Genomic DNA, 56,643 nt, shown 5'->3' with positions numbered 1-56,643 from the left:
CCTGCATGGTCTTGCCGGCCTGGTCGACCAAGGCCGAACCGGTGGCGACGCGGCCGACCGAATCGTCGATCAAGGTCTTGATCTCCTTGGCCGCATTGGCCGAACGCTGCGCCAAGGTGCGCACTTCGCTGGCGACCACCGCGAAACCACGGCCCTGTTCGCCGGCACGGGCCGCTTCCACTGCGGCATTCAGCGCCAGGATGTTGGTCTGGAAGGCGATGCCGTCGATGACGCTGATGATGTCGGCGATCTTCTTGGAGGACGCCTCGATGCCGCTCATGGTCTCGACGACCTGGCCGACCACCGCACCGCCCTGCGACGCGACCGAGGCGGCGCCCACCGCCAACTGATTGGCCTGGCGGGCGTGTTCGGCGTTCTGCTTCACCGTGGAGGTCAATTCCTCCATCGAGGCGGCGGTTTCTTCCAGGCTGGCGGCCTGCTGTTCGGTGCGGCGCGACAGGTCGTCGTTGCCGGCAGCGATTTCGGTGGCGGCGGCATTGATGCTGACCGCGGCGGTCTGGATGCGGCCAACGATGCCGGTCAACTGGTCGGCGGTGGCGTTGGCGTCGTCGCGCATCCGCGCGAACACGCCGTGGAACTCGCCCTCCATGCGTGCGGTCAGGTCACCGGCGGCGATGGCCTGCAGCAGCGCCGACAGCTTGCCCAGGTTGCGGTCGCTGACGTCCATCATCGCGTTGAGATCCTGCACCATCAGCCGGAAGTCGTGCTGGAAGTGCGCGGCATCGCCGCGGGCACTGAAGTCGCCCGCGGCGGCGGCCGCGGCCAGGCGCTTGATCTCGGTGTTGATCGCCAGCAGGCTGGCCTTGGCCGCGTCCATCGATTCGTGCAGCACCGCGCGGCTGCCAGGCAGGCGGCGCGCGTCGCGGCGCAGGTCGCCGTTGGCGTATTCGTTGAGCACGCCGATGGCATCGACGATGGCGTCCAGATGCTCGAACATCATGGTGTTGATGCCCTTGCTCAGCTCGCCGTACACGCCGGGGAAGTCCTGCGGCATGCGGTGACTGATGTCCTTGTCGGCATGCAGTTCGATCATCAACGCGGTCTCGCCGGAGAAACGCTGCAACTGGGTCTGCATGCGGTCCATCGCGCTCAGCAAGCGGCCGGGTTCGTCGCGCGCGTCGGTACTCACGTCGTTGTCCAGGCGGCCGTCGGCAATCGCCTCGGCAGCGCGGGTGGCGCGGCTCAGTGGCACGGTGAGGCTACGGGTGATCAGCCAGGCCAGCAGGCTACTGGCCAGCACGGCTGCGATACCTCCGCCGATCAACATCGCCCGGCCGCGTGAGATGTGGCTCACCGCGGCGTCATAGGCCTCGGCGCTGAGCTGGTGTTGTAGCGCGACGTTCTGGCGGATCTTGGCCTGCCACGCCAGCGTGGCAGGACGCGACTGCTCGCGCAGCAGTGCCTGCGCGCGCTGGTAGTCCCCCGCGGCGGCCGCTTCCATCACGGCGTTGTTCAACGGCCGCGCGATCTTCTGCAGACGATCGATCTCCGTACGCAGGGCCTGGCCAGCCGGGGTGGTCGGCATTGCGTAGAGCGTCGTTCGCTCCTCGTCGTAATGCGCGCGCTCGCGCTGGATCAGCGCCAGGGAACTGGTGGCGTCGTCCGCGCTCGAATGATTGGCGTACGCGCCCAGTGCGATCAGGATGGCCGAGTTCGCATCCAGCATGCCGCTGGACAGTTCGATCTTCTTGACGTTGCCGTGCACGATGATGTCCAGCTGCTTGCGCGCGCCGGTCATGGTGATCAGCCCTGCAACCACCAGGAGACCGGAGATGAGGATCAGGATGCCGAAGGCGGCGGAAAGGCGTTGGCTGACGTTGAAGCGCTGCAGGAAGGCGGTCATGGGAATTCCTCGTGAAAATGCGGTCCAGGTGCGGCGCGTGGCGGTTTTCGATTAAAATAAATTTTCTTTTGCAATAACCTTCAATGACAATTGCGACACATAACGCCATTTGTCTACATGCATAGCGGCACGCTGCCGCTAGATCTTTAGCGACGCCAAGTGCTTGAAGGGGCTTGAGTTTGGTGGGCACGCAGGAGGAATAAGGCAGCAGGCGCATGCTGCCCGGCGAAACACGCCTTGGCACAGCCGTATTGGGATAGGGGCGCGCGCGCCGCGCGACTCAGTCGCGGTCGTCGCGGGTCCACAGCCCGCCGTGTTCGGACTTCACCGGAAATTTCGGCACCGGACCGTAAGCCGGCGCGCACAGGGCGCGGCCGTCGCGCACGTCGAAGCGGGCGCCATGCAGCACGCACTCGATGCTGCCGGTGGCGGCATCGAAAGTGCCGGGGGACAGCTCGTAGTCCTCGTGGCTGCAGCGGTCTTCCAGCGCATAGAACTGGCCGTCGAAGTTGAACACCACGATCGGCGTGGCGGTCACCTCGTCCCACACCGTCTTCATTTCGCCCGGCAGCAGTTCGCCGTCGGCGCAGACGAAGGTCCAGGTCTCGCTCATGCGGCACCGCCCAGCGGCTTTTCCAGCACCTCGAAGCGCAGGTCGTCGCGGCGGGGCAGGCCGAAGCGCGCGTCGCCGTACGGAAACGGCTTCTTGATCCCGGTGCGGCGATAGCCGCGGCGCTCGTAGAAGGCGATGAGTTCCTCGCGCAGATCGATCACCGTCATCCGCATCAGCGGCAGTTGCCATTCCTGCCAGGCGATGCGTTCGGCCTCGGCCAGCACGGTCTTGCCCAGGCCGCCGCCCTGCGCCTGCGGCTGCACCGAGAACATGCCGAAATAGCCGGCGCCGTCTTCGTCGGCGACATGCGCGCAGGCGATCAGTACGCCATCGCGTTCGGCCAGCAGCACCAGGCTGCGCGGGCGCAGGATGTCGGCGCGCAATACCTCGCGGTCGATGCGGTGGCCGTCGAGCAGGTCGGCTTCGGTGGTCCAGCCGACGCGGCTGCTGTCGCCACGATAGGCCGAAGTGACCAGCGCGGCGATGGCGTCGAGATCGTCGACGGTGGCGGTGCGGAAGGTGAGCGTGTGCATGGGCCGATTCTAGGGCGTGCCGCCGGGATTCGGGAGTGGGGATTGGGGATTCGCAAAAGCGACCTCTCTACGAATCCCTACTCCCGAATGCCCAATCCCCGCTCACGCCAACAGCGTCCGCACCTTCCGCAATGCCACGACGAAACGCTCGATCTCGGCGTGCGTGTTGTAGAACGCCAGCGAGGCGCGGCAGGTAGCGGCGACGCCGTAGAACTGCAGCAGTGGGTGCGCGCAGTGCTGGCCGGAACGCACCGCCACGCCTTCCAGGTCGAGCAGGGTGGCCAGGTCGTGGGCGTGGGCGCCTTCGATCAGGAACGAGACCACCGCGGCCTTGCCCGGCGCGGTGCCGAACAGGCGCAGGCCGTCGATCCGCTGCAGTTCCTCGGTGAGGTGCGCGAGCAGTTCGGTCTCGCGCGCTTCCACGTGCTGCAGTCCGATCCCCTGCAGATAGTCCACCGCCGCGCCGAGGCCGACGAAGCCGGCGATGTTCGGGGTACCGGCCTCGAACTTGTGCGGCGGCTCGTTGAACACGGTGCCATCGAAGCTGACTTCCTTGATCATCTCGCCGCCGCCCAGGAACGGCGGCATCGCCTGCAGGTGCTCGCGTCGCGCCCACAGCGCGCCGGTGCCGGTCGGGCCGCACATCTTGTGGCCGGTGATGGCGTAGAAGTCGCAGCCGATCGCGGCCACGTCCAGCGGTCGGTGCGGGGCGGCCTGCGAGCCGTCGATGACGCTGACGATGCCGCGCTTGCGCGCTTCGCGGCAGATCTCGCGCACCGGATTGACCGTGCCCAGCACGTTGGAGACATGCGCCAGGGCCAGCAGCTTGACGTCGGCGGTCATCGCCGCGCGCAGCGCGTCCAGGTCCAGCGCGCCGTCGGCGGTGATCTCGGCGACCTTGACCGTGGCGCCGGTGCGCTGCGCGACCAGTTGCCACGGCACGATGTTGGCGTGGTGCTCCATGCGCGACACCAGAATAGTGTCGCCGGCGCGCAGCCGCGGCAGTGCCCACGAATACGCCACCAGATTCAGCGCGAAGGTCGCGCCGCTGCACAGCACCAGCTCGTCGGCGCGCACGTTGAGGAAGCGCGCCAGCCGGGTCCGTGCGCCTTCGTAGGCCTCGGTGGCCTCGCTGCCGAGCGCGTGCACCGCACGGCTGACGTTGGCGTTGTGGCGGCGGTAGAACGCGTCGGTCGCCGCGATCACCTGCAGCGGCTTCTGCCCGGTGTTGGCGTTGTCGAAGTACACCAGCGGCTTGCCGTGCACTTCCCGCATCAGCAGCGGGAAGTCGCGGCGGACCGCATCCCAGTCCGGCGCCTGCGGCGTGGCGGTGTGCACGGCGGGCCCGTTCATGCCACGCCCGCGTCGCTGAGCGCCCGCTCCAGCCGCGCCAGCAGGCCTTCGCTCAGCGCCGGCTCCAGTGCGCGCAGCGGTTCGCGGCAGAACGCGGCGGTCAGCAATTGCTGCGCGCGTTCCTGCGGCAGGCCGCGCGAGCGCAGGTAGAACAGCGCATTGGCATCGAGCTGGCCGACGGTGGCGCCGTGCGCGGCCTTGACCTCGTCGGCGTCGATCACCAGCACCGGCTGGGTATCGATCTCGGCGTCGGCGGACAGCAGCAGGTTCTTGTTCGACAGCGCCGCGTCGGTGCCGTCGGCGCCGTGGCGGATGCGGATGCCGCCATGGAAGGCCACGCGGCTGCGCCCCGTGGCGACACCGCGCCACAGCAGTTCGCAGGCGGTGTCGCGGGCGATGTGCTCGATGCCCAGGCGGGTGTCGAGCTGGCGCCGGCCGTTGCCGAGCAGCACGCCGTTGGCGACCAGCCGGGCATTGTCGCCCTCCAGGCGCACGTTGAGTTCGTGCCGGGCCAGCGCGCCGCCCAGTTCCAGGTCCACGCGCCGGTACTGCGCGTCGCGCGCCAGCACCGCATCGGTGCGCAGCAGCGCGGTGACGCCGGCGGCCTCGTCCTGCACGCGTGCGTGGCTCAGTTGCGCGCCGGCGGCCAGGTGCACGTGCGCCAGGCCGTTGCTCAGGTGCGCGGCATCGCCGTCATGCAGGTGATGCTCGACCAGCGCCAGCGTCGCGTCCTGGCGCAGTTCGATCAGGTGGCGGTGGTGCCAGGCCAGGTCGGCCTCGGCGGCGGTGGAGACGAAGACCAGGTGCAGCGGCTGCTCCACGCGCACGCCGGCGTCCACCCGCAGTACGCAGCCTTCGTCGGCGAGGGCGGCGTTGAGCTGGGCGAACACCTCGTCGCTGCGTTCGAAGCGGCGGCCGAGGAAGCGCATGGCATCGTCGCCGCTGCGCAGGATGGTCGACAGCCGCTGCAGCTCCACCCCGGCCGGCAGGCCGCTCAGGTCCGACAGCGCATCGCTGGCGCGGCCGTTGACGAACACCAGGCGCGGCGCCGGGATAGCGTCGAGCAAGGCCGCGTCCACCGCCGGCACGGTCTGTGGTGCAGGCGCGAAGCTGCGCCGTTCCAGCGCGCGCAGCGAGGTGTACTTCCAGGCTTCGCTGCGTGTGCCGGGCAGGCCGTCGCGCAGCGCCTGCTCCAGCGTCGCGCGGCGCGCGGCGTCGCCATGGAACGCGGCGGCCAGCGAGTCGAGCAGGGCGCTCATTGCACCGCCGCCTCGGGCGCCACGCGCTCCTTCAGCCAGGCATAGCCGTGCGCTTCCAGCTCCAGCGCCAGCTCGGGGCCGCCGGTCTGTACGATGCGGCCGTCGGCCAGCACATGCACCACGTCCGGCTTGATGTAGTCGAGCAGGCGCTGGTAGTGGGTGATCACCACGAACGCGCGCTCCGGCGAACGCAGCGCGTTGACGCCTTCGGCCACGGTCTTGAGCGCGTCGATGTCCAGGCCGCTGTCGGTCTCGTCGAGGATCGCCAGCTTCGGCTCCAGCACCGCCAACTGGAAGATCTCGTTGCGCTTCTTCTCGCCGCCGGAGAAACCCTCGTTGACGCCGCGATGCAGCAGTTCGTCCTTCAGGTGCAGCACCGCCAGCTTCTGCCGGACCAGCTTGAGGAACTGCATCGAATCCAGCTCGGCCTCGCCACGCGCCTTGCGCTGCGCGTTGAGCGCGGCGCGCAGGAAGTAGGTGTTGTTCACGCCGGGGATTTCCACCGGGTACTGGAAGGCCAGGAACAGGCCGGCGGCGGCGCGCTCCTCCGGTTCCAGTTCGAGCAGGTCGGCGTCGTCGAAGCGCACGCTGCCGTTAGTGACGTCGTAGCCGTCGCGGCCGGCCAGCACGTTGCCCAGGGTGGACTTGCCGGCGCCGTTGGGCCCCATGATGGCGTGCACTTCGCCGGGCTTCACCTGCAGCGACAGGCCCTTGAGGATGTCCTTGCCGGCGACGGAGGCGTGGAGGTTTTCTATGGTGAGCATGGGGTAGTCCATCAGAATTCTTGATGTAGCCCCTCTCCCACCGGGAGAGGGGTTCGGGTGAGGGTACGGTGCGGGCGAAGCATCTTGGAGTTGGGTGCACGAGGCTGCGCCCGTACCCTCATCCGGCGCTTCGCGCCACCTTCTCCCAGGGGGAGAAGGGAAGGGCGCTAGCCCACCGAGCCTTCCAGCGACACTTCCAGCAGCTTCTTGGCTTCCACCGCGAACTCCATCGGCAGTTCGCGGAACACCTGCTTGCAGAAGCCGTCGACGATCATCGACACCGCGTTTTCCTGGTCGATGCCGCGGGCGCGGCAGTAGAACAGTTGGTCGTCGCTGATCTTGGAGGTGGTGGCCTCGTGCTCGACGGTCGCGGTCGGATGCTTGACCTCGATGTACGGGAAGGTGTGCGCGCCGCATTGCTTGCCGATCAGCAGCGAGTCGCACTGGGTGTAGTTGCGCGCGCCCTCGGCGCTGCGCTCCACCTTGACCAGGCCGCGGTAGGTGTTCTGCCCGCGGCCGGCGCTGATGCCCTTGCTGACGATCTTGCTCTTGGTGCGCTTGCCGACGTGGATCATCTTGGTGCCGGTGTCGGCCTGCTGGCGATGATGGGTCAGCGCCACCGAGTGGAACTCGCCCACCGAGTCGTCGCCCAGCAGCACGCAGGACGGGTACTTCCAGGTGATCGCCGAGCCGGTCTCGACCTGGGTCCAGGTGATCTTGCTGCGCGCGCCGCGGCACTCGCCGCGCTTGGTCACGAAGTTGTAGATGCCGCCGCGGCCTTCCTCGTCGCCCGGGTACCAGTTCTGCACGGTGGAGTACTTGATCTCCGCGTCTTCCAGCGCCACCAGCTCGACCACCGCCGCGTGCAGCTGGTTCTCGTCGCGCATCGGCGCGGTGCAGCCTTCCAGGTAGGACACGTAGGCCTTGTCCTCGCACACGATCAGGGTGCGCTCGAACTGACCGGTGTGGCCGGCGTTGATGCGGAAATAGGTGCTCAGTTCCATCGGGCAGCGCACGCCCTTGGGGATGAACACGAAGCTGCCGTCGGAGAACACCGCCGAGTTGAGCGCGGCGAAGAAGTTGTCGCCGACCGGCACCACGCTGCCCAGGTACTGCTTGACCAGTTCCGGGTGTTCCTTGATCGCCTCGGACATCGAGCAGAAGATCACGCCCTTCTCGGCCAGTTCCTTGCGGAAGGTGGTGCCGACTGAGACCGAGTCGAACACCGCGTCTACCGCCACGCCGGCCAGCTTGGCGCGCTCGTGCAGCGGCACGCCCAGCTTGTCGTAGGTGTCCAGCAGCTCCTTCGGCACTTCGTCCAGCGAAGCGTACTTCGGGCCCTTGGGCGCGGAGTAGTAGCTCAGCGCCTGGAAGTCGATCGGCGCGATGTCCAGCTTGGCCCAATGCGGCATCGGCATCTTCAGCCAGTGCCGGTAGGCGGCCAGGCGCCACTCGGTCATCCATTCCGGCTCGTCCTTCTTCACGGACAGGGCGCGCACGACGTCCTCGTTCAGGCCGGGCAGGAACGAATCGGATTCGATGTCGGTGACGAAGCCGGCGTCGTAGCGACGTCCCAGCCGTTCCAGGATTTCAGCGTTTTCGGTGGCCATGGGGCTGCCTACAGGTCAGGTGGTCGCGAACCGCACGGCGATGGGACGCCGTTTCGGATCGCCGGAGGGGGGGAGGGGATGGAGCATCTGCGCCAGGGTCACGCCGCGCAGCGCGTCGGCGACCACGTCGTTGATCAGCCGCCAGTTGGAGCGCACGCCGCAGGTCTGGGCGATGCTGCACTGGCTGCCGTGGTGGCTGCATTCGGTGATCGCCAGCGGGCCTTCCATCGCCTCGACGATCTGGATCAGGGTGATGGCGTCGGCCGGGCGTGCCAGACGGTAGCCGCCGCGTACGCCGCGCAGGCCCTCGACCAGGCCGGCCTGGGCCAGCGGCTTGAGCAGCTTGCTGACCGTGGGCGGTTCCAACCCGGCCTGTTCGGCCAGTTCGGTCGCGCTCAGCACTTCGTTCGGACGCGCGGCGAGCACGGTCAGTACGACGGTGGCGTAATCGGTGAGCTTGGTGACGCGGAGCATGGCGACGCGGTGGTTTTTCAATGCGGACCGAAATTGTACTCTTTTGCGCCGCAGCGTCCAACCGGGCCATTCATCTTTTCTTTCGATCGCGGCGATTGGGGGATCGCGGCGGCCGTCGCCGGACCGGCATGCGCGGGCTTGGGATCGCGGGCGATGTGCGCCAGAATCTAGGCTTTCCTGTCCGGATCGCCGCATGCCCCGCAAGATCGCCGCCCGCAAGTCCCGCATCCATGGCAACGGCGTGTTCGCCGTGCTGCCGCTCAAGAAAGGCGAGCGGGTCATCGAGTACAAGGGCCGCCGCCGCAGCCACGCCGAGGTCGACCGCGACGAGGCCGGCGATGTCGAGACCGGGCACACCTTCCTGTTCACCCTCAGCGACGACTACGTGATCGACGCCAACTACGAGGGCAACGATGCGCGCTGGATCAACCACAGCTGCGCGCCGAACTGCGAGGCGGTGATCGTCGAGGCCGAGGGCGAGGACCGTCGCAAGGACAAGGTGGTGATCGAGGCGCTGCGCGACATCAAGCCCGGCGAGGAACTCACCTACAACTACGGCATCACCCTGGCCGAGCGGCATACGCCACGGTTGAAGAAGATCTGGGAATGCCGCTGCGGCGCCAAGAACTGCACCGGCACCATGCTGCAGCCCAAGCGCTAGGCCGCATCCTGCCTGCACGCCGCGCCGACGCGCGGTTCACGGCACTGCCACCGGTGCGTTTCTACGGTGGGACTCCCCCTACTCGAGGAGTGTCCCATGAGCGCAATGCCTTCCCTTGCCGGCAAGCAGGTGGCTGTCCTGGCCACCGACGGTTTCGAACAGTCGGAACTGCAGGAACCCAAGCGCCTGCTCGAATCCTGGGGCGCCCAGGTCGACGTGATCGCGCCGGGCGATGCCGACGGCATCCGCGGCTGGAACAAGAAGGATTGGGGCGACAGCGTGCCGGTGGACAAGCGCCTGCAGCAGGCACAGGCAGGCGACTACGACGCGCTGGTGCTGCCGGGCGGGGTGATCAATCCCGACAACCTGCGCACCGAGCCGACCGCGATCGCCTTCATCCAGTCCTTCGCCAGCGCCGGCAAGCCGGTTGCGGCGATCTGCCATGGCCCGTGGCTGCTGGCCGAAAGCGGGCTGGTGCGCGACCGCCAGGTGACCTCGTGGCCGTCGCTGAAGACCGACCTGTCCAATGCCGGCGGGCGCTGGGAGGATCAGGAGGTGGTGGTGGACGGCAATCTGATCACCAGCCGCAAGCCGGACGACATCCCGGCGTTCGCGCAGGCGGTGGCCAAGGCGCTGGGCTGAGCCCCGGCGATTCGCCTTTCCTGCGCCGCCGCGATGGCGGCGGATGCGGGAGCACCCGGAAACAGGAACGGCGGCCGAGGCCGCCGTTCCTGTGTGCGCTGCTGGTGGCGGCTGCCGCCGCATCCTGGCCGTCGCGTGGGTTACTGCGCGGGAAGCATGCCCGCGGGCACCAGCTTGCCGATGTCCTGGTTGAAACGCACCACCAGCGAACCGTTCTCCACGCCGGCCGACTGGATCTGCACGTCGCCCAGCATCGCGGTTAGGCGCGGGTCGAGCTTGTAGATCGGCTCCTTGCGCGCGTAGTCCTCCAGCCAGGCATTGAGCAGCTCGCGCGTATTGGCGTCGAGCTTGCCGCCGTTGGCGGCCGGGCGGAAATCATCGATGGTCGGGGACTGCAGGTGGAAGCTCTGGCTCTGCTGGTCGTAGCGCAGGGCGCTGGTGAGAAGGACCTGGCCCAGCGGCGTCGGCGAGCCGCCGCCGGTGGCCATGCTCAGGTCGAACTGCATCTTCAGGCGATCGCCCGGCGGCAGGCTCAGCTTCGGGTCGCGGACGGTCATCTTGATCAGCCCGCCCAGCGCCTTGTGCGTCTGCGGGAAGCTGCCGTCCAGGTAATGCTGCACGTCGGCGGCGCCGACGCTGACCTGGTGGCCCTGGATGGTCGGCTCGGCCTGGGCCTGGGTAGCAGTGGCGAGCAGCAGCAGCGCCGCGGCGCGCAGGGTGAACTGGCGGAAGGTCATCGAGCGGGCCCTGGCAACGAAGAAGGTTTCACGATAACCGTGGGCGGTGAATGCGCGATTAGCGGATTCGCGGCGTCCGTGCGTGGCGCTTACGCCGCCGGTGCAGGCGCCAGCTGTGCCAGCAGCGCGTCCAACGCCGGCTGCAGCGGCGCCAGCAACGCGTGCGCCTCGCTGTCGCTGCGCTCGCCCAGGCTACGCAGCAACTGCGTACCGACGATCAGCGCGGCGCGCTCGTCGCCGCGCAGCCCGGGCTGGCGCTGTGCCGCCTCGAGCAGGCGCATCCAGTCCTGCCGGCAGCGGGCCTCCAGTTCGATGGTGCAGCGGCCCTGGCAGGGCAGGCCGTCGTCCTGGATCGGGGTGACGGTGACGCGGTAGCGTTGGGAAGCGGTCATGGCAGTGGCGCACGCGGGGTGTGCGTCCAAGATAGGCGCGGCCGGCTGCCGCCACGAGCCTGCTGCTCGCGACGCTCTGTTCCAGTGCATCCGTTCAGCGTGCCGCGCGCAGCAGCGGCAACGGGTCGTAGGCGCCGCCTTCGGCGTACACCCCGTAGTGCAGATGCGGCGGCGTGCCGCGCGCGTTGCCGCTGTCGCCCACCGTGCCGAGCGGGTCGCCGGGCTGCACCAGGTCGCCGACCTGCAGCCCCGGCGCCCATGTTTCGAGGTGCGCGTAGTAATGACGCTGCCGGGCCGGGCCCAGCACCCAGACCTGGCGGCCGCCGAGGCCGCGGTCGGCGATGGCGACGACGATGCCGCGCGTGGCCGCCACCACCGGCGTGCCGCGCGTGGCGAAGATGTCCACGCCGGCGTGCTGGCGGTCGCGCCCGCGCGGCGCGCCGAAGGTGGCGGCGACGCGCCGCGGATCCACGCCTTCGACCGGCATGTGCAGCGCCGTCGGCGCCGGCGCGCGCGCCAACTCCCAGCCGACGCGCAGGCGCTGCGCCCATGGATGCCGCCAGGCCCAGGCCGCGGCCACCGCCAGTGCGGCCAGTAAGGCCGCGCGCAGCAGTTCGCGGCGCAGGCGCTGCGCTGGCGAAGGCGTGGACGCCGCGGCCATGCGCTCAGCCCGCGTGCAGGGCGGCCGCCTGTTCCTGCAGGCGCTGCTTCAATGCGTCGTCGATACCGAGCTGCCGCGCCAGTTCGTCCAGGTAACTGCGCTCCATGAAGCCCTGTTCGTCGGCGGCGAGCAGGCTGGCCAGGTACATTTCCGCGGCCATCTCGGGACTGGTCGACGCGCGCGCCACCTCGGCCGGATCCAGCGGTTTTTCCAGCTCCGCATGCAGCCACTGCTGCACGTCGGCATCGTTGCCGTGGAGGCGGGCGAACTCGCCTTCGATCAGGCGGCGCTCGTGTTCGTCCAGATGGCCATCGGCCTTGGCCGCGCCGACCAGCGCGCGCAGCACCGCCTGGCTGTGCTGCTCGACTTCCAGCGGCGGCAGCCGGTCCAGCGTCTGCGGTTCGGGTGCGGCGGCGCCCAGCTGCTGGCGGCGGTAGTCGCCATAGGCGCGATAGGCCATCAGTCCCAGCGCGGCCAGGCCGCCGTAGGTCGCCAGCTTGCGGGTGGTGCGGTGCTTGCCGAGCAGCAGGCCGAGTGCGCCGCCGCTGAGGGCTCCCTTGCCAAAGTCGGCGTTGAGCAGGCCGCCCAGGCCGCCGGCGCCGGCGTGCGCCGGTGCGGCTGGAGCGGACGTGCCGGTCTTGCCCATGGCCTGGCCGGCGGCGCCCTGCGCCGATTGCAGCAGTTGGTCGAGAAAGCCCTGTAGTTTCATGCAGGTGATCCTGTCGAAGGGAATCACCGGTATAGCGGCCGTCGCCTTAGCGGGCCGTCAACCCAGGTGCGCAGCAGACACAAAAAAAACGAGACGGCCGGGGCCGTCTCGTCGGTGTGCTTGCCTGGATCAGGCGACGCTGCTCAGAGCGCGGCGTCCTTGAGCTTCTTCAGGGGGCGCACCTTGAGCTTGGTGGTGGCCGGCTTGGCGGCGAACCACTGCTCTTCCTTGGTGAACGGGTTGATGCCCTTGCGCTTCGGCTTGGCCGGCACGCTGACGGCGGTGATCTTCAGCAGGCCCGGCAGGGTGAACGAGCCGGCGCCCTTCTTGCTGACCGAACCGGCCACGGCGTGCTCCAGCGAGGCCATCACGGCGCGCACGTCCTTGGCGATCACGCCGCTGGTTTCGGCGATGTGGGCGACGAGCGCGGACTTGCTCAGCACGTCCTTGATCGGCTTGGGAGCGGCCGGCTTGGCGGCAGCCTTGGTCGCTACCTTCTTCACTGCCTTCTTCGGGGCAGCCTTTTTTGCGGTCTTTGCCATGATGTCCTGATTCCGTATTTGGTGGTTTGGGTCGCGCCGACCCCGTCGGCATGGCGAAATGTAGGGCATGTGCTACGCCGCGCCAATAGGCCGGAAGCAAAAAACGCGAATATTCGCCGCGACCGACGCCTTTTTTGCCGAGGACGGCGCCGATGCCGGCACATCCGCGGCGATGCGCCAGGGCATTTTCGCTGCCGCGCGCGGCGGCCGCCGCCTTCGCGCGGAAGCACAAGCCCGTAACGCCGCCTCCCCTATGGTCCGCGCTCCACTCACCGACAGGAGCCTCGCATGGGCATTTCGCGTCACGCCACCGCGCATTGGGAAGGCGATCTCAAGACCGGCCAGGGCCGGTTGAACACGCCGCAGAGCGGCCTGCTGGAGAACACCCGCTATGCGTTCAACAGCCGCTTCGGCGACGAGAAGGGCACCAATCCGGAAGAACTGATCGCCGCCGCGCACGCCGGCTGCTTCACCATGGCGCTGTCGGCCAAGCTGACCGAAGCCGGTTTCCCGCCGACCGCGCTGGACACCCGCGCCGATGTCGACCTGTCGATGGAAGGCGGCCCCCAGCTCTCGCAGATCCGCTTGAAGGTCAAGGCCGTGGTGCCCAACATCGACGCCGCGCGCTTCCGCGAAGTGGCCGACGACGCCAAGCAGAATTGCCCGGTGTCCAAGGCGCTGAGCGCGGTGCCGATCAGCCTGGAAGCGGAACTGGGCTGAGGAATCCCCGGCGCGGCCCGGCGGCATGCCGGGCCGCGCGCGCGCGGCGCACCTGCGGCGCCGCCGATGGCAGGCCAGGATGCGTTGCGCAGCTGCGCCGGCCCGCATGGCGTGATCGACCGCTAGCTGTCGCGCCACTAAATGTACGCGCCACAGCGGTCCCTATTCAGTCTGGTTTCACCGCGTCGGATCGAGCATGCAGTCGCGCGATCCACGCGCTTGGAACCATCGCCATGAACAAGCTCTCGACCCGTCTGTTGACCGCTGCGCTCGCTGTCGGCGTCATCGGCTCCGCCGCCGCGCAGGATTACGGTTACACCCGCTACGACGACTACCGCGACCGTGGCTACGCGTCCGGCACCTACGAATATGCGCGCGTGGTGCGCGCCGATCCGATCATGGTGCAGGTCAACGGCCCGCGCGAGACCACCGAGCGCTGTTACGACCGTCCGGCCTCGGGCAGCTACGCCAGCGACTACGGCTACCGCGGTACCGATGGCGGCCGCACCGCCTCGTCGGTGGTCGGCGGCATCGCCGGCGCCGTGCTGGGCAGCCGCGTCGGCGGCGGCAATGGCCGCTTCGTCGGCACCGCCGTCGGCACCATGCTCGGCAGCCTGGCCGGCCGCTCGATCTACGACACCAACACCCGCGGCTACGGCGGCGGCTACGGTGGCGGCGTGGTCCGCGAATGCGACCCGGTGTCGTATCGGACCGAACGCTACGACCGCGTCGACGGCTACGACGTGACCTACGAATACGGCGGCCGCTACTACCACACCCGTACCGCCTCGCCTCCGGGCGATCGCATCCGCGTCCGCGTCGATGTCCTGCCCGACTGACGTATTGCCCGACTAGAACAAAGGGCGCCTCCTTGCGAGGCGCCCTTTGTTTTTGCGCGCGCGTTCGCGCCTGCGGTGCGGGGCGCCGGCCGGCGATCAGGGCCAGTCGATGCGGCCTTCGATCACCGTCTGCACCTGTCCGCCGGACCACACCTCGCCGGCCTCGTCGACGCACAGCGTCAGCAGTGCATCGTGGCCGACCTCGCGGCCCTGGCTGGCGACGTAGCGGCCGCCGTGGCCGGGCAGGGCCTTGCTGTGATCCAGCCATGCCGCCAGCACCGCATTGGCCGCGCCGGAGGCCGCATCCTCGAAGCGCCGGCCGTTGCCGACGAAGGCGCGCACGGCCACTGCATAGGCCTGGCCGCTGGCGCGCGCGTAGGCGAACACGCCCATGCTGGCGGTGCTTTCGGCCAGGGCGGCGATCGCATCCCAGTCCGGCGCCAGCGCGCGCAGCGCCGCTTCATCAGCCACTTCGACCAGCCACCAGCAGCGGCCGCCGTCCATGCGCACCGGCGGCAGCGCGCCCAGCGTCCAGCCGCTCAGCGCCGCCTGCAGCCGTGCATCCGCGGCATCGGCGATTTCGGCCACCTGCGCGCGGGGGGTACGGATGGCGATGCTGCGCACTTCGGCATCCACATCGACCCGCAGCGGCAGCAGGCCGGCGATGCCGTCCTGGGTCAGTATGCCGTCGCGCGGGCTGGCGATGCCCGCTTCCAGCGCGACGTGCGCGGTGCCGACGCTGGGATGGCCGGCGAACGGGACTTCCTTCTGCGGGCTGAACATGCGCAGGCCGTAGCTGGCATCCGGCCGCGTCGGCGCGAACACGAAGGTGGTTTCCGGCAAGCGCGTCCAGCGCGCGATGGCCTGCATCGTGGCGGCGTCCAATCCATCGGCATCGAGCACGACGGCCAACGGATTGCCGTTGCCGGCGCGGGCGGAGAAGACATCGACCTGGAAGAAGCGGCGTGCGGCCATGAGGGGGAACTCCGGACTGCGGTGGGGGAGGCCGGAGCTTACCAAGCGATCTTGCCAGCGATCACCGCTTGCACCAGGTCGCCGCTCCACAGCTCTTCGCCATCGACCTGGAGTTCGACGCGGCCGTCGCGCCCGAGTTCGCGTCCCTGGCTGGCGACGTCGCGCCCCCCGCCCAGGCGGCGCCGACGCTGGGGCGGCCTGCGAATCGCAGTTCGTCCTTGGGGTGAAGATGCGGATACGGTAGTCCCCGCCCGCATCCGGCGGCAGGAGGAACACCGTCTCCGAGAGGTTCAGCCACGCCGCCAGGCGCTGCATGCGCGGTGCGTTCAGGTCGGTGGCATCGCGCACCACGCCCTGGCGCCGGGCTGGCGGAAAAGACGTCCAGCTGCGGGTAGCGGCGCTCGCTCATCGGTGCTCGGTTGGCAGTAGAATCGGGGGTTCCGCCCGCGCATGCAGGCGTTTTCCCCACATTCCAGACACCCCCACTCCATGTCAGCTTCCTCTCCTGTCGATCGCTGGATCGTCCTCAAGTTCGGCGGCACTTCGGTGTCGCGTCGTCATCGCTGGGACACGATTGGGACGCTGGCGAAAAAACGCGCGGAGGAGACCGGCGCGCGGGTGCTGGTGGTGGTGTCGGCCTTGTCCGGGGTCACCAACGAACTGACCGCGATCGCCGACGGCAGCGCCGACAGCGCGCAACGCGTGGCCGCGCTGGAGCAGCGCCACCGCGAGTTCCTGGCCGAACTGGAGCTGGATGCCGAGGCGGTGCTGGGCGAACGCCTGGCGGCGTTGCGCGGCCTGCTCGCCGATCCGCGCGCCGCCGAGCGCACCCTGGACTGGCAGGCCGAGGTGCTGGGGCAGGGCGAACTGTTGTCCTCGACCCTGGGCGCGGCCTACCTGCGCGCCAACGGCCTGGACATGGGCTGGATGGACGCGCGGCAGTGGCTGGACGCGCTGCCGCCGCAGCCGAACCAGAGCGCCTGGTCGCGGCGGCTGTCGGTGTCGTGCCAGTGGCAGTCCGATCCGGCCTGGCGCGCGCGCTTCGTCGCCCAGCCCACGCGCATGCTGATCACCCAGGGTTTCATCGCACGGCACGAGGACGGCGGCACCGCCATCCTCGGCCGCGGCGGTTCGGATACCTCGGCGGCGTACTTCGGCGCGCTGCTCGGCGCCAGCCGCGTGGAGATCTGGACCGACGTGCCGGGCATGTTCAGCGCCAATCCGCGCGAGGTGCCGGATGCGCGCCTGTTGACCCGCCTGGACTACTACGAGGCGCAGGAAATCGCCACCACCGGCGCCAAAGTGCTGCACCCGCGCTCGATCAAGCCGTGCCGCGACGGCGGCGTGCCGATGGCGATCCTGGACACCGAGCGCCCGGAGCTGCCCGGCACCAGCATCGACGGCAACGCCCGCACCGTGCCCGGGGTCAAGGCGATCAGCCGCCGCAACGGCATCGTGCTGGTGTCGATGGAAGGCATCGGCATGTGGCAGCAGGTCGGCTTCCTGGCCGACGTGTTCGCGCTGTTCAAGAAGCATGGGCTGTCGGTGGACCTGATCGGTTCGGCCGAGACCAACGTCACCGTGTCGCTGGACCCGAGCGAGAACCTGGTCAACACCGACGTGCTGGCGGCGCTGTCGGCCGACCTGGCGGAGATCTGCCGGGTCAAGATCATCGTGCCGTGCGCGGCGATCACCCTGGTCGGGCGCGGCATGCGCTCGCTGCTGCACAAGCTCTCGGACGTGTGGGCCACGTTCGGCAAGGAGCGTGTGCACATGATCTCGCAGTCGTCCAACGACCTGAACCTGACCTTCGTCATCGACGAGACCGATGCCGACGGCTTGCTGCCGATCCTGCATGCCGAGCTGATCGACAGCGGCGCGATGCCGGTGGAAGAGACCGAGGTGTTCGGCCCGCGCTGGCGCGAGATCGCCGGCACGGTGCGGCCGCGGCCGGTGCCGTGGTGGCAGGGCGAGCGCGCGCATCTGCTGCGCCTGGCCGAGGCCGGCACGCCGCGCTACATCTATCACCTGCCGACCCTGCGCGAACGCGCGCGCGCGCTCAAGGCGATCGCCGCGGTGGACCAGCGCTACTACGCGATCAAGGCCAACGCGCATCCGGCGATCCTGCAGACCCTGGTCGAGGAGGGTTTCGGCCTGGAGTGCGTCTCGCACGGCGAGCTGCGCCGGGTGTTCGAGATCGTGCCGGAGCTGTCGCCGCGGCGTGTGCTGTTCACCCCCAGCTTCGCGCCCCGGGCCGAGTACGAAGCCGCGTTCGCGCTTGGCGTGACCGTGACCGTGGACAACGTCGAGGCGCTGCAGCGCTGGCCGGAGCTGTTCCGCGGCCGCAGCCTGTGGCTGCGCATCGACCTGGGCCATGGCGACGGCCACCACGAGAAGGTCAACACCGGCGGCAAGGCCTCCAAGTTCGGCCTGTCGGCGACCCGCGTCGACGAGTTCGTCGAGGCCGCGCGCGCGCTGGACATCCGCATCGTCGGCCTGCACGCGCACCTGGGCAGCGGCGTGGAGACCGCGCAGCACTGGCGGCGCATGTGCGACGAACTGGCCGGCTTCGCCCGGCGCATCGGCAGCGTCGAGGTCATCGACATCGGCGGCGGCCTGCCGATCCCGTACAGCGCCGACGACGAACCGTTCGACCTGGACACCTTCGCGCAGGGCCTGGCCGAGGCCAAGTCGGTGCATCCGGCGTTCCGCCTTGCGATCGAACCGGGCCGCTACCTGGTCGCCGAATGTGGCGTGCTGCTGGCCCGCGCCACCCAGGTGATCGAGAAGGACGGGATCCGCCGGGTCGGCCTGGATGCCGGCATGAACACGCTGATCCGCCCGGCGCTGTACGACGCCTGGCACGACGTGGCGAACCTGAGCCGGCTGGAGCAGCCGGCCGAGACCGTGTTCGACGTGGTCGGGCCGATCTGCGAGTCCAGCGACGTGTTCGGCAAGCGCCGGCGCCTGCCGGCGGGCACCGCGCCCGACGACGTGATGTTGATCGCCGATACCGGCGCCTACGGCTACAGCATGGCCAGCACCTACAACCAGCGCGAGCTGCCCCGCGAGGAGGCGATCGATGGGCACTCAGACTGAGTTCGTCGCGGGCAGCGCCGCGGCCGGCGCCGTGGCGATGGCCGCCGCCACGGCGCTGGATCAGTCCGGCACGTCGCTGCCGTGGACCGACAGCCTCAAGTGGGCCTTGCCGGCGCTGGCCGCCGCTGCCGCCGGCGCGTGGTTGGCATTGCGCTGGACGCGTCGCAGGCCCGCTGCCAGCGCCGGCGCGCTGGCCGTGCGCACCTTGCTGATGACGGCGCTGGCCTACCTGCCGGCGCTGGCGCTGTATGTGCTGGTGGCGCTGCTGGCGTCCACCGCGTCGGCGCCGACCGGACTGCCATGGCAACTGCTGCTGATGGCCTTCGTGTTCGGCTGCCTGCCGCTGCTGTGGGCCGCCTTGCCGTTTTCGATGCTCGAATTTCTTCTGTGCCGCCGCTACCTGCGGCACACCCGTGTGCTTGCAGGACGTCCATGACCGCTTTCGACAAACAGCAGATCGCCACCTTCCGCTTCGTGCGCTGCGGCTTTGATGCCGACAGCGGCGTGGCGCGCCTGGTCTATGCGTTCGACGACGGCCCGGAACTGGTGGAGACCATCACCGTGCCCGGCGCGCCGTTCGCGCTCGACCCGGCGCGCGCGCAGGCGGCACAGCGTGCCCTGCGCCTGCTGCACCTGATCGCCGGCGTCAGCTACTACAAGGCGGCGGTGCCGCCGCGCATCGTCATCGACGACTACGCCATCGATGCCGAGACCGCGGCGCTGCTGGACAGCGTGTACCTGCATGGCCTGGGCGAGTTCGCCTATCGCAACGGCCTGGATCTGCGCGGGCGCATCCGCTTTCCGGCCGCGGACGCCGAGGCGGCCGACGCCACGGCGCTGGGGCTGCGCGACCAGGCGCTGGTGGCGATCGGCGGCGGCAAGGATTCGCTTGTCAGCATCGAGGCCCTGCGCGCGGCCGGCGTGGCGCAGACGGTGACCTGGATCGGCGGCTCGCAGCTGATCCGCGCCTGCGCCGAGCGCACCGGGCTGCCGACCTTGAACATCGGCCGCACGCTGGCGCCGGAGCTGTTCGAGCTGAACCGGCAGGGCGCGTGGAACGGGCATATCCCGGTGACCGCGGTGAACTCGGCGATCCTGGTGTTCGCCGCGGTGCTGCACGACGCCGGCCAGGTGGTGTTCTCCAACGAACATTCGGCCAGCTACGGCAGCCAGATCGCCGGCACCGGCGAGGTCAACCACCAGTGGTCCAAGGGCTGGGCCTTCGAGCAGGCGTTCGGCACGCAAGTGCAGCGCTACGTGGCCGCGGACCTGCGTTACTACTCGCTGCTGCGCCCGCTGTCGGAGCTGGCGGTGGCGCGGCAGTTCGCCAAGAACGACCACTACGACGCGCATTTCTCCAGCTGCAACCGCAATTTCCACATCCTCGGCGAGCGTCCGGCGCACCGCTGGTGCGGGGTCTGCCCGAAGTGCCATTTCGTGTTCCTGGCGTTGGCGCCGTTCATGCCGAAGACGCGGCTGGTGCGGATCTTCGGCCGCAACCTGCTCGACGATGCCGGCCAGGCCGGCGGTTTCGACGCGTTGCTGGAGTTCCAGGACCACAAGCCGTTCGAGTGCGTCGGCGAAGGCCGCGAATCGCGGGCGGCGATGGCGGCGCTGGCGGCGCGTGCGGAATGGAAGGAGGACGCGCTGGTGGCGCGGTTCATTCGCGAGATCCAGCCGCAGCTCGACCCCGCCGACCTGCGCGTGGAGCCGCTGCTGGAACTGGACGCGCAACACCGCATCCCGGCCGACCTGTGGGAACGCGTGCGTGCGAATTTCGCAGCTTGAGGCGCAGCGCGTCGCGCTGTGGGGGTGGGGGCGGGAAGGCCGCGCGGCCTATGCCGCGGTGCGTGGGTGGGAATCGGGAGTCGGGAATGGCGAATCGGGACGCGGGCTGCCGCTGACGGTGTTCTGTTCGGCCGATGAAGCGGCGGAGATCGCCGCCTTGCACGATCCCAGCCTGCACGTGGAAAGCGAGGCCAGCGCCGAGCGCCTGGCCGCGTTCGATGTTGTGATCAAGTCGCCGGGGATCAGCCCGTACCGGCCCGAGGCGCAGGCCGCCGCGGCGCGCGGCACGCGTTTCGTCGGCGGTACGGCGCTGTGGTTCGCCGAACACGCTGGCGCCGACGGCGTGGTGCACGGCAGCGTCTGCGTCACCGGCACCAAGGGCAAGAGCACCACCACCGCGCTGCTGGCGCACCTGCTGCGCGCCGGCGGCCATCGCACCGGCCTGGTCGGCAACATCGGCGTGCCGCTGCTGGAAGTGCTGGCGCCGATGCCGGCGCCGCAGTACTGGGCGATCGAACTGTCGAGCTACCAGACCGGCGATGTGGCCCGCAGCGGCGCGCGGCCGCAGCTGGCGCTGGTGCTGAACCTGTTTCCCGAGCATCTGGACTGGCACGGCAGCCAGGCGCGCTACATCGCCGACAAGCTCGAACTGGTCACCCATGCGCGGCCGCGCATCGCCCTGCTCAATGCCGCCGATCCGCAACTGGCCGCCCTGCAGCTGCCCGACAGCGAGGTGCGCTGGTTCAACCGCGAGGACGGCTGGCACATGCGCGGCGAGATGGTCTACCGCGGCGACAGCGCGGTTTACGACAGCACGCAGGCACCGCTGCCGGGCCGGCACAACCGCGGCAACCTGTGCGCGGTGCTGGCGGCGATCGAGGCGCTGGGCCTGGACGCGGCGGCGCTGGCGCCGGCGGCCGATCGCTTCCGGCCGCTGCCGAACCGGCTGCAGACCCTGGGCACGCGCGACGGCGTGACCTATGTGAACGACTCGATCAGCACCACCCCGCATGCCAGCCTCGCGGCGCTGGAGTGCTTCCGCGGGCGGCGCATCGCGCTGCTGGTCGGCGGCCACGACCGCGGCCTGGACTGGCAGGACTTCGCCGATCACATTCGCGAGGGTGGCGCACCGCTGGAGATCGTCACCATGGGTGCCAACGGCCCGCGCATCCACGCGCTGCTGGCGCCGCTGGCCGCCGATGCCGGCTTCGGCCTGCATGCCGCGGCCGACCTGGCGGAGGCGGTGGCGCTGGCCCGTGCGGCGTTGGGAGAGCAGGGCGGCGTGGTGCTGCTGTCGCCCGGCGCGCCCAGCTTCGGCGCCTACCGCGATTACGTGGCGCGCGGGCGCCATTTCGCCGCGCTGGCCGGGTTCGACCCGGATGCGATCAGCGCCATTCCGGGGCTGGGCATCGCCTGAGCCCTCGGCGCGGCGTCGGCGTACGCGGTCGCTGATGTCGCTGTCGTCATGGGGGCTGCGGAAAGAGCACGCCCGGAAGCATTCGCCGGGCCGCCATGCGGCGGCGCTGTGCGCCTTGTCCCATCGCCATCGCCGGCCGCCGTCGCCCTCACCTCGACGTGCATGGCACGCTCTAGACTGCCGCCTGGTTCCCACGGGAGAAGGACGATGCACACACGATCGATGCTGCGGTGGACCGGTCTGCTCGGGCTGGCCTTGGCACTGCCGCTGCAGGCCTGGGCGGCGATGCAGGCCAAGCCGGTGGAGTGGAGGGTCGGCAAGGACACCTTCAGCGGCGTGCTGGTCTACGACGATGCCGAGCACGACACGCGCCCCGGCCTGGTGATGGTGCCGAACTGGCGCGGCGTCAACGACTCCGCGGTGGAGAAGGCCAAGCGCCTGGCCGGCGACGACTACGTGGTGCTGGTGGCCGACGTCTACGGCAAGGGCAAGCGACCGGCCAACGATGCCGAGGCCGGGCAGTTCGCCGGCGCCTTGAAGAAGGATTCGGCCACGCTGCGCGCGCGGGCGTTGGCGGCGGTGGCGGCGCTGAAGGCGCAGGCCGGCAAGGCGCCGCTGGATTCGGCCCGGATCGGCGCGGTGGGCTTCTGCTTCGGCGGCACCACGGTGCTGGAACTGGTCCGCGCCGGTGCGCCGCTGGCCGGCGTGGTCAGTCTGCATGGTGGCCTGGCCACCGCGGCGCCGGCGGCCGCAGGCAGTGCCAAGGCACCGGTGCTGGTGCTCAATGGCGCCGACGACAAGAGCGTGAGCCGCGAGGATATCGTCGCTTTCGAGCAGGAGATGAACGGCGCTGGCGCCGACTGGCAGTTCGTCAACTTCAGCGGTGCCGTGCATTGCTTCGCCGAAGCCGACGCCAACAGCCCGCCGGGCTGCCAGTACAACCCGCGTGCCGCCAAGCGCGCCTACCGGATGCTCGAGGACTTCTTCGAGGAGCGCTTCGGACGGGAGTAGGGCGGTGCCTCCGGGATTCGGGAGGTGCCTCGCGCTGCGCGCTTGGCGGGATTGGGGATTGGTAAAAGCGGATCGTCGGCGCCGCCTAACTGACCGGTTGGTGTGGCGAGCCCGCGGCGCTTCAGGCGTCAGCCAAGCCGCCGTTGCGAATCCCTAATCCCGACTCCCCAATCCCAATCCGGCGCGCGCAGCGCGCCGGATCAATGCTTCCGCGACACCGCGTAGCGGGCCAGGCCGCGCAGGGCGGCCACGGCCTCGTTCTCCGGCAGGCCGTCCAGGGCGCGTTCGGCGGCGGCGGCGTAGTCGGCGGCGCGGCGGCGGCTGTAGTCGATGCCGCCGCTGGCTTCGATCGCGGCCAGCACCTCGGGCATCGCGCTGGCGTCGCCCTGTTCGACGATCTGACGCAGGCGCGCGCGGGTGGCGGCGTCGGCATGTGCCATCGCGTGGATCAGCGGCAGCGTGGCCTTGCCCTCGGCCAGGTCGTCGCCCAGGTTCTTGCCCAGGTCGGCGGCGTCGGCGGTGTAGTCGAGCACGTCGTCGGCGATCTGGAACGCATAGCCCAGCTGCATGCCGTAGTCGTACAGGCGCTCCTGCACCGCCTCGCTGGCACCGGAGGCCAGCGCGCCAAGCCGGGTGCCGGCGGCGAACAGCACCGCGGTCTTGCGCTCGATCACGCGCAGGTAGGCGGCTTCGTCGGTGTCCGGGTTGTGCACGTGCAGCAGCTGCAGCACTTCGCCCTCGGCGATGCGGTTGGTGGTGTCGGCGAGCAGGCGCATCACCGCCATGCTGTCCAGCTCCACCATCAGCTGGAAGCTGCGTGAATACAGGAAGTCGCCGACCAACACGCTGGGCGCGTTGCCCCACAGCGCGTTGGCGGTGCTGCGGCCGCGGCGCAGGTCCGACTCGTCGACCACGTCGTCGTGCAGCAGGGTCGAGGTGTGGATGAATTCGATGATCGCCGCCAACTGGTGCTGCATCGGCCCGCCGGCGCCGCAGGCGCGGCCGGCCAGCACCACCAGCATCGGTCGCAGGCGCTTGCCGCCGGCGGAGACGATGTGGTCGGCGATCTGGTTGATCAGCACGACGTCCGAGGCCAGGCGGCGGCGGATCAGGGCGTCCACCTCGGCCATGTCCGGCGCGGCGAGCATCTGGATCTGGGGCAGGCCCAGGGCGGAGCTGGGGGATTCGGCGATGCTCATGCGGACAGGACTGGAAACGTGCGCAAAGTATAGGCTGCGCGGCCACATCCGTCCCGCTGTGGGCCTGGGCAGGGGGCGGAGAGCTTGCCGTGCTTGGGTTTGCAGCGCCCGGCGAGAGGCGTGCCGGCAGGATTCCGACAGCCCAATGCGGCGTTTTCCGGGGTGCCCGCGGGCGCCTGGCGCAGGCCGGCCCAGCCCGGCGATGTTAGGATTGCTCCCCGAAATCTTCTTTACCGCTCTGCGTGCCCCCTGGCCGCGGAGACCCCAGACGGAAGCAGCTCATGGCCCGCGGCATCAACAAAGTCATCCTCGTCGGCAACCTCGGCAACGATCCCGACACCAAGTACACCCAGGCCGGCATGGCCATCACCCGGATCAGCCTGGCCACCACCAGCGTGCGCAAGGACCGCGACGGCAACCAGCAGGAACGCACCGAGTGGCATCGCGTGGTGTTTTTCGGAAAGCTCGGTGAGATCGCCGGCGAGTACCTGCGCAAGGGCAGCTCGGTCTACGTCGAAGGCTCGATCCGCTACGACAAGTACACCGGCCAGGACGGCGTGGAGAAGTACTCCACCGACATCGTCGCCGACGAGATGCAGATGCTCGGCGGCCGCGGCGAGGGCGGTGGCGGCGGCATGGGCGGCGGTGACCGTCCGCAGCGCTCGGCGCCGCCGCGCCAGGAGCGCTCCGGCATGGGCGGTGGCGGCGGTGGCGGCGGGCAGGATTACGCGCCGCGTCGCCAGCAGCCGGCGCCGCAGCAGTCCGCACCGATGGACGACTTCGCGGACGACGACATCCCGTTCTGATTTTTCGTCGTTCCTGCGATGCAAATGAACCCCGGTAAGCCATTGTGCTTGCCGGGGTTTTCTGTTTTTGCGAGGCGTTTCCCTTTCAGCGCGAGTTTGTCCGGTCCTTCAACGCAGACGACGCGAAAACCAGATGGTGTCGGTCGAGCGGGTGATCATCGGCATCGTCCTTCTCGAAACTTGGGGAATTGGGCCGAAGCGTGCGTGCCAGCGGCGGGTGCCTCGCGGTTCTCGCCTTCGCTGAACTGGATTGATTGCCAAGCGTGACTTTGCGCGCAGCCGCCACACCAACACCTTGGCGTGGCTGTTCGTGCCGAGTCCATGCGGTCGTGTCGCTTACGGATGGCCGGCTCGACCGGATCGGATCCGATCCGATCAAGCATCGTAGGAGCGGCTTCAGCCGCGACAGGCTTTCACAGGAAAGCCGTCGCGGCTGAAGCCGCTCCTACAAAAGGCGCATCGGCGCCGCTTGCCGCGACAGCACGATCCGCGCCCCGTGAATGCGCGTGTCAGCATGGCGGAGACGCCCTGAACGCCCAGCCGAAACCGCCATCCCGGCTACCTGCAGGCAGGTTGATGTCCTAGTCCAAGGAGACGTCGCGGTTTCACCGGCTTCTCGCCATGCGTCGCCTGCGTCGCCATGGCCACGGCGATGCCGGCCTGTTTTTTGCTGTCCACCCGCGCGTCTCCCTCCGGGCACAGCCCGACATTCCGTCACCGTCATGCGGCGATCGATGCGACAGGCGTTGTGCCCTGCAGCATGGGTTTTCTTGCACTGCGTCTTGCAAAAGCGCGATTCACTCCTCTATGGTTCAATCGATTGAATCGCGGCGAATCGTCAGCGTTTGAGACCGGTTGGGAGGCCGGAAAGTGGATGTCTATCCATTCGATCGGACCGGCGCCGGCCTCGGGCTTCACGAGGCGCGACGCGCTGCGCATGGCGGTCGCTGGGAGCCTTGGCCTTGGTGCGATGGGCATGTTGCCAGCGCTTGCGGCGGCCACGCCGCTCAAGGGCAACCTGAAGCAGTCCGTCGCCCGCTGGACGTTTCCGCAGCTGTCGACCGCCCAGCTTTGCCAGGTGGTGAAGGGCCTCGGGTTTGCCGCCATCGATCTGGTAGGGCCGGCGGATTGGCCCACGCTGAAGGCGCATGGGGTGTACAGCGCGATGTGCAACGGCGCGGAACTCGGCCTGGACAAGGGCTTCGCCGGTAGCCAGTTCCACGATGCGCTGGTCGAGCGCTACACGCGGCACATCGACTTGGTGGCCGATGCCGGCTATCGCAACCTCATCTGTTTTTCCGGCAATCGGAATGGCATGGATCCCCAGGAGGGCATGGCCCACGCCGAAGTCGGGCTCAAGCGCATCCTCGGCCATGCCGAGAAGCGCGGTGTCGTGCTGGTGATGGAGTTGCTGAACTCCAAGGTCGATCACCCCGACTACCTGTGCGACCACTCCGCCTGGGGCGTGGAGTTGTGCCGGCGGATCGGCTCGGACCATTTCGGCCTGCTGTACGACATCTACCACATGCAGATCATGGAGGGCGACATCATCGCCACCATCGGCAAGCATCACGCGTGCTTCAAGCACTACCACACCGCCGGCGTCCCGGGCCGGCACGAGATCGGGGACGATCAGGAGCTCCACTATCCCGCCATCTGTCGCGCGATCCGCGATACCGGTTTCGATGGCTATCTGGCGCAGGAATTCGTTCCAACCGCGCCGGATCCCGTCGGCTCGCTGCGCGAGGCGATCCGCCTCTGCGACGTCTGAAACGCTATCCACCGAGGTGAAGTAGAACCCATGGCAGACAATCATTACGACGCCATCGTCGTTGGCTCGGGCATCAGTGGCGGTTGGGCGGCGAAGGAGCTGACCGAGAAGGGACTCAAGGTGCTGATGCTGGAACGCGGACGCAACATCGAGCACGTCAAGGACTACGTCAACGCGATGAAGGAGGCGTGGGATTTCCCGCACCGCAACCGCCCGACCCAGGCGATGAAGGCCGATTACCCGGTGCTGATGCGCGACTACGCCCTGGTCGAGAACCTGCAGGGGATGTGGGCCAACGAAAAGGAATCGCCCTACACCGAGATCAAGCGATTCGACTGGTTCCGCGGCTATCACGTGGGCGGCCGCTCGTTGATGTGGGGACGGCAGAGCTATCGCCTGTCGGACCTGGATTTCGAGGCGAACCTGAAGGACGGCATCGCCACCGATTGGCCGATCCGTTACGCCGACCTCGCGCCCTGGTACGACCACGTGGAGAAGTTCGCCGGCATCGCCGGCACGCGCGAGGGACTGGACGTGTTGCCGGACGGCGAGTTCCTGCCGCCGATCCCGTTGAACATCGTCGAGAAGGACGTCGCCGCGCGGATCAAGAAGGCCTTCGGCGGCACCCGGCACCTGATCCACTCGCGCACCGCGAACATCACCCAGCCCAAGGTCGAGCAGGGCCGCGTCAACTGCCAGTATCGCAACAAGTGCATCCTGGGCTGTCCCTTCGGCGCCTACTTCTCGACCCAGGCGGCCACGCTGCCGGCGGCGATGAAGACGGGCAACCTGACCTTGCGGCCTTTCTCGATCGTCAAGGAGGTGCTCTACGACAAGGACCGCAAGCGTGCGCGCGGCGTGGAGATCATCGACGCCGAGAGCGGACAGACCTACCAGTACACGGCCAATGTCATCTTCCTCAACGCGTCCTCGTTCAATTCGACCTGGCTGCTGATGAACTCGGCCACCGATGTCTGGGACGGCGGGCTGGGGTCGTCGTCCGGCGAGCTCGGGCACAACGTGATGGACCATCATTTCGGCGCCGGTGCCTCCGGCCGGGTCGAGGGCTACGAGGACAAGTACTACTTCGGCCGCCGTCCCTGCGGCTTCTACATCCCCCGGTTCCGCAATGTCGCCATGGACAAGCGCGGCTACCTGCGCGGCTTCGGCTACCAGGGTGGTGCGAGCCGCACCGGCTGGTCGCGCGAGATCGCCGAGCTGAACATCGGTGCCGACCTGAAGGAGGCGCTGACCGTGCCGGGCGACTGGCGCATCGGCATGACCGGATTCGGCGAAATGCTGCCGCACCACGACAACACGATTCGCCTGGACCCGCAGCGCAAGGACAAATGGGGGCTGCCGGTGTTGGCGATGGACGTGGCCATGCGCGAGAACGAAAAGGCCATGCGCAAGGACATGGCCGCCGATGCCGCCGAGATGCTGGAGGCGGCCGGGGTCAAGGACGTGAAGATGCACGATGGCGACTACGCGCCGGGCAAGGGCATCCACGAGATGGGCACCGCGCGCATGGGCCGGGACCGCAAGAACTCCGTGCTGAACCAGTACAACCAGGTGTGGGACGCGCCGAACGTCTACGTGACCGACGGCGCCTGCATGACCTCCAGCGGCTGCGTGAATCCTTCGCTGACCTACATGGCGCTGACCGCACGTGCCGCCGATCATGCCGTGCGCGAACTGAAAGCGGGGAACCTGTAATGGAACGTCGCGAACTGCTGAAGATGATCTTCGCCGCCACGGGCGCGGCGATGGTCGGCCTGCCCGCGCTCGCCCCGGCACAGGCGTCGGCCACGGGAACGAAGGTGCTGTTCTCCGCCGTCGAGATCGGCACGCTGGACGAGATCGCCGAGACCATCCTGCCGCGGACCAAGACGCCGGGGGCGAAGGACGCCGGTGCCGGCGCGTTCATGGCGAAATTCGTCACCGACTGCTACACCCCGCGGCAGCAGGCGGCGTTCCGCGCCGGCCTGGTCGAGATCGACAAACGTGCCGGCGGTCGATTCGTGTCGCTCGCCCCGCAGGCGCGTGCCGAACTGCTGCGCGCCCTGGATGCGGAGGCCAGGGCGCAGGCCATCGACGTGACCGACACCGGCACCGCCGACGCGGCGGACGCGATGCCGCATCCCTTCACCATGATCAAGCAACTGACCATCTTCGGCTTCTTCACCTCCGAGGTCGGCGCGACCGAAGTGCTGCGCTACGTCGCCGTGCCGGGCCGCTATGAAGACATCACCTACGTTCCCGGCACGCCCGCCTGGGCCACCGGCTGATGGAGCGCCACGCTTCGCCCTTCCTCCTTCTCCTGGAAACACGATGACCAGATCCCTGCTGATGGCGGCCTGCCTGCTGGCCGTGGCGCCTGCGGTCGCGCAGGCCGACGGCGACCCCGCACGCGATCCTGCCAAGACCGAAGTGTGGAAGCCCGTGCCCGCGACCGTAGCCACGCCCCCGGGCGGCGCGCCCTCCGACGCGATCGTGCTGTTCGATGGCAAGGATCTGTCGGCCTGGGAGTCGGAGCAGGGCGGACGCGTGCCCTGGAGCGTCGCCGACGGCGCGCTGACCGTGGTGCCGGGCAGCAGGGGCATTCGCACCAAGCAGCGCTTCTGCGACATCCAGTTGCACGTCGAGTGGCGCACGCCCACCGCGACCCGTGGCTTCGACGGCCAGCAGCGGGGGAACAGCGGCATCTTCCTGCAGGAGCTGTATGAGTTGCAGGTGCTCGACAGCTACAACAACCCGACCTATGCCAACGGCCAGGCCGGTGCGATCTACAAGCAGGCCATTCCGCTGGTGAATGCCTCGCGTGCGCCGGGCCAGTGGCAGGTGTACGACATCATCTGGACGGCGCCGCGTTTCTCGGAGGGCGGCGGACTCACGTCACCCGCCCGCATCACTGTCCTGCACAACGGTGTCCTGGTGCAGAACGACACCGTGCTGTCGGGCAAGACCGAATACATCGGCGCGCCGTCGTACGCGCCGCATGCATGCGCGCCGATCTTCCTGCAGGAGCACGATTCCAAGGTCAGCTACCGCAACATCTGGGTGCGCGAGCTGTAGGGTCGGCGCGCAGTCGGCGCCGATCGCCTGGGGCGTGTCGGCGATCCCGGTATGCCGCGCCCAACGCGGCATACCGGGAATGGAGGGCGGGCCCTACTGCGCCAGGAAGCTGGCGAGGTCGTCGACGTCCTGTTGCGACAGCTGCGAGAACGGCGGCATCAGCCCGCCACCCTTGCGGATCTTCTCCTTGATCTGCGCCGGCTGCAGGCGCTTGCCCACGTCGGTCAGTGCGGGGAAGGTGGGCGGGACGCCCGCGCGCGTCGGGCCGTGGCAGGCAATGCAGTGGTTCGCGTAGAGCTGCGCGCCGGCCGCCGGGTCGTCCTTGGCCCAGGCCTTTGGCGCAAGCGTCGCCCCCAGCAGCACCACGGCCATCGTCGTGATCGTTTTCAAGCGGAACTCCTTTGCGTGCTAGCGCTGTGTGCTGGCGGGCAGGTGTTCACGCAGGTACTCCGCCCCGGTCCGGACGACGCTGGCCGGATCGCGCGGCTGGTCGTGCTCGATGATGTACCACTGCACGCCGCTCGCGGCCGCGGCAGGCAGGATCGCGTTCCAGTTCAGCACGCCCCGGCCGACCGCGGCGAAGCCGCCTTCGTCTTCGGCCTGGCCCTTCGGTGCATTGTCCTTGGCGTGGACCGCGAACATGCGGCCCTTGAACTTGCCCAGCATCGCCGCCGGGTCGTAGCCCGCGCGTGCGACCCAGGCCAAGTCCAGTTCGGTCTTGAGATCGGGACCGGCCGCGGCGAACAGCAGTTCCAGGCCGGTCTTGCCATCGAAGTCGACCAGCTCGAAGTCGTGGTTGTGGTACGCCAGGCGCATGCCCTTGGCGCGTGCCCGCGTCGCGAGCTGGCCCAGCTCCTTGCCCAGTGCGGTCCAGCCTGCGGCATCGGTGGGCCGCTCCTTCTGGTCCAGGTAAGGCACTACCAGCGTCGTGTTGCCGATCGACCGATTGAAGGCCACCGCGCCGTCCAGGTCCTTGCGCAGGTCGGCCAGCTGCACGTGCGAGGAGATCGCCTTGATCGCGTACTTGTCCAGCAACTGCTTGAGTTCCACCGCGCTGACGTTCTGCGTCCCGACCGTTTCCACCGCACCCACGCCGGCGTCATGGACGATCTTCAACTGTTGGTCGAGCGTGCCGGCGTTGCGCAGCGTGTACATCTGCACGGCGATGGGGGCCTGCGCGCCGGTGGTGTCGTGTGCGAAGGCGGGCAGGGCCGCGAGGAGCAGCAGTGCGAGGGTTGCGGTTCTGCGTGTCGCTGTGTTCATCAGGAAGTCCTCCCGGGAGTCAATCGATGGGTGTCCAGCCGCGTGTCCTGGCCGATGTGATGACGCGATCGACGATCAGCGCCGAACGCAGCCCGTCGTCGAAGGTGGGCAGGCCTTCCGGCCGCTCGCCTGCGATGGCGCGGTAGGTGTCGGCGACGAACGCCTCGAAACAATCGCCGTAGCCCTGCGCGTGCCCGGCCGGCAGCGTCGCCAGCCGGCGTTGTTCGGTGCTGCCGGCACCCGGTCCGCGCACGAAGATTTCCTCGCGCTGGTCTGGCCGGCCGATCCACAGGCGTTCGGCGTCCTCCTGGTCGAACGCCACGCTGGCTTGGGCGCCATCGATCTCGAACCAGAGGCGATTGCGGCGCCCCGCCGAGACCTGGCTGACCGTCAACGAAGCCAGCGTGCCCGCGCCGGTTCTGAGCATCGCCATGGCCACGTCTTCGCTGGAGACCGTCTGCATCGCGCCGCCCGCCGCCGGCGTGGTGAAGCTCTGCCCGGTGTTGGTGCCGCGCTCGGCGATCACCGTCGCGAACGCGGCGCTGACCTCGGCGAAGCGCTCGCCGCTCACCCATTCCACCAGGTCGCACCAGTGCGAGCCGATGTCGGCGAACACGCGCGACGTGCCGCCCAGCGACGGGTCCACGCGCCAGTTGTTGCTGGCGGGGTCCAGCAGCCAGTCCTGCAGATAGCTGCCGTGGATCAGGCGCAGCGGCCCCAGCTCACCCTGGGCGATGCGGGCGCGCGCCTCGCGGACCACCGGGTGGTAGCGGTAGACGAAGGGCACCGTGGCGACCAGCCCGGTCGCGCGGGCCAGGGCCGCCAACGCCCGGGCGTCCTCCAGCGTCGTCGCCAGCGGCTTCTCGCAGATCACGTGCTTGCCGGCGTCCAGTGCCGCCTGCGCCATGGCGCGGTGCAGATGGTTGGGTGTGCAGACGTGCACGACCTGCACCTGCGGATCGGCGACCACCTCCTCGATATCGCGATACGCATGCGGGACATCCCACGCCTGCGCCACCTCGCGTGCGCGCTGCGGGGACGAGGCGGCGACGCCACGGACCGAGGCGCCGGCCAGCAGCGCCGCGCGACGGTGCACGGCGCCGATCATGCCGGTGCCGACGATGGCGATTCCAAGCTTGGGCATCGGGGGGATCCTCAAGGTGCGGAGGGGGCGGTCGCGACGGCGGGCCGGTCGCGGAACAGCAGCAGGAAGGCGACCAGCACGAGCAGCGCGACGCCGGCCGGGAACAGCCAGATGCGCTGCCAGTCAGGCCCCGTCGCGGTGGTGTAGTGCTCCACTACCGCGCCGGACAGGAACGTGCCGATCAGCATGCCCACGCCGTACGTGGCCAGGGTGATGAAGCCCTGCGCGCTGCTGCGCGCGGCGGGGCCGGCATGCGCATCGGTGTAGATCTGGCCGGTGACGAAAAAGAAGTCGTAGCAGATGCCGTGCAGCACGATGCCGATCACCAGCAGGGAGAAGCCGCCGCCCGCATCGCCGAAAGCGAACATCGCGTAGCGCACCACCCACGCCGCCATGCCCACCGCCAGCATGGTCTTGACCCCCAGCCGCACGAACAGGAACGGCATGGCCAGCATCAGCAGGACTTCGGACACCTGGCCCAGCGACTGCAGGCCGGCCGCGCCGCGCACGCCCAGATCGTTGAGGTAGGGGTTGGTGAAGTTGTAGTAGAACGCCAGCGGGATGCAGATGGCGATGGACGCCAGGAAGAACACCAGATAGGAGCGCGACTTCAATAGCCGCAGCGCGTCCAGCCCCAGGATCTGCCCCAGCCCGGCGTCGCGCTGCTGCGCCAGCGGCGGCGTGTGCGGCAGGGTGAAGGCGTACAGGCCCAGGGCCAGCGAGGCCAGCGCCGCCATCCGGAACGTCAGCTCGAGCCGATGCGCCTGTTCCCACCCCAGCCAGCCGATCAGCACGCCGGCCACGATCCAGCCGACGCTGCCGGCGACGCGCACCGGCGGGAACTGCTTTTCCGGCGCTTGCATGTGCCGCATGGCCACGCTGTTGGCCAGTGCCAGCGTCGGCATGAACAGCAGCATGTAGCCCATGACGCAGGCGAAGAACACGCCGAAGTTGGTCGCCGTGGATGCCAGCCACATGAGTACCGCACCGGCGAGATGCAGCACTCCCAGGATGCGCTGCGCCGCGAAATAGCGATCCGCGATCAGGCCGACCAGGAACGGCGCGACGATGGCGCCGATGGACTGGCTGAGGAACGCCGTCGCCACCTGGCTCGCGCTGGCGTGCAGCGGCCCCTGCACCAGGTACGTGCCCAGGGTCACGAACCAGGCGCCCCAGATGAAGAACTGCAGAAACATCATCGCGCCCAAGCGCGACATGGTGTGCGTCATGGCGTCCCCTCCCAGGGCGGTAATGACTCAGGTTCCCAGCATGCGGCGCAGCGATGCCGGATCGGCGCCGCTGCCGGCGAAGTCGTCGAAGGCGCGTTCGGTCACGCGGATGATGTGGTCGCGAATGAACGCGGCTCCCTCGCGTGCCCCATCTTCCGGATGCTTCAGGCAGCACTCCCACTCCAGCACCGCCCAGCCCGGGAAATCGTATTGCGCGAACTTGGAGAAGATCGCCTTGAAATCGATCTGGCCATCGCCTAGCGAACGGAACCGCCCCGGACGATCGATCCAGTTCTGGTAACCGCCATAGACGCCGCTGCGCGCGCTGGCGCGATACTCCGCGTCCTTGACGTGGAAGATGCCGATGCGCGCGTGGTAGCGGTCGATGAAACCCAGGTAGTCCATCTGCTGCAGCAGCAGGTGGCTGGGGTCGTACAGGATCTTGGCGCGTGGGTGCTGGTCGACCACGTCGAGGAAGCGCTCGAAGGTCGCGCCGTCGTGCAGGTCCTCGCCCGGGTGGATCTCGAAGCACAGGTCCACGCCGCAGGCGTCGAAGGCATCCAGGATCGGACGCCAGCGGCGGCCGAGTTCGGCGAAGGCCTCCTCCACCAGTCCGGGCGGGCGTTGCGGCCAGGGATAGAAGTAAGGCCAGGCCAGCGCGCCGGAAAACGTGGCATGCGCCGTCAGCCCGAGGCGCTGGCTGGCCTTGGCGGCCAACTGCAGTTGCTCCACCGCCCAGGCCTGGCGGGCGGCGGAGTTGCCGCGCTTGTCCGGCGGTGCGAAGCCGTCGAACAGGCTGTCGTAGGCGGGGTGGACGGCGACCAGCTGTCCCTGCAGGTGGGTGGACAGCTCGGTGATCTGCAGGCCATGCCCGGCCAGCATGCCGGCGAGGTCGTCGCAGTACGCCTGGCTGTGCGCGGCCTGGGCCAGATCGAACAGGTGGGGCGCGCTGGTCGGTACTTGTAGGCCAGAATAGCCCAGGCCCGCGGCCCATTCGGCCAGCGTGTCCAAGCGATTGAAGGGAGGTGTGTCGGCGATGAACTGTGCCAGGAACAGCGCTGGACCCTTGAGCGTCTTCAACGTGATTCGCCCTCATGCAATCGATTGAATCATCCTAGCATGGGCCTCCCGCAAGACCCGTTGTGCACTGCACAGCAGACACCAGAGCTCAGTTCATGGCGACAACCATCTACGACATCGCAAAGCACGTCGGCGTCACCGCGGGCACGGTGTCGCGGGCGCTTTCCCGGCCGGAAAAAGTCCTGCCCGCCACGCGCGCGCGCATCGAGCAGGCCGCCGCCGCGCTGGGCTATGTACCCAACACGGTGGCCAGGACGCTCAAGACCCAGCGCAGCGGCAAGCTCCTGGTCACCGTCCCGGACATCGCCAATCCCTTCTTCGCCCAGATCCTGCAGGGCGCGGAGGACGCCGCGCAGGCGGTCGGCTACGCCGTGCTGCTGGGCGATACCCAGCACCAGCCCGACCGCGAGGAGCGCTACGCGCAGATGCTCCCGCGCAACGAGGCAGACGGCCTGATCGTGCTGGGGCACCGCCTGCCGCCGACGGCGCGTGAGATCGTCAAACAGCAGGGCGGCGCCGCGCCGGTGGTCAACGGCTGCGAGTTCGACCCGGCGCTGGGGATTCCCAGCGTCCACATCGACAACGCGGCCGCCGCGCGCGCCGTGATGGAACACCTGTATGGACTGGGGCACGCGCGGATTGCCGTGGTGGGCGGCCCGCCCGACAATCCCCTGCATCAGCAACGACTGGAAGGGGTTCGCGCCTGCGCCAAGGCGCGCGGCCGCCTGCGCAACCTGACCGTCGTGCCGGGCGACTTCTCCGTGGAATCCGGCCATGCGGCGGCGATGGCGCTATTGGGCCGTACACCCGCGCCGACCGCGATCTTCTGCTTCAGCGATCAGATGGCACTGGGTGCCCTGGCGGCCTGCCGGGACCTGGGTATCCGCGTGCCGGACGACCTGTCCATCGTCGGCTTCGACGACCTGGCCTCGTCCAGTTACCTCACCCCCCCGTTGACGACCATCAGGCAGCCGATGCGGGAGATCGGTGTCCGCGCGGTCAACCTGCTGCTAGCCATCATCGAACGGGTGGACGTGCCGTTGCAGCAGACGCTGGACTTCAGCTTGATGGTGCGCGGGTCGACCGGCGCGCCGAGAGAGTAGGTGACGCCAGGGCGGCGGCGATGCGCCTGATCGGTGCGCGCTGCCGTTTCCACGGCAGACGACGGGCGTGCGGCCTCCGGGCAGCACGCTTTTTTGGTTTCCCGCCCCGACGTCGTCGGAGGTCGGCGCCCAGCTTCCGGCACGCCATCGGACAAGCGCCTGGATTAGACTTCACACGTACGTGACGCCAACAGGAACAGGGGAACAAGGAATGAAGAGGGGACTGTACGCAGTCGCGTTGTTGTGTCTGCTGGGAGCGGGGAATGCATGGGCGCAGGTGGATCTGGCGCCGTATCTGGTCAAGGAGCAGGTCGAAACGCTGAAGTTGTCGCCGACCGGCGAGTACTACGCGGCGACGGTGCCGCTGGAGGATCGGACCGCGCTGGCGATCATGCGCCGTTCCGACAACAAGATCGTCGGCAGCTTCTCGATGGAGAAGAACACCCACGTCTCCGATTTCGTGTGGGTCAACGACACGCGCGTGCTGTTCAACATGGTCCAGAAGATCGGGCAGCGGGACCGGCCCTGGGGCACCGGAGAGCTGTTCGCGATCAACGCCGACGGCGGCGCGGCGGAGCTGTTGGTGGGCCAGCGCGTCACCGGCAACGGGCCGGGCACGCTGATCCAGACCAAGAAGGTGGAGAAGGTCATCGCCCAGTGGGTGGGGCCGCTACCCGGCGACGATCGCAATTACATCATCCAGGCGCAACCGTTCAGCACCAGCCAGGATCCTTACAGCCGTACCGAAGTCATGGACGTCTATAGCGGCCGCCGGCGATTGCTGACCGGTTCGCCGAAGGTGCGTGGTGCAGATTTCTACAGCGATGAGCAAGGCAATGTGCGCTTCGCCTCGGGAGCCGATGCCGACAATGCCAAGAAGCTGTTCTATCGCGATGCGCAGGGCAGCGACTGGAAGCTGATCAACGACGAAAACGTCAGCCAACACGTGGAATTGCCGATTGGGTTCTCCGAGGATGGACATACCGCCTATCTCCTGGTCCAACAGGCCAAGGGCAGCGACGTGGTCGAGTCCTGGAATGTGGACAACGGGGAGCGCAAGGTGGTGGCGCGCGATGCCCTGGCCGATCCCTACGCGATCATCTATCGCCATGGCACCCGCGTCCCGGTTGGTGTCCAGGTGTTGGGCGACACGCCGCGTAGCCTGTTCTTCGATAGCGCCTCGCCCGAAGCCAAGACCCAGCGCTCGCTGGAAGCGGCATTCCCGGGACAGGCGGTCTACGTCACCTCGAGCACGCGCGACGGCCGGCTCAACCTGGTCAACGTGCAGTCCGGGCGCAATCCGGGCGAGTTCTACCTGTTCGACACCGTCGCCAAGAAGGCCGATTTCGTGTTCGCGCGCCGTGCTGCACTGCAGCCGCCGAAGCTGGCCGAGGTGCGGCCGATCGTGTTGCAGGCGCGAGATGGCCTGCCACTGCATGGGTTCGTGACGCTGCCGGCGGCGGCCAAGTCCGGCAAGGTGCCGATGGTGGTGATGCCGCATGGCGGCCCGTTCGGCGAATCCGACAAGGGCATGTTCGATGACGATGCGCAGATCCTGGCCAGCGCCGGTTACGCGGTGCTGCAGGTCAATTATCGCGGTTCCGGCAACTACGGGCGCGCGTTCCAGCAGGCCGGTGCCGGCCAATGGGGCGGCAAGATGCAGGACGACGTCACCGATGCCACCCGCTGGGCGATCGACCAAGGTATCGCCGACCCGCAGCGCATCTGCATGTACGGCGCCAGCTATGGCGCCTATGCGTCGTTGATGGGCGTGGCCAAGGAACCGACGCTGTATCGCTGCGCGGCCGGCTATGTCGGTGTCTACGACCTGCCGATGATGTATGTCAGGGGCGATGCCCAGCTGCGCGATGCCAGCCAGAATTTCTTGCGCGAATGGATGGGGACGGGCGATGGATTGGCCGCGATTTCGCCGGTCAATCTGGCGGACAAGATCAAGGTGCCCGTGTTCCTGGCGGCGGGTGGCGAGGACGAGCGTGCGCCCATCCAGCATTCCAAGAAGATGGAAGCGGCGTTGAAGAAGGCCGGCGTGCCGGTGGAGACGCTGTACGTCCCGACCGAGGGCCATGGCTTCTACACCGAGGCGCATCGTCGCGAGTTCTACACCCGGCTGCTGGCGTTCCTGAGCAAGTCGCTGGGCGGTGCGCAGGCGGCGCCGGTGGCAGCGAAGCCGTAAGGGGCTGTCGCCTGACCAGGCGCGCCGAGGTTCCGTGCGCCGCAGCTGTGCGGCATCAGTGCGGTCTGGTGCTTCCGGATCGCACTGATGCGGGGTGAATGCCCTAGCTCAGTGTGAGCAAGTGGCACTTGGAGGTCTTGCCGCCGTCATCGTCGTGGATGGCGCGGGGCTGAGCCTGCCCCTGCTCAGCGTGTGCCGCGGGCTTATCTGCGAGGTGAAAACTGGCGCAGCATCAAGTGCCGACCACCGCTTCGACACCGTCGTGCAGCCACATCCGGGTCTGCCGGGACGGCCGCTTCGAGACCTGCTGAGTGCGACTGTCAGGCAAACTGCCGAACGAAACGTTCCAGCCAAAGGAACGAGATCAACGGTGCCGTCAGCGGGCGGGCGCGCGTCGCCACCAACTCGTCCAGCAGTTGGAGGACGGCGTCTCTGTCGACCAAGCCCAAGTCGGCAAGGGCGCATTCGCTCAGTTGCACGGCGATCGTCTTGGCGTGATGTGCGATCAACTCCGGGAGCACATGCGCGAACGTTTCCTTGCAATAGTCTCGCGAAAATATGTCGCCTACGTTGGCCCGTAAATAGCGCCACATCGTTTCTCGATCTTTACGGCACTCGAGGGGGAGGCCCCGACAGAAAGCCACCAGATGTGGATCGCTTAAGGGATTGACAGGCCAGAGGCCTCGCCGAAGCAGATGGGGAGCCTGGCACGCGTTCGACGCCAATACGGATGCAGACAACAGACCGGTGGGAGCATCAAATCCACTGATCGAACGCGATGCAGTGAGCGCTCGGGGCGTCAACAACAGGTTCGCGCGACGTTTGGCTTCTGAAGCCACCCCGCTACCGGGACCTGCGCTGGGATGTTCCTCGTTCCGGTACATTGGGAACAGCTGGTCTCCGCCAATACCGGTGAAAAGCCATTCGCTTTCCTGTGCTTGAGCGCAGTCCCACAAATGTTCGAACGCTTCGAGATAGAACTCGACAAGGGGATAGTCCGGTCGAGCCGCACTCGGTTGCAGATCGAGCGTTGGTGGGAATGAAACGATAGGGATGCTCGTGTCGCGAAGGCCGAGCTTTTCAACAAGCATGCGACGGCGTTGTGCCTGGTTTTGACTGTCTCCCTCGTCGAGCAGGATTCCAAAGCTCAGGATGTTGTCATGCGATCGCGTCAGAGCGCATGCAACGGTCGCCGAATCCATGCCCCCACTCAACTCCGTGGCCACCCGCTTCGACGCGGGACGAATCGAAATGGCACGATGCAACAACTGCTCGAATCGCTCTACGCCGTAGTCGATCAGTTCTTCTTGGGAAGGCGATCCGATTTCAGCAGGCGAAGGATAGACGTAACGCGTCTTGCCCGGCTCGGCGTAAAGCGTGGCGCGTTCTGTCAGCATTACGACACCCGAACACAACTGTCTGGCGGAGTAGTCCGCGTTAAGTGCGAGACGCCGACTGGCCATCTCCAGGTCGATGGTGGTGGGTCGGGAAAAAAAGTCGGCCAGATCGTAGGAGAGTTCTACTGCGTCATCGGTGACCCGGCAATAGACCGGCACCGATGCGAGAAGGCCCGCGCGCAATTTCAGTCGGGATCCGGCCTGGGCCACTTCGATCATGAGATAATCAAGCGGCCATAGCAGAGCCTCTTTGTATAGCCGGTTGAATCGATCGGCATCGACCAGCACGCCCGTATCGTCTTTTTTCCATTCGACATCCGTGCAGCGCTCGCGTACCGTCGCGAACCACTGTCCCTGCGTGCGAACCACGACGGTTTCCAGCGCAGGGTGACGGTAGGGCGCGATCTGGCTGTTCCCGAGACACAGGATATTGTCCTGCCACACCGGGGAATGTTCGAGGTCGGAAAAAGCGACGTTGGCCTTGATCATGGCGACGCGGCTGCCTGCGATCGGCGTCGGATGGTTATCGCGCTTTAGAACAGAAGAGCGCCGCCTGATGGCGGCGCTCTTTATCGCGATGCCTTTGGTGCAATCGCCGTCGTTTTAGCCGCCAGGTTGCGTGGAGTACCCGCGAGAATCCTCACCAAGATAAGGCTTCATCTCGCAGACGCCAGGCGCTGCGATATTTTGCATGGGTTCGTCGAGCTGGATAGCGAAAGGATTGGATGGAGAATCTTGTTTCTCAAGCTTGCCATCTTGGATTTTCATCACAAAGCTCCTTTTCTAGATGTCGTCATGCGGCGACGAGCAGAACCTAGCACCGCGCCTGTAGCAAGACAAGATCTTTAAGATTTCAATAGTTTCATATGAACATATTGTATTGAGAGGTTCGAATGCCGATCTGCGTTGCCCATGCACCACTAATGCGCATTGAGGCGACGCTGGGGGGCTATGTGCCGGTGGGGAGGATGTACGCCCCGGCGGGGGGCATGGATTCCATGCCGAAGCGCATCGCTGGGCGTTCTACACTCGCGCGCTGGAACTGCTGAGTGCTCGCTGTGCAGCACGTAGGCGGTGCCGGCGTCGGCCAAACCGTGAGCGCTTGCGCCTGAGCATGTGCGCTCCAGGCGGCCGCATCGCTGTTGCACTGGCTCTGGTTGGATCTGTGGCGCAGCACGACTAGCAGGACTTATCGCCGAGGTCGTCCTTGACCATGCGAAATGCGCTGTGTCGATGTGAAACGGTTGCGTCGCCGCTCAGGCGACGCAACCCCTCAACGCACCCCATGCATCATCCGCCGCAGCAGTGGCGCGGCGAGGAAGGCCAGCACCGCACAGCCCACGCCGATCCACAGCAGCAGCCAGAACAGGTGCGCGTACTTGGCCGCGGCGTCGGCGATGTTGAGGGTCTGGCCATCCGGCACCTCGATCGCGGCCAGCTTGCCGAACAGCGCCGCCAGCGCCTCGGAGAACGCCGTGGCCAGGAACCAGGTGCCCATCATCAGGCTGACCACGCGCGGCACCGCGAGTTGGGTCACCGCCGACAGGCCGACCGGCGACAGGCACATTTCGCCCGCCTCCAGCACGAAGTAGGCCAGTACCAGCCACCACACGCTCGCCATCTGGCCGGTCGCGCCGACCTGTTGCGCGGCCAGCGCCAGCGGCACGAAGGACAGGCCGGCCAGCAACAGCCCCATGGCCGACTTGGCCGGCTTGGACGGCTCGCGCCCGCGCCGCGCCAGCCACGCCCACAGCGCGGCGAACAGCGGCGCCAGCAACACCAGGAACAGCGCTCCCAGGTAGGTCAGCGAGCCTGCGGTCTGCGGCAGCACCAGGCAGTCGCGGATCAGGAACAACAGCATCAATGCGCTGACCGCGACGAACAGTCGCCGTGGCGCCGACGAACCAGGGCGGCGGTCGGACAACGAGGCAGCCAGCACGAAGCCCAGCGGCGCCAGCAGCAGCGAGGCGATCGACCAGGGCAGAGGCGTACCGCCGCGGATCACCAGCGACGGTACGATGTCCTTGGTCATCAGCCGGTCGGTGAAGGTGACCCACGAGCCGTAGGTCTGCTCGTACAGGGTGAAGTACACCAGCGCCATCGCGATCAGCACCATCAGCGCGATCATCTGCTGGCGCTGCACCGGGGTGCACTGGGTGCCGGTGAACCAGGCGAACCACAGCAGCACCGCGCCGAGCACCAGCAGCATCAGCAGCAGGGCCAGGGAGATTTCCCCGCCCAGGCTGAAGGCGCCGTTGGCCGCGGCCCACATCAGCGCGGCCACCGGCAGCACGCCCAGCACGGCGCACAGGTAGATCGCCCATTCGCGCGGCACGCCGAGCACGCGCTCGCGCAGCAGCGCCGGCTGCGCCGGTTCGGCGTGGCCGTGCAGGTATTTCTGGCCCCACAGGAACATGCCCAGGCCGAGCAGCATGCCGATGCCGGCCGCGCCGAAGCCGTAGCGCCAGCCGTAGGCCTCGCCGAGGAAGCCGCAGACCAGCGAGGCGAACAGCGCGCCGAGGTTGATGCCGGCGTAGAACAGCGAGAAGCCGGCGTCGCGGCGCGGGTCGTCGGCGGGGTACAGCTTGCCGACGATGGTGGAAATGTTGGGCTTGAGGAAGCCCACGCCCATGATGATCAGCGCCAGCGACAGGTAGGTCACGCCCAGGGATGCGGTGTCGCGGACTACCTCACCGTTGATCCGGGTGGCGGCGTGACCCTCGAAGGCCATGCCGATGTGGCCGAGGACCAGCAGCAGGCCGCCGAACACCACCGCCTTGCGCATGCCCAGCCAGCGGTCGGCGAGCAGGCCGCCAAGCACCGGCACGCAGTACACCAGGCCTCCGTAGGCGCCGAGCAGGTCGAGTCCGGCGTCGTCGCCGAACAGGTGGTACTTGGTCAGGTACAGCAGCAGCAGCGCCTTCATGCCGTAGAAGGAGAAGCGCTCCCACATCTCGGTGAAGAAACAGACGTAGACGCCCTTGGGATGGCCGAGGAAATCGTCGCGCGCGTCGCGCAGCGGCAGGGAGGACACGGACACGGCGACTCTCGGCGCAGGAAGGCAGCGGCGGAGTATAGGCGCGCGGGCGCCCGCTCGAATGGCGGCACGCGGCATGGGCGGTTCGGCGGCGGGCGCACCCTCACCCCAACCCCTCTCCCGGTGGGAGAGGGGCTAGCTGCGGTTCCTTCTCCCGTCGGGAGAAGGTGCCCCGCAGGGGCGGATGAGGGTCGGGCGGAGCAGGTCATGACTGAGCGCGCTGCGCGCCGCCGCACCCTCACCCCAACCTCTCTCCCGGTGGGAGAGGGGCTGGTGCCGTTGCTTCTCCCGTCGGGAGAAGGTGCCCCGCAGGGGCGGATGAGGGTCGGGCGGAGCAGGTAATGACTGAGCGCGCTGCGCGCCGCCGTACCCTCACCCCAACCCCTCTCCCGGCGGGAGAGGGGCTAGCGTCGTTCCTTCTCCCCTCGGGAGAAGGTGCCCCGAAGGGGCGGATGAGGGTCGGGCGGAGCAGGTAATGATTGAGCGCGCTGCGCGCCGCCGTACCCTCACCCCAACCCCTCTCCCGGTGGGAGAGGGGCTAGCGCCGTTCCTTCTCCCTTCGGGAGAAGGTGCCCGGCAGGGGCGGATGAGGGTCGGGCGGAGCAGGTAATGGTTGAGTGCGCTGTGCGCCGCCGGACCCTCACCCCAACCCCTCTCCCAGCGGGAGAGGGGCTAACGCCGTTCCTTCTCCCGTCGGGAGAAGGTGCCCCGAAGGGGCGGATGAGGGTCCGGTACAGCAGGTAATGGTTGAGTGCGCCGCGCGCCGCCGTACCCTCACCCCAACCCCTCTCCCGATGGGAGAGGGGCTACTTGCTGCCTCAGCCTCTGCAAATCCCCAATCCCAAATCCCCAATCCCCGCCCCCAGGCATGTGCCACAAGCTGGGCACCGCGATGCTGGACTTGCCCGGCCCCAGACGCTAGCGTGCAAAGCGTTTTTGTCGTTTCAGGGGTAACCATGAACAACGCTGCCGCGCCGCGCCAGCTCACGTTCCGTGCCGTGGTGCTGGCCATCGTGCTGGCCGTGGTGCTGTCCGCCGCCAATGCCTACCTCGGTCTGTTCGCCGGCCTGACCATCGCCACCGCGATTCCGGCGGCGGTGGTGTCGATGGGGGTGCTGCGCCTGCTCGGCGGCGGCTCCATCCTCGAGAACAACATCGTGCAGACCGGCGCCTCGGCCGGTTCCTCGATCGCGGCGGGGGTGATCTTCACCATCCCGGCGCTGGTGATCATGGGCTACTGGCCGGACTTCAAGTACTGGTGGGTGCTCGGCATCGCCGGCATGGGCGGCCTGCTCGGGGTGCTGTTCTCGGTGCCGCTGCGGCGCTCGATGATCGTCGAGGACCCGCTGCCGTTCCCGGAGGGCAAGGCCGCCGCGGAAGTGCTCAAGGCCGGCGAGAATCCCGGGCCGGGGCTGAAGATCCTGGGCCTATCGGCGGCGATCGGCGGGCTGGTCAAGCTCGGTGCGGCCAGCGGCCTGAAGGTGATTCCGGATACCTGGGCGCAGGCCGCGTACATCGGCAGCAGCAAGATGGTCGGCTACGTCGGCACCAATCTGTCGCCGGCGCTGCTGGGCGTGGGCTACATCGTCGGGCTCAACGTCGGCATCGTGGTGCTGTCCGGCTCGATCCTGTCCTGGCACCTGGCCATCCCGCTCTACCAGCAGTTCTTCATGGGCTCCGACCCGGCGCTGGCGCAGAGTCTGGCCAATGCGCCGGCGGCCGAAGCCGCGTTCGGCATCTGGGCGGCCAAGGTGCGCTACCTGGGCGTGGGCGCGATGCTGATCGGCGGCGTGTGGACGCTGTTCTCGCTGCGCAAGTCGCTGCTGTCGGGCGTCAAGAGCGGCTTCGCGGCGGCGCGCAAGAGCACCGGCGGCGCCGCGGTGGCCGAGACCGACCGCGACCTGCCGATGAAGTGGATGCTGGTGGCGCTGCTGCTGTGCACGCTGCCGCTGCTGGGTCTGTACCAGGCCATCGTCGGCCAGTGGCACGTCAGCGTGCCGATGACCATCATCATGATCGTCGCCGGTTTCCTGTTCGTTTCGGTGTCCGGCTATCTGGCCGGCCTGATCGGCTCGTCGAACAACCCGGTCTCCGGCATCACCATCTCCACCATCCTGTTCGCCTCGGCGGTGCTGGTGCTGCTGCTCGGGCGCGATTCGCCGATCGGCGCGGTCGCCGCGATCATGATCGGCGCGGTGGTGTGCTGCGCCGCCGCGGTGGGCGGCGACAACCTGCAGGATCTGAAGGCCGGCTACTTGGTCGGCGCTACGCCGTGGAAGCAGCAGCTGATGCTGGCGATCGGTGCGTTCTCCTGCGCGTTGATCATGGCGCCGGTGCTGAACCTGCTGGCCCAGGCCTATGGCATCGGCGCAGCCACGCCGCAGCATCCGAATGCGCTGGCCGCGCCGCAGGCCACGCTGATGGCGTCGGTGGCCAAGGGGCTGTTCGGCGGCGAGTTGCCGTGGACCATGATCGGCATCGGTGCCGGCGTCGGTGCGGCGATCATCGCCCTGGACGAGTGGCTGAAGAAGACCGGCAAGCGCTTCCGCGTGCCGGTGCTGGCCGCGGCGATCGGTATTTACCTGCCGCTGGAACTGATGGTGCCGATCTTCCTCGGCGGCCTGCTGACCCACCTGGTCGAGCGTTTCCACAAGATCCGCGCCGACGACGAAGAGGGCCGCGACCGCGTGCACCGCCCGGGCACGCTGTTCGCTGCGGGTCTGATCACCGGCGAGGCGTTGATGGGCATTGCGATCGCGGTGCCGATCGTGGCCTCGGGCCGCGCCGATGTGCTGGCGCTGCCGGAAGCGTTCCACCTCAATCAGTGGTACGGCCTGGCGCTGCTGGCCTTCGTCGGCTGGCTGCTGTACCGCACCGGCCGCAAGGGCGAAGCCGCGGCCGCGCCGCGCGCGTAACCGGCGCAACCGCCTCGTGCAATGCAACATCCGAAGCCCGGCCCCGCGCCGGGCTTCGCTTTTTCCGGCCGGGCCCGCACGCCGCACGTGCCGATCTCGCCAGCTTCTCGCTGGCTGCTCCGCGCCGCGTGTGTCGCGCAGGCCAAGGAGCGAATTGCGCCGCAGCCGCGCGTGCATCGCGCTCCGCCACGCCACCGGAAGCCGGCCCAAACCGACCTCGCGCGTCTGGCCGAGCCAGCGCATCACACTGTCGATCCCGACGCGCCTTTCCATCCAGCGGCGGATCTGCCCGTCCGCGCTATCCGAACCCGGTCCCAGGCTGCTCGCGATCGCCCTGGCCGAACCAATGCACCTGCCAATCCCGATCCGCTTCTCATCCAGCCGCGCGTAGACCGCGGTCCGCCTGTTGCCCGACACCGGTCCGTCAGGCGCTTCGTAGTCCCAGCCGAGCCAGCGCCCCGCTCTTGCCAATCCCCAATCCCGATTCCCCAATCCCAGCCCCTCCATGACTTCAGTCCTTTGCGCCACGCCTACCGCGGCCCCTACCATCGACGTTTTGCCGTGTTCCGGAGACACCCGATGACCCTGCGCTACGCCTTGCTGCCCCTGGCCCTGCTGACCGCGCTGCCCGCGCTGGCCGCCACCCGCGGTTTCGAAGTTCGCGACATGGTCGCGCTGGACCGGGTGTCCTCGCCGCTGCTGACGCCCGACGGCGGCACGGTGATCTTCGCCAAGCGGCAGATGGACAAGGCGCTGGAGAAGTCCAGCACCAGCCTGTGGCTGCGCGACCTGCGCACCCGCGATGCGGCGCCGCCGAAGCGGCTGACCCCGGAAGGCTGGAACGTCAATTCGCCGGAGCTGTCGGCCGACGGCAAGACCGTGTACTTCCTCAGCGCCAAGTCCGGCCGCCAGCAGCTGTACGCGCTGCCGCTGGCCGGCGGCGCGCCGCGCCAGCTCACCGATTTCGCGCTGGACGTGGACAGCTACCGCATCGCCCCGCAGGGCGACCGCGTGGCCTTCAGTGCCGGCGTGTTCCAGGACTGCGGCTCCGACCTGGCCTGCACGCAGAAGCGCCTGGACGCCAAGAAGCAGTCCAAGGCCACCGGCGTGGTGTTCGACCAGTTGTTCGTGCGTCACTGGGATACCTGGAACGACGGCCGCCGCAACAGCCTGTTCGTCGCGCCGCTGCCGGCCGGCGCCAAGGCCAAGCCGGTCGCCGGTGCCTCTGCGGTGAGCGTGACCCTGGCCGGCGACATCCCCTCCAAGCCGTTCGGCGGCAGCGAGGACTACACCTGGGCGCCGGACGGGCAGTCGCTGGTCGCCAGCGTGCGCGTGGCCGGCCGCGAGGAGCCGTGGTCGACCAACTTCGACCTGTACCGGCTGGACGCCGCCGGCAAGGCCGCGCCGGTCAACCTGACCGCGTCCAACCCGGCCTGGGACGCCGGCCCGGTGTTCTCCGCCGACGGCAAGACGCTGTTCTATCGCGCGATGAAGCGCCCCGGCTTCGAGGCCGACCGCTTCGGCCTGATGGCGATGGACGTGGCCAGCGGCAAGACCCGCGAGATCGCCCCGCAGTGGGATCGCTCCGCTGGCGAGATCGTGCTGTCGGCCGACGGCAAGACCGTCTATACCACCGCCGACGACATGGGCCAGCACCCGCTGTTCGCGGTCGACGTGGCCGACGGCAAGGTCCGCACCGTGGCCGCCGACGGCAGCGTTGGTTCACCGGTGCTGGCTGGCAACACCCTGGCCTTCACCCGCAACAGCCTCAAGAGCGGCGACCAGATCATGGTCGCCGACGCCGATGGCCAGCAGCCGCGCGCCATCACCCCCAGCGCCGGCGAACTGCTCCCGGACGTGAAGTTCGGCGACTACGAGCAGTTCTCGTTCAAGGGCTGGAACAACGACACCGTGCACGGCTATGTGGTCAAGCCGTACAACTATCAGGAAGGCAAGACCTATCCGGTCGCGTTCCTGATCCACGGTGGCCCGCAGGGCAGCTTCGGCAACGGCTGGAGCTATCGCTGGAACCCGCAGACCTACGCGGGGCAGGGCTACGCGGTGGTGATGATCGACTTCCACGGTTCCACCGGCTACGGCCAGGCCTTCACCGATGCGATCAGCCAGCACTGGGGCGACCGCCCGCTGGAAGACCTGCAGAAGGGCTGGGACGCGGCGCAGAAGCAGTACGGCTTCCTCAACGGCGACAAGGCCTGCGCGCTCGGCGCCAGCTACGGCGGCTACATGGTCTACTGGATGGCCGGCAACTGGAACAAGCCGTGGAAGTGCCTGGTCGACCACGACGGCGTGTTCGACAACCGCATGATGGGCTACGCCACCGAGGAACTGTGGTTCAGCGAGTGGGAGAACGGCGGCACGCCGTGGCAGAACCCGGCCGGCTACGAGAAGTTCAACCCCATCCTGCACGTGGACAAGTGGAAGGTGCCGATGCTGGTGATCCATGGCCAGCAGGATTTCCGCATCCCGATGGAGCAGGGCCTGGCCGCGTTCGGCGCGCTGCAGCGCAAGGGCATCGAGTCCAAGTTCCTGTACTTCCCGGACGAGAACCATTGGGTGCTGAAGCCGCAGAACAGCATCCTCTGGCACGACACGGTCAACGGCTGGCTGAAGCAGCATATCGGGCAGTGAGGGGACCTGGGGCTCGGGTTTCCGGGCCCCTTCTGTGATACGGCCCAGGTCCCGGGATTCGGGATTCGGGATTCGGGATTCGGGATTTTCCCGCGATTTCAGTAATCCGATGGCCCTTGTGGGAGGGGCTTCAGCCCCGACGCCTTACTGCTAAAGCGTGGGGGCTGAAGCCCCTCCCACAAAAACAACAGGGCGCTTGCAGCACGTCGCTCCTGCGAAATCACCCGCGCTCTGCTGCTCTCTTTCGATCGTTGTTTACACCTCCAAACCTCCAAACCTCCAGCCGCGGCTCACGAATCCCGAATCCCCACTCCCCAATCCCCGCCCCACAGCCCGATGCCCTCGACGCCCCTGATCACCAACGACATCGTCATCTTCGGCCTGATCGCCGCCACCCTGGGTGCGGTGTTCTGGACCGCGGCGCGACCGTCGGGATTCTGGAAGCGCTTCTACGGCATCGTGCCGGCCCTGTTGCTGTGCTACCTGATTCCCGGCATCTACAACACCGTCGGGCTGATCGACGGCCAGCACAACTCGCTCTACAACCCGGTCGCGCGCGACGTGCTGCTGCCGGCGGCGCTGGTGCTACTCACCCTTACCATCGATCTCAAGGGCATCCTGCGGCTGGGGCCGAAGCTGGTGGCGATGTACCTGGGCGCGTCCTTCAGCATCATGCTCGGCGCGGTGGTCGCGTTCCAGGTGATGAAGTGGCTGCATCCGGTGACCGTGGCCGGCGACACCTGGGCCGGCATGGCCGCGCTGGCCGGCAGCTGGATCGGCGGCGGCGCCAACATGCTGGCGATGCGCGAAGTGTTCCAGGTCGATGCCACCACCTTCGGCCAGTTCGCGGTGGTCGACGTCGGCGTCGGCTACGTGTGGATGGCGCTGCTGATCTTCTTTGCGCAACGTGCGCCGGCGATCGATGCGCGCACGGGCGCCGACACCCGCGGCATCGACGACCTCAAGCAGCGCATCGCCCACTTCCAGGCACAGCACGAACGCGTGGCCAGCCTCACCGACCTGATGCTGATCGTCGGCGTGGCCTTCGGCGCGGTCGGCCTGGCGCATGCGATCGCCACCCCGACCGCGGCGTGGTTCGACGCCAACGTCAGCTGGGCCAAGCAGTTCAGCCTCGGCTCGCCGTTCGTGTGGGTGGTGGTGCTGGCGACCACCTTCGGCCTGCTGCTCAGCTTCACCCGCGCACGCACGCTCGAGGGCGCCGGCGCCTCGCGCATCGGCACGCTGCTGCTGTATTTCCTGATTGCCTGCATCGGCATGCAGATGGACCTGCTGGCGCTGTTCGACCGCCCCTGGATCTTCGCGCTGGGCCTGATCTGGCTGGTCGTGCACGTTCTGCTGTTGCTGGCGCTGGGCAAGCTGCTGCGGGTGCCGTTCTTCTATTTCGCGATCGGCTCGCAGAGCAACGTCGGCGGCCCGGCCTCGGCGCCGGTGGTGGCGGCCGCGTTCCACCCGGCGCTGGCCCCGGTCGGCGTGTTGCTGGGCACGATGGGCTACGCCACCGGCACCTACCTGGCCTATCTGGTCGGCATCACCCTGCGCGCGATGGCCGGCGCTGGCTGAGCCGCGGCTGCGTGACGGCCGCGGCCTGGTCGCGTGCGGCGGCGTGATATGGGTGCCGGCGCTGGGCCTGCTGCCATACGCCGCGGGCGTGGGTTTGGGCGTTGCGTTCGGCAGTGCGCTTGCGAAATTGCTGGTCTGGGTGGTGGACGCCACGGCAGGCGTCGGCGTGGACGCCTGCCGTGATGCAGTCGCAGGCGGCGACTACTGCATCGCCACGCTGCGCTGCCGTTCTTCCTGCTGTTGCGGGGGCGCCTGCAGGTTCTGTTGCTGCAACTGGCCGACGTTGGCCTGCGACGGCTCGTGCGCCGCGGCCGCGGTCTGGACCTGGCTGCGCAGATGCGCCGGGTTCTCCGGTTGCCCCTGGACCGCGAACAGTCGGTCGCCATCGCGGCTGGGCAGCACCTGGTCGATACGCTGCAGGCCGTCCTGGCCGGCGCGCGCGGCGACGCTGGCGGCGGTGTTGAGGAAGGCCGCGTCGTCGTGCAGGCCGAGCCGGTCGCGCTGGCCATCCAACTGCACCACCGCGTCGTTGAACAGGCGGCTGCCGGTCGACAGCGAACCTGATTGCGCCTGGCTCTGGACCTGACCCTGGCTCTGGTTCTGCGCCAGGTCCTCGGCCTTCATCACCGAATCGATGCCGTGCAGGTCCAGGCGGTGCTTGAGCATCATCCCGGGGATCAGGCGCTGGCCGAACGACAGCGGGTCCGGTTCCGGCAGCTGGATCTGGTGGCCGGCGGCGTCGGGCATCAGGCCGCGGGTCAGCAGGTTGTCTTCCTGCAGGTAGGTCAGCAGTTCGTTCTTGACGTGATAGCCGCGGATCAGCCCGTCGGCGGCATAGGCCTTGGCCGCGTCGGCATCCAGCCCTTCGCGCTCGAGCGTCTTGTTGTTGACCCCGGCGGCGTTGAAGGTCACCGCCGGCACGTCGTTGACCATCGACGAGGCCGCAGCCAGGCCGCCGCCCAGCGAGTGCCCGGAGATCAGCAGGTTGTCGCCGAAGGCCTGCTTGGCCTGGCTGCCGAGCTGGATCGCCGAGGCATACTGCGCGTCGGAAAAGCCCAGGCCCTGGCCGAGGTTGTGTTTCCAGTCCTTCAGTTCGTCGGTGCCGCAGAAGCCCAGCACCACGTTGCCCTGCGGGTTGCGGTAGAAGGCGGCATCGAAGCCGCTCTTGGCGTCGTGCTGCAGGCTGGGATCGATGCCGGCGCGCTGCAGCGCGGCGTCGTCCATGCGCGACCAGCCATCGGGCAACGCGGCGAAGGTCTCGGCGCCGCCGGCGCGGCGCTCGGCCGCGGTGTGGTAGAGATCCTGCAGCAACGGCGGCAGTTGCCGATCCACGGCCTGCGGCTGCTGGCCGCGGACCGCGTCGGAGAACGGGGTGGACGGATCGGACGGGGAAAGATCGCTCTGGTTCATGCGCGGCTCCGTGCGAGTGTGGCGACCGACCGCATCAGCGGGTCGCTTCCAGGGGGATGGCGTGGGCGCTCAGCCAGGCGCGCACGTCGTTGCGGACCTGCTGCGCGTTGGCGTTGAGCAGGCGCTCGGGCGTGTTGAAGAAGTACGCCTGGAAGGTCTTGCCCTGGGCATTGCGCAGGGCCGGATCGACACCGGCCTGCAGCAGCCTGGGCACCCACGGGTTGCCGGCGCTGCTCTGCGCGGCCAGGTGCAGCAACGAGTTGCCGGTGGCGTCGACCCGCTTCGGATCGGCGCCGGCCTTGAGCAGCATCTCGATCTGCGCGTCGCGCTTGCTCTGCACGGCGCGGAACAGCGGCGTCCAGTTCGCGCGCGCGCTCACCGGGTCGACCGGGGCGCCGTGCTGCAGCAGGATCTCCAGGTATTGCGGATCCTTGGCCATGGCCGCCATGTGCACCACGGTTTCCTGGTCCATGCCCGGCAGGGACGGGTCGGCACCGGCATCGAGCAGGGCCGCCAAGGCGCGCGGCTGTTCGTTCCAGATGGCCCATTCGAGCAGGGTGACGTTCTGGTCGCCGTGCGCGGACAGGTCCGTGCTGGGCGCCAGGGCGGCGATGCGGGCGACGTCGCCGCGCGCGATGGCGGCGGCGATGTCGGCGAGTGCGGGGTCGCGGAACGCGACCGAATGATCCTGCAGCGAGGCTGACATGGCGGAATGCTCCTTGGCGCCGGGCTGTGCGGCGCAACTGACCGAGAAGAACAGCGAGGTCGCGATTGCGATCAGGGCGGGGACGGGCGTACGCATGCAAGGCTCCTTTCCTGTTCGCGGTCCTGGGATGACGGCGCACGTCCTGGCGCCGTTGCCGATGCTAGCAGCGGATCGCAGTGGTGTTGTGCTAGTTTTGTGACGCGGTCTGCGAATCTCTGGTGGCGTCCCGCCAGGCGGTCCGTCGTTTAACCGGAAACAAACGCTTGGCGGCCGGGGATGTCGCCAAGACACGGATGCCGCCGAGACGCGATTGCTGCTGCGAGCGGGCAGGGCGGACAGGCAGCGCCGCAGGCGCGTACAGCGCGTGCGCCATGTGATTGGCCGCGCTGCCACGACTGCAGGCGCCGCACAGGCGAGGGACATGTGCGCAGCGGCATAATGGATGTTTTCCCAAAGGAGCGCGCGATGACGGCGACCCCCTTCGACCTGTTGATCAGCGATTGCGACGGCGTGCTCGTCGACAGCGAAGTGCTGGCCGACCGGGTGATGCTCGACGCGCTGGGCGCCTATGTGCCGCGGGCCGAACTGGAACAGTTTCTCGCCGGCAGCTTCGGCCTCACTGCGCAGGAAATCGTGCAGCGCGTGCAGCGACAGTACGCGTTGGCGCTGCCGTCGGGCCTGTACGAGGAGATCCGCACGCGCTCGGAGGCGCTGATTGCCGCCGAGGTGCAGCCGATCGACGGCGTGCGCGAGGCCTTGCTGGCGTTGCCGCTGCCGCTGGCGGTCGCCTCCAACAGCATGCGCGAGAGCGTGGTCGCCTCGGTGGCGCGCGCCGGCCTGAATGAGCGTGTCGGCGAGCGCATCTTCAGCGCCGACATGGTGGCGCGACCCAAGCCCGCGCCGGACGTGTATCTGCTGGCGGCGCGCACGCTGGACGTGGTGCCGGAACGCTGCCTGGTGATCGAGGACAGCGCCACCGGCGCCAGCGCTGCGCTGGCCGCGGGCATGACCGTGATCGGCTTTACTGGCGCCGCGCATATTCCGGCCGGACATGCCGCGACCCTGCGCCAGCTCGGCGTGGCCGCGGTGATGGAGCACATGCGCGAACTGCCGCAGACCTATGCGGAACTGGTGCGCGCTGCGGCGGCCTGAAGCGCGGGGATTCGGGAATCGGGATTAGGGAATGGGAGCGGCGCCGCGAGTGCATGGCATCCGCGTGCTTCTCCGTAGGAGCGGCTTCAGCCGCGACGTTTTGCCGGTAACGCGTCGCGGCTGAAGCCGCTCCCTCCTACGACAGCCAAGCGGCGATGCTCATTGCAAGCATCGCCGCAGTTTCACCACGATCACCGCCGCGTGATCCGTCGGGTTCGCCGACTACCTTCAGGCGCTGGCCACCAAATCCCCAATCCCAACTCCCCAATCCCCGCCCTTCAACAACAGCGAAACCCGCTCTTGCCGCCGTACCGCGCCTCCTGGCGCTCGCGGAAGAAGGTCTTGTAGTCCATCGGCTCACGGTCCGGGTGCTTTTCCAGCATGTGCCGCACGTAGTTGTCGTAGTCGGGAATGCCGCAGCACAGCCGCGCGGTCTGCACCAGGCGCCGCCATAGCCGGCGGTGCGCCTGGTACTGCCCGACCGGAACCAGGGCGCCAGCCATTACAGGTCCGCCATTTGATGCGGCTGCAAGGCCACATACGCAGTCTCGCGGTCGCTCCGCTGCGGGGTGCGGCGGGCGACGAGGATGGTCTTCACCGCGTAGATCAGCACGGAGAACACCACGAACAGGAACAGCGCGGTCAGCCCGGTGTTGACGTAGGCGTTGGTCACGATCTGCTGCATCTGCGCCACCGTCTTGGCCGGTGCGGTGATGGTGCCGCTGGCAATGGCGTCCTGGAACTTGTGTGCCTGCGCGAGGAAACCCTGCGCCGGGTTCGGGTCGAAGATCTTGATCAGCCCCGCGTAGGTGGTGCAGATCAGCAGCCACAGCGCCGGCACGATGGTGACCCAGGCGTAGCGGTCGCGCTTCAGCTTGAACAGCACCACGGTGCCCAGCATCAGCGCGATGCCGGCGAGCATCTGGTTGGAGATGCCGAACAGCGGCCACAGCGTGCGGATGCCGCCGTACGGATCCTTGACCCCGGTGTACAGCAGGTAGCCCCACAGCGCCACGCAGCCACCGGTGGCGACGATGTTGGCGGCCCACGACTCGGTCCGCTTCAGCGCCGGCACGAAATTACCCAGCAGGTCCTGCAGCATGAAGCGCCCGGCGCGGGTGCCGGCATCGACCGCGGTGAGGATGAACAGCGCCTCGAACAGGATCGCGAAGTGGTACCAGAACGCCATCATGTCCTCGCCCGGCAGCAGCTGGTGCAGGATCTGCGCGATACCGACGGCCAGGGTCGGGGCGCCGCCGGCGCGGGCCAGGATGGTGGTCTCGCCGATGTCGCGGGCGGTGGCTTCGAGCACATCGGGGGTGATCGCAAATCCCCATTCGCTGACCTTGGCCGCGACCGCGACGACGTCGTTGCCGACCATCGACGCCGGCGCATTCATCGCGAAGTACACGCCCGGCTCGATGATCGAGGCGGCGACCAGCGCCATCACCGCGACGAACGATTCCATCAGCATGCCGCCGTAGCCGATGTAGCGCATGTGCGACTCGTTGGCGAGCAGCTTTGGCGTGGTGCCGGAGGAGATCAGTGCGTGGAAGCCGGACACCGCGCCGCAGGCGATGGTGATGAACAGGAACGGGAATATGCCGCCAGTCCACACCGGGCCCATGCCGTTGTGCGCGTATTGCGTCAGCGCCGGCATCTTGAGGTCGGGCATGACCACCAGGATGCCGATGGCCAGGGCGATGATGGTGCCGATCTTGAGGAAGGTGGACAGGTAGTCGCGCGGCGCCAGCAGCAACCACACCGGCAGCACCGAGGCGACGAAGCCGTAGCCGATCAGCATCCAGGTGATCTGCACGTCGGTGAAGGTGAAGGCCGGGCCCCAGGTGGGATCCGCGGCGACCTTGCCGCCGAACCAGATCGCCGCCAGCAGCAGGATCAGGCCGACGATCGAGATCTCGCCGATCTTGCCGGGTCGGATGTAGCGCATGTACACGCCCATCAGGATCGCGATGGGCATGGTCGCGATCACCGTGAACATGCCCCAGGGGCTTTCCGCCAGCGCCTTGACCACCACCATGGCCAGCACTGCCAGGATAATGATCATGATCAGGAAGGCGCCGAACAGGGCGATGGTGCCGGGGACCTGGCCCATCTCCTCGCGCACCAGGTCGCCGAGCGAACGGCCGTTGCGACGGCTGGACAGGAACAGCACCACGAAGTCCTGCACCGCGCCGGCGAACACCACGCCGACCACCAGCCACAGCAGCCCAGGCAGGTAGCCCATCTGCGCGGCCAGCACTGGCCCGACCAGCGGCCCGGCGCCGGCGATGGCGGCGAAGTGGTGGCCGAACAGCACGTGCTTGTTGGTCGGTACGTAGTCCAGGCCGTCGTTGTTGAGCACCGCCGGCGTGGCCCGGGTGGGGTCGAGCTGCATCACCTTGTCGGCGATGAACAGGCTGTAGAAGCGGTAGGCGATCAGGTAGATCGACACCGCGGCCACCACGATCCACAGCGCATTGATGTGTTCGCCGCGGCGCAGGGCGATGGTGCCGAGGCAGAACGCCGCCAGGATGGCGAGTGCGGCCCAGGCCAGCTTGGAAAACCCTTTCATGCAGAACGCTCCCCCGGAGATTGTCGCAAGGGTCGCCCCGATGGCCTGGGGGGTCAATGGCGGGGAGGGCCGAGGGGCTAGTACTTTGGTCGTAGACGGTCCTTGTGGCGAACGGCGTGGCGGGACGGACGGCGCAGCGCTCGAGCCCCTCTCCCCCCGGGAGAGGGGTTGGGGTGAGGGTCCGGGGGCGAAGCCCTCGCGAAGCCAGCCTGCGCACGAGGCTGCGCCCGTACCCTCATCCGCCCCTGCGGGGCACCTTCTCCTGGTGGGAGAAGGGGAGAGGCGCGAGCCCCTCTCCCCTCGGGAGAGGGGTTGGGGTGAGGGTCCGGGGCGCAGCCCTCGCGAAGCAGGCCTGCGCACGAGGCTGCGCTCGTACCCTCATCCGCCCCTACGGGGCACCTTCTCCCGGTGGGAGAAGGGAGTTCATGGTCTCGACGGGAGTAGTGGGCACCTCAGGGACGCTTAAGCCCCTCTCCCCCCGGGAGAGGGGTTGGGGTGAGGGTGCGGGGCGCAGCCCTCGCGAAGCCAGCTTGCGCCATGGGGCAGGGCACGAGGCTGCGCCCGTACCCTCATCCGCCCCTGCGGGGCACCTTCCCCCAAAAAGGGGCCATGGTCCCGGAGGGAGAAGGGAACCGGTCGCCGCACCCGATGGAACGATGGGTTGCGCCGGTCGCGGTTGGCCGCGGTGGCGGCGGTGCCCACAGTAGGGAGCTCATCAGGAGATCGTCCGCCATGACCGCTTCCACCACCGTCGCCCGCGCGCGCATCCTGCGTGCCATTCGCGGCCACGCCACCGCCGACGGCGATGGGGTCAAGCTGACCCGCGTCATCGGCGGCGGTGCGCTGCCCGAACTGGATCCGTTCCTGCTGCTCGACGAGTTCGGCACCGACCGGGCCGAGGACTACATCGGGGGCTTCCCCAGCCATCCGCACCGCGGCTTCGAGACCGTCACCTACATGCTCGACGGGCGCATGCGGCACAAGGACAACCACGGCAACGAGGGCCTGCTGACCCCGGGCAGCGTGCAATGGATGACCGCCGGCCGCGGCCTGGTGCATTCGGAGATGCCGGAGCAGGAGCACGGGCGCATGCGCGGCTTCCAGCTGTGGGTGAACCTGCCGGCGCGCGACAAGATGACCGCGCCGCGCTACCAGGAGTTCGCGCCCGAGCGCATCCCGGTGGCGCAGCCGGCGCCGGGGGTGACGGTCAAGGTGATCGCCGGCCAGGTCGGCGAGGTGCAGGGCCCGATCGCGCAGCCGGCCACCGACCCGCTGTATCTGGACATCGCGCTGGACGCCGGCACGCGCTGGGCGTTCGAACTGCCGTCCGGACACAACGCCTTTGCCTACATGTTCGAGGGCGAAGCGGTGCTGGGCGAAGGCGAGGCGGCGCGCATGCTGCCGGCGCAGACGCTGGCGGTGCTCGGCGGCGGCGACCTGCTGCAGGTGCAGGCCGGCACGCAGGGCGCGCGGCTGATCCTGGTCGCCGGACGGCCGTTGCGCGAGCCGGTCGCGCGGCATGGGCCGTTCGTGATGAACACGCGCCAGGAACTGATGCAGGCCTTCGTGGATTTCCAGGAAGGGCGCTTCTGACGGCGCGCGTTGCGCGCCTTCTCTGCGGCGTCGTGCGGTTCGTCGTAGGAGCGGCTTCAGCCGCGACAGGTGTTCCCGGGAACACCTGTCGCGGCTGAAGC

The 56,643-nt window shown here is 68.2% G+C and carries 47 protein-coding genes and 3 pseudogenes (1 of these 50 only partly in view); 21 read left to right on the top strand and 29 right to left on the bottom strand.

All coding sequences use genetic code 11. The features are described from left to right. From PIQ37_RS12660 to PIQ37_RS12625, 9 genes and pseudogenes are all read right to left on the bottom strand, one after another. A pseudogene (locus PIQ37_RS12660) lies at positions 1 to 1,399 on the bottom strand (methyl-accepting chemotaxis protein) (its annotated part extends 308 nt beyond the left edge of the window); the annotation flags it as partial. Further along, a pseudogene (locus PIQ37_RS20670) lies at positions 1,373 to 1,864 on the bottom strand (MCP four helix bundle domain-containing protein); the annotation flags it as partial. The pseudogenes PIQ37_RS20670 and PIQ37_RS12660, both read right to left, overlap by 27 nt. Before the next feature lie 280 nt (positions 1,865 to 2,144). Then, a complete protein-coding gene (locus PIQ37_RS12655; protein ID WP_342073748.1) occupies positions 2,145 to 2,477 on the bottom strand; it encodes a non-heme iron oxygenase ferredoxin subunit in 333 nt (110 codons plus the stop codon). Next, positions 2,474 to 3,010 (bottom strand): GNAT family N-acetyltransferase, encoded by a 537-nt coding sequence (locus PIQ37_RS12650; protein ID WP_342073747.1) that lies wholly within the window; start codon positions 3,008 to 3,010, stop codon positions 2,474 to 2,476. The genes PIQ37_RS12655 and PIQ37_RS12650 overlap by 4 nt, the downstream gene beginning before the upstream one ends. Before the next feature lie 102 nt (positions 3,011 to 3,112). Beyond that, the gene (locus tag PIQ37_RS12645; RefSeq protein ID WP_342073746.1) at positions 3,113 to 4,363 is read right to left on the bottom strand and encodes a cysteine desulfurase; all 1,251 of its coding nucleotides are present in this window, start codon (positions 4,361 to 4,363) and stop codon (positions 3,113 to 3,115) included. Next, positions 4,360 to 5,622 (bottom strand): Fe-S cluster assembly protein SufD, encoded by a 1,263-nt coding sequence (gene sufD / locus PIQ37_RS12640; protein WP_342073745.1) that lies wholly within the window; start codon positions 5,620 to 5,622, stop codon positions 4,360 to 4,362. Before sufD ends, PIQ37_RS12645 begins: the two co-directional genes overlap by 4 nt. Then, complete coding sequence (sufC, locus tag PIQ37_RS12635) at positions 5,619 to 6,386, bottom strand: Fe-S cluster assembly ATPase SufC (RefSeq protein WP_342073744.1); 768 nt, start codon at positions 6,384 to 6,386, stop codon at positions 5,619 to 5,621. Before sufC ends, sufD begins: the two co-directional genes overlap by 4 nt. A 167-nt stretch (positions 6,387 to 6,553) precedes the next feature. Further along, positions 6,554 to 7,996 carry a Fe-S cluster assembly protein SufB gene (gene sufB, locus PIQ37_RS12630; RefSeq protein WP_160970026.1) on the bottom strand — a complete coding sequence of 481 codons (1,443 nt, stop codon included), beginning with the start codon at positions 7,994 to 7,996 and terminating at the stop codon, positions 6,554 to 6,556. Between the two features lie 15 nt (positions 7,997 to 8,011). Continuing rightward, positions 8,012 to 8,470 (bottom strand): SUF system Fe-S cluster assembly regulator, encoded by a 459-nt coding sequence (locus tag PIQ37_RS12625; RefSeq protein WP_017913833.1) that lies wholly within the window; start codon positions 8,468 to 8,470, stop codon positions 8,012 to 8,014. Between the two features lie 193 nt (positions 8,471 to 8,663). Between PIQ37_RS12625 and PIQ37_RS12620 the strand changes: the two genes are divergently transcribed. Next, on the top strand, positions 8,664 to 9,131 hold the full coding sequence (locus PIQ37_RS12620) for an SET domain-containing protein (protein ID WP_017909663.1): 468 nt from the start codon (positions 8,664 to 8,666) through the stop codon (positions 9,129 to 9,131). A 96-nt stretch (positions 9,132 to 9,227) separates the two neighbouring features. After that, positions 9,228 to 9,773, top strand: coding sequence for a type 1 glutamine amidotransferase domain-containing protein (locus PIQ37_RS12615; RefSeq protein ID WP_342073743.1), 546 nt, complete (start codon positions 9,228 to 9,230; stop codon positions 9,771 to 9,773). 140 nt (positions 9,774 to 9,913) lie between these two features. Here the strand turns inward: PIQ37_RS12615 and PIQ37_RS12610 are convergent, their stop codons facing one another. The 5 genes from PIQ37_RS12610 to PIQ37_RS12590 form a co-directional block, all read right to left on the bottom strand. Further along, positions 9,914 to 10,510, bottom strand: a complete 597-nt coding sequence (locus PIQ37_RS12610) for a DUF1439 domain-containing protein (protein WP_342073742.1) — start codon at positions 10,508 to 10,510, stop codon at positions 9,914 to 9,916. 89 nt (positions 10,511 to 10,599) lie between these two features. Continuing rightward, positions 10,600 to 10,902 (bottom strand): DUF3861 family protein, encoded by a 303-nt coding sequence (locus tag PIQ37_RS12605; protein ID WP_342073741.1) that lies wholly within the window; start codon positions 10,900 to 10,902, stop codon positions 10,600 to 10,602. 94 nt (positions 10,903 to 10,996) lie between these two features. Then, positions 10,997 to 11,563, bottom strand: a complete 567-nt coding sequence (locus PIQ37_RS12600; protein ID WP_342073740.1) for a M23 family metallopeptidase — start codon at positions 11,561 to 11,563, stop codon at positions 10,997 to 10,999. A 4-nt stretch (positions 11,564 to 11,567) separates the two neighbouring features. Then, on the bottom strand, positions 11,568 to 12,272 hold the full coding sequence (locus PIQ37_RS12595; protein WP_342073739.1) for a tellurite resistance TerB family protein: 705 nt from the start codon (positions 12,270 to 12,272) through the stop codon (positions 11,568 to 11,570). 143 nt (positions 12,273 to 12,415) lie between these two features. Next, complete coding sequence (locus PIQ37_RS12590; RefSeq protein WP_026143706.1) at positions 12,416 to 12,814, bottom strand: HU family DNA-binding protein; 399 nt, start codon at positions 12,812 to 12,814, stop codon at positions 12,416 to 12,418. Positions 12,815 to 13,102: 288 nt separating this feature from the next. Between PIQ37_RS12590 and PIQ37_RS12585 the strand changes: the two genes are divergently transcribed. Further along, complete coding sequence (locus PIQ37_RS12585; protein WP_017910837.1) at positions 13,103 to 13,534, top strand: OsmC family protein; 432 nt, start codon at positions 13,103 to 13,105, stop codon at positions 13,532 to 13,534. Positions 13,535 to 13,767: 233 nt separating this feature from the next. Continuing rightward, positions 13,768 to 14,373: a glycine zipper 2TM domain-containing protein gene (locus PIQ37_RS12580; protein WP_017913930.1), complete on the top strand. Its 606-nt coding sequence runs from the start codon at positions 13,768 to 13,770 to the stop codon at positions 14,371 to 14,373. A 96-nt stretch (positions 14,374 to 14,469) separates the two neighbouring features. Here PIQ37_RS12580 and PIQ37_RS12575 read toward each other — a convergent pair whose 3' ends face one another. Then, positions 14,470 to 15,348, bottom strand: a complete 879-nt coding sequence (locus PIQ37_RS12575; protein WP_342073738.1) for a PhzF family phenazine biosynthesis protein — start codon at positions 15,346 to 15,348, stop codon at positions 14,470 to 14,472. Between the two features lie 172 nt (positions 15,349 to 15,520). Further along, a pseudogene (locus tag PIQ37_RS12570) lies at positions 15,521 to 15,757 on the bottom strand (PhzF family phenazine biosynthesis protein); the annotation flags it as partial. A gap of 80 nt (positions 15,758 to 15,837) precedes the next feature. Between PIQ37_RS12570 and PIQ37_RS12565 the strand changes: the two are divergent. From PIQ37_RS12565 to PIQ37_RS12545, 5 genes are all read left to right on the top strand, one after another. Continuing rightward, the gene (locus PIQ37_RS12565) at positions 15,838 to 18,447 is read left to right on the top strand and encodes a bifunctional aspartate kinase/diaminopimelate decarboxylase (protein ID WP_342073737.1); all 2,610 of its coding nucleotides are present in this window, start codon (positions 15,838 to 15,840) and stop codon (positions 18,445 to 18,447) included. Beyond that, complete coding sequence (locus tag PIQ37_RS12560; RefSeq protein ID WP_342073736.1) at positions 18,431 to 18,883, top strand: hypothetical protein; 453 nt, start codon at positions 18,431 to 18,433, stop codon at positions 18,881 to 18,883. Before PIQ37_RS12565 ends, PIQ37_RS12560 begins: the two co-directional genes overlap by 17 nt. After that, the gene (gene murL, locus PIQ37_RS12555; protein WP_342073735.1) at positions 18,880 to 20,235 is read left to right on the top strand and encodes a UDP-N-acetyl-alpha-D-muramoyl-L-alanyl-L-glutamate epimerase; all 1,356 of its coding nucleotides are present in this window, start codon (positions 18,880 to 18,882) and stop codon (positions 20,233 to 20,235) included. Before PIQ37_RS12560 ends, murL begins: the two co-directional genes overlap by 4 nt. Continuing rightward, positions 20,216 to 21,652 carry a UDP-N-acetylmuramoyl-L-alanine--D-glutamate ligase gene (gene murD / locus PIQ37_RS12550; RefSeq protein WP_342073734.1) on the top strand — a complete coding sequence of 479 codons (1,437 nt, stop codon included), beginning with the start codon at positions 20,216 to 20,218 and terminating at the stop codon, positions 21,650 to 21,652. The genes murL and murD overlap by 20 nt, the downstream gene beginning before the upstream one ends. A 222-nt stretch (positions 21,653 to 21,874) precedes the next feature. Next, positions 21,875 to 22,663, top strand: coding sequence for a dienelactone hydrolase family protein (locus tag PIQ37_RS12545; protein ID WP_407136655.1), 789 nt, complete (start codon positions 21,875 to 21,877; stop codon positions 22,661 to 22,663). Positions 22,664 to 22,863: 200 nt separating this feature from the next. Here PIQ37_RS12545 and PIQ37_RS12540 read toward each other — a convergent pair whose 3' ends face one another. Further along, positions 22,864 to 23,862, bottom strand: coding sequence for a polyprenyl synthetase family protein (locus tag PIQ37_RS12540; protein ID WP_342073732.1), 999 nt, complete (start codon positions 23,860 to 23,862; stop codon positions 22,864 to 22,866). A gap of 281 nt (positions 23,863 to 24,143) precedes the next feature. Here PIQ37_RS12540 and PIQ37_RS12535 point away from each other — a divergent pair, with 281 nt between their 5' ends. The 5 genes from PIQ37_RS12535 (at position 24,144) to PIQ37_RS12515 (ending at position 29,514) form a co-directional block, all read left to right on the top strand. Further along, positions 24,144 to 24,668: a single-stranded DNA-binding protein gene (locus PIQ37_RS12535; protein WP_010341990.1), complete on the top strand. Its 525-nt coding sequence runs from the start codon at positions 24,144 to 24,146 to the stop codon at positions 24,666 to 24,668. Between the two features lie 874 nt (positions 24,669 to 25,542). Beyond that, positions 25,543 to 26,439 (top strand): hydroxypyruvate isomerase family protein, encoded by an 897-nt coding sequence (locus PIQ37_RS12530; RefSeq protein WP_342073731.1) that lies wholly within the window; start codon positions 25,543 to 25,545, stop codon positions 26,437 to 26,439. 30 nt (positions 26,440 to 26,469) lie between these two features. Further along, a complete protein-coding gene (locus PIQ37_RS12525; RefSeq protein WP_295918772.1) occupies positions 26,470 to 28,155 on the top strand; it encodes a GMC oxidoreductase in 1,686 nt (561 codons plus the stop codon). Further along, on the top strand, positions 28,155 to 28,727 hold the full coding sequence (locus tag PIQ37_RS12520) for a gluconate 2-dehydrogenase subunit 3 family protein (protein ID WP_342073730.1): 573 nt from the start codon (positions 28,155 to 28,157) through the stop codon (positions 28,725 to 28,727). The genes PIQ37_RS12525 and PIQ37_RS12520 overlap by 1 nt, the downstream gene beginning before the upstream one ends. Positions 28,728 to 28,770: 43 nt before the next feature. Further along, positions 28,771 to 29,514: a 3-keto-disaccharide hydrolase gene (locus PIQ37_RS12515; RefSeq protein ID WP_342073729.1), complete on the top strand. Its 744-nt coding sequence runs from the start codon at positions 28,771 to 28,773 to the stop codon at positions 29,512 to 29,514. Between the two features lie 93 nt (positions 29,515 to 29,607). Here PIQ37_RS12515 and PIQ37_RS12510 read toward each other — a convergent pair whose 3' ends face one another. Genes PIQ37_RS12510 through PIQ37_RS12490 form a run of 5 tightly spaced genes read right to left on the bottom strand, consistent with a single transcriptional unit; the run spans position 29,608 to position 34,230 of the window. Then, positions 29,608 to 29,886 (bottom strand): c-type cytochrome, encoded by a 279-nt coding sequence (locus tag PIQ37_RS12510; protein ID WP_407136657.1) that lies wholly within the window; start codon positions 29,884 to 29,886, stop codon positions 29,608 to 29,610. Positions 29,887 to 29,922: 36 nt separating this feature from the next. Then, on the bottom strand, positions 29,923 to 30,777 hold the full coding sequence (locus PIQ37_RS12505) for a sugar phosphate isomerase/epimerase family protein (RefSeq protein WP_342073727.1): 855 nt from the start codon (positions 30,775 to 30,777) through the stop codon (positions 29,923 to 29,925). A gap of 19 nt (positions 30,778 to 30,796) precedes the next feature. Beyond that, a complete protein-coding gene (locus PIQ37_RS12500; RefSeq protein ID WP_342073726.1) occupies positions 30,797 to 31,921 on the bottom strand; it encodes a Gfo/Idh/MocA family protein in 1,125 nt (374 codons plus the stop codon). 11 nt (positions 31,922 to 31,932) lie between these two features. Next, positions 31,933 to 33,150, bottom strand: a complete 1,218-nt coding sequence (locus tag PIQ37_RS12495; protein WP_342073725.1) for a nucleoside permease — start codon at positions 33,148 to 33,150, stop codon at positions 31,933 to 31,935. A 27-nt stretch (positions 33,151 to 33,177) separates the two neighbouring features. Continuing rightward, positions 33,178 to 34,230: a sugar phosphate isomerase/epimerase family protein gene (locus PIQ37_RS12490; protein WP_342073724.1), complete on the bottom strand. Its 1,053-nt coding sequence runs from the start codon at positions 34,228 to 34,230 to the stop codon at positions 33,178 to 33,180. A 95-nt stretch (positions 34,231 to 34,325) separates the two neighbouring features. Here PIQ37_RS12490 and PIQ37_RS12485 point away from each other — a divergent pair, with 95 nt between their 5' ends. Beyond that, positions 34,326 to 35,333 carry a LacI family DNA-binding transcriptional regulator gene (locus tag PIQ37_RS12485; RefSeq protein ID WP_342073723.1) on the top strand — a complete coding sequence of 336 codons (1,008 nt, stop codon included), beginning with the start codon at positions 34,326 to 34,328 and terminating at the stop codon, positions 35,331 to 35,333. Positions 35,334 to 35,763: 430 nt separating this feature from the next. Continuing rightward, on the top strand, positions 35,764 to 37,527 hold the full coding sequence (locus tag PIQ37_RS12480; RefSeq protein ID WP_342073722.1) for an alpha/beta hydrolase family protein: 1,764 nt from the start codon (positions 35,764 to 35,766) through the stop codon (positions 37,525 to 37,527). Positions 37,528 to 37,847: 320 nt separating this feature from the next. Here the strand turns inward: PIQ37_RS12480 and PIQ37_RS12475 are convergent, their stop codons facing one another. From PIQ37_RS12475 to PIQ37_RS12465, 3 genes are all read right to left on the bottom strand, one after another. Then, on the bottom strand, positions 37,848 to 39,413 hold the full coding sequence (locus PIQ37_RS12475; protein ID WP_342073721.1) for an asparagine synthase-related protein: 1,566 nt from the start codon (positions 39,411 to 39,413) through the stop codon (positions 37,848 to 37,850). Positions 39,414 to 39,527: 114 nt separating this feature from the next. Then, a complete protein-coding gene (locus PIQ37_RS12470) occupies positions 39,528 to 39,692 on the bottom strand; it encodes a hypothetical protein (protein ID WP_170268151.1) in 165 nt (54 codons plus the stop codon). Between the two features lie 505 nt (positions 39,693 to 40,197). Next, positions 40,198 to 41,964: a peptide MFS transporter gene (locus tag PIQ37_RS12465; protein WP_407136648.1), complete on the bottom strand. Its 1,767-nt coding sequence runs from the start codon at positions 41,962 to 41,964 to the stop codon at positions 40,198 to 40,200. Between the two features lie 953 nt (positions 41,965 to 42,917). Between PIQ37_RS12465 and PIQ37_RS12460 the strand changes: the two genes are divergently transcribed. From PIQ37_RS12460 to PIQ37_RS12450, 3 genes are all read left to right on the top strand, one after another. Then, the gene (locus tag PIQ37_RS12460) at positions 42,918 to 44,876 is read left to right on the top strand and encodes an OPT family oligopeptide transporter (protein ID WP_342073720.1); all 1,959 of its coding nucleotides are present in this window, start codon (positions 42,918 to 42,920) and stop codon (positions 44,874 to 44,876) included. Positions 44,877 to 45,455: 579 nt separating this feature from the next. After that, positions 45,456 to 47,525 (top strand): S9 family peptidase, encoded by a 2,070-nt coding sequence (locus PIQ37_RS12455; protein ID WP_267095182.1) that lies wholly within the window; start codon positions 45,456 to 45,458, stop codon positions 47,523 to 47,525. A gap of 336 nt (positions 47,526 to 47,861) precedes the next feature. Next, complete coding sequence (locus tag PIQ37_RS12450; RefSeq protein ID WP_342073719.1) at positions 47,862 to 49,106, top strand: DUF819 family protein; 1,245 nt, start codon at positions 47,862 to 47,864, stop codon at positions 49,104 to 49,106. 201 nt (positions 49,107 to 49,307) lie between these two features. Here the strand turns inward: PIQ37_RS12450 and PIQ37_RS12445 are convergent, their stop codons facing one another. Further along, complete coding sequence (locus PIQ37_RS12445) at positions 49,308 to 50,516, bottom strand: XVIPCD domain-containing protein (protein WP_342073718.1); 1,209 nt, start codon at positions 50,514 to 50,516, stop codon at positions 49,308 to 49,310. Between the two features lie 34 nt (positions 50,517 to 50,550). Then, positions 50,551 to 51,318, bottom strand: a complete 768-nt coding sequence (locus PIQ37_RS12440) for an ankyrin repeat domain-containing protein (protein WP_342073717.1) — start codon at positions 51,316 to 51,318, stop codon at positions 50,551 to 50,553. Between the two features lie 369 nt (positions 51,319 to 51,687). Between PIQ37_RS12440 and PIQ37_RS12435 the strand changes: the two genes are divergently transcribed. Then, complete coding sequence (locus PIQ37_RS12435) at positions 51,688 to 52,374, top strand: HAD-IA family hydrolase (protein WP_342073716.1); 687 nt, start codon at positions 51,688 to 51,690, stop codon at positions 52,372 to 52,374. 278 nt (positions 52,375 to 52,652) lie between these two features. Here PIQ37_RS12435 and PIQ37_RS12430 read toward each other — a convergent pair whose 3' ends face one another. Beyond that, entirely contained in the window at positions 52,653 to 52,877 is a 225-nt protein-coding gene (locus PIQ37_RS12430) for a YbdD/YjiX family protein (RefSeq protein WP_017909376.1), read from the bottom strand. Then, on the bottom strand, positions 52,877 to 54,949 hold the full coding sequence (locus PIQ37_RS12425) for a carbon starvation CstA family protein (protein WP_342073715.1): 2,073 nt from the start codon (positions 54,947 to 54,949) through the stop codon (positions 52,877 to 52,879). Before PIQ37_RS12425 ends, PIQ37_RS12430 begins: the two co-directional genes overlap by 1 nt. Positions 54,950 to 55,681: 732 nt before the next feature. Between PIQ37_RS12425 and PIQ37_RS12420 the strand changes: the two genes are divergently transcribed. Continuing rightward, a complete protein-coding gene (locus PIQ37_RS12420) occupies positions 55,682 to 56,542 on the top strand; it encodes a pirin family protein (RefSeq protein ID WP_342073714.1) in 861 nt (286 codons plus the stop codon). Positions 56,543 to 56,643: the final 101 nt, after the last annotated feature.

The sequence above is a fragment of the Xanthomonas protegens genome, from assembly GCF_038442435.1.
GTDB classification, from domain to species: domain Bacteria; phylum Pseudomonadota; class Gammaproteobacteria; order Xanthomonadales; family Xanthomonadaceae; genus Xanthomonas_A; species Xanthomonas_A sontii.
Note: the sequence above shows the minus strand (reverse complement) of the source record. Positions and strands in the feature narration are given on the sequence as shown.

Coding starts and splice junctions, on each gene's coding strand:
- PIQ37_RS12605 (WP_342073741.1), bottom strand. CDS start 10,902: ATGACCGCTTCCCAACGCTACCGCGTCACCGTCACCCCGATCCAGGAC.
- PIQ37_RS12610 (WP_342073742.1), bottom strand. CDS start 10,510: ATGACCTTCCGCCAGTTCACCCTGCGCGCCGCGGCGCTGCTGCTGCTC.
- PIQ37_RS12445 (WP_342073718.1), bottom strand. CDS start 50,516: ATGAACCAGAGCGATCTTTCCCCGTCCGATCCGTCCACCCCGTTCTCC.
- PIQ37_RS12625 (WP_017913833.1), bottom strand. CDS start 8,470: ATGCTCCGCGTCACCAAGCTCACCGATTACGCCACCGTCGTACTGACC.
- PIQ37_RS12485 (WP_342073723.1), top strand. CDS start 34,326: ATGGCGACAACCATCTACGACATCGCAAAGCACGTCGGCGTCACCGCG.
- PIQ37_RS12470 (WP_170268151.1), bottom strand. CDS start 39,692: ATGAAAATCCAAGATGGCAAGCTTGAGAAACAAGATTCTCCATCCAAT.
- PIQ37_RS12545 (WP_407136655.1), top strand. CDS start 21,875: ATGCTGCGGTGGACCGGTCTGCTCGGGCTGGCCTTGGCACTGCCGCTG.
- PIQ37_RS12500 (WP_342073726.1), bottom strand. CDS start 31,921: ATGCCCAAGCTTGGAATCGCCATCGTCGGCACCGGCATGATCGGCGCC.
- PIQ37_RS12510 (WP_407136657.1), bottom strand. CDS start 29,886: ATGGCCGTGGTGCTGCTGGGGGCGACGCTTGCGCCAAAGGCCTGGGCC.
- PIQ37_RS12480 (WP_342073722.1), top strand. CDS start 35,764: ATGGAGAAGAACACCCACGTCTCCGATTTCGTGTGGGTCAACGACACG.
- PIQ37_RS12515 (WP_342073729.1), top strand. CDS start 28,771: ATGACCAGATCCCTGCTGATGGCGGCCTGCCTGCTGGCCGTGGCGCCT.
- sufC (WP_342073744.1), bottom strand. CDS start 6,386: ATGCTCACCATAGAAAACCTCCACGCCTCCGTCGCCGGCAAGGACATC.
- PIQ37_RS12460 (WP_342073720.1), top strand. CDS start 42,918: ATGAACAACGCTGCCGCGCCGCGCCAGCTCACGTTCCGTGCCGTGGTG.
- PIQ37_RS12565 (WP_342073737.1), top strand. CDS start 15,838: ATGTCAGCTTCCTCTCCTGTCGATCGCTGGATCGTCCTCAAGTTCGGC.
- PIQ37_RS12505 (WP_342073727.1), bottom strand. CDS start 30,777: ATGAACACAGCGACACGCAGAACCGCAACCCTCGCACTGCTGCTCCTC.
- PIQ37_RS12585 (WP_017910837.1), top strand. CDS start 13,103: ATGGGCATTTCGCGTCACGCCACCGCGCATTGGGAAGGCGATCTCAAG.
- PIQ37_RS12425 (WP_342073715.1), bottom strand. CDS start 54,949: ATGAAAGGGTTTTCCAAGCTGGCCTGGGCCGCACTCGCCATCCTGGCG.
- PIQ37_RS12590 (WP_026143706.1), bottom strand. CDS start 12,814: ATGGCAAAGACCGCAAAAAAGGCTGCCCCGAAGAAGGCAGTGAAGAAG.
- PIQ37_RS12450 (WP_342073719.1), top strand. CDS start 47,862: ATGCCCTCGACGCCCCTGATCACCAACGACATCGTCATCTTCGGCCTG.
- sufD (WP_342073745.1), bottom strand. CDS start 5,622: ATGAGCGCCCTGCTCGACTCGCTGGCCGCCGCGTTCCATGGCGACGCC.
- PIQ37_RS12560 (WP_342073736.1), top strand. CDS start 18,431: ATGGGCACTCAGACTGAGTTCGTCGCGGGCAGCGCCGCGGCCGGCGCC.
- PIQ37_RS12580 (WP_017913930.1), top strand. CDS start 13,768: ATGAACAAGCTCTCGACCCGTCTGTTGACCGCTGCGCTCGCTGTCGGC.
- PIQ37_RS12430 (WP_017909376.1), bottom strand. CDS start 52,877: ATGGCTGGCGCCCTGGTTCCGGTCGGGCAGTACCAGGCGCACCGCCGG.
- PIQ37_RS12600 (WP_342073740.1), bottom strand. CDS start 11,563: ATGGCCGCGGCGTCCACGCCTTCGCCAGCGCAGCGCCTGCGCCGCGAA.
- PIQ37_RS12435 (WP_342073716.1), top strand. CDS start 51,688: ATGACGGCGACCCCCTTCGACCTGTTGATCAGCGATTGCGACGGCGTG.
- PIQ37_RS12540 (WP_342073732.1), bottom strand. CDS start 23,862: ATGAGCATCGCCGAATCCCCCAGCTCCGCCCTGGGCCTGCCCCAGATC.
- murL (WP_342073735.1), top strand. CDS start 18,880: ATGACCGCTTTCGACAAACAGCAGATCGCCACCTTCCGCTTCGTGCGC.
- PIQ37_RS12495 (WP_342073725.1), bottom strand. CDS start 33,150: ATGACGCACACCATGTCGCGCTTGGGCGCGATGATGTTTCTGCAGTTC.
- PIQ37_RS12655 (WP_342073748.1), bottom strand. CDS start 2,477: ATGAGCGAGACCTGGACCTTCGTCTGCGCCGACGGCGAACTGCTGCCG.
- sufB (WP_160970026.1), bottom strand. CDS start 7,996: ATGGCCACCGAAAACGCTGAAATCCTGGAACGGCTGGGACGTCGCTAC.
- PIQ37_RS12475 (WP_342073721.1), bottom strand. CDS start 39,413: ATGATCAAGGCCAACGTCGCTTTTTCCGACCTCGAACATTCCCCGGTG.
- PIQ37_RS12530 (WP_342073731.1), top strand. CDS start 25,543: ATGTCTATCCATTCGATCGGACCGGCGCCGGCCTCGGGCTTCACGAGG.
- PIQ37_RS12535 (WP_010341990.1), top strand. CDS start 24,144: ATGGCCCGCGGCATCAACAAAGTCATCCTCGTCGGCAACCTCGGCAAC.
- PIQ37_RS12615 (WP_342073743.1), top strand. CDS start 9,228: ATGAGCGCAATGCCTTCCCTTGCCGGCAAGCAGGTGGCTGTCCTGGCC.
- PIQ37_RS12620 (WP_017909663.1), top strand. CDS start 8,664: ATGCCCCGCAAGATCGCCGCCCGCAAGTCCCGCATCCATGGCAACGGC.
- PIQ37_RS12575 (WP_342073738.1), bottom strand. CDS start 15,348: ATGGCCGCACGCCGCTTCTTCCAGGTCGATGTCTTCTCCGCCCGCGCC.
- PIQ37_RS12420 (WP_342073714.1), top strand. CDS start 55,682: ATGACCGCTTCCACCACCGTCGCCCGCGCGCGCATCCTGCGTGCCATT.
- PIQ37_RS12525 (WP_295918772.1), top strand. CDS start 26,470: ATGGCAGACAATCATTACGACGCCATCGTCGTTGGCTCGGGCATCAGT.
- PIQ37_RS12645 (WP_342073746.1), bottom strand. CDS start 4,363: ATGAACGGGCCCGCCGTGCACACCGCCACGCCGCAGGCGCCGGACTGG.
- PIQ37_RS12455 (WP_267095182.1), top strand. CDS start 45,456: ATGACCCTGCGCTACGCCTTGCTGCCCCTGGCCCTGCTGACCGCGCTG.
- PIQ37_RS12595 (WP_342073739.1), bottom strand. CDS start 12,272: ATGAAACTACAGGGCTTTCTCGACCAACTGCTGCAATCGGCGCAGGGC.
- PIQ37_RS12440 (WP_342073717.1), bottom strand. CDS start 51,318: ATGCGTACGCCCGTCCCCGCCCTGATCGCAATCGCGACCTCGCTGTTC.
- PIQ37_RS12520 (WP_342073730.1), top strand. CDS start 28,155: ATGGAACGTCGCGAACTGCTGAAGATGATCTTCGCCGCCACGGGCGCG.
- PIQ37_RS12650 (WP_342073747.1), bottom strand. CDS start 3,010: ATGCACACGCTCACCTTCCGCACCGCCACCGTCGACGATCTCGACGCC.